This is a genomic window from Flavisphingopyxis soli (assembly GCF_007995095.1).
GTDB classification, from domain to species: Bacteria; Pseudomonadota; Alphaproteobacteria; order Sphingomonadales; family Sphingomonadaceae; genus Flavisphingopyxis; species Flavisphingopyxis soli.
Window position 1 is genome coordinate 1 of sequence record NZ_VOPY01000004.1, and the last position, 57,427, is coordinate 57,427.

Consider the following 57,427-nt stretch of genomic DNA (forward strand, 5'->3'; position numbering starts at 1 on the left):
ACGTCGAGCCACTCGCGCGTTCGCGCATAGCGATCGTCATGCTGGTCGAATTCGAGGCCGTATTGCGTCGCCTCGTCAGCCCACCACGACGACACGACGTTGAGCGCCAGTCGACCGCCCGCAATATTGTCGATGTTTGCCGCCTGCTTGGCGAACAAAGCGGGCTGATGAAAATTGGGCCGCACTGCGACCATGAGCTCGATCGTCTCACTGACCGCGGCGAGCGCGGCAGCGGTCGACCATGCGTCGAGCGCCGGTTCCTCGATGCCCTTGATGTCGTTGAGGTTGAGTTCGGCAATCAGCGACAGGTCCCAGCCAGTCTGCTCGCTGCGCTGCGTCAAGCGGCGGACATAGTCCCAGCTCGCCTCCATGCCCTCGTCGGAAACGTTGCGCAGCCAGCCGCCAAAAACCGGCATCCAATAGCCAAACCTCATGCCGAATTCCTCGCTTCGATGCGCGTTTCAAGATAGTCGACAAGGCGCTCGTGAGGGTCCCAGCCGAGCACTTCGAGCGGATTGGCAACGAAGTTCGACAAAGCGTTGACGTCGTAGAACAGTGCCTTTCCCGTCGCGTCATCAATCATCATCTCTACTCCGCCGACATCGATATCGCATGCCGCAACAATGCGTTCGGCCGCCGCGATATGCTCATCGCTTGGCTCGACCTTCGTCATTTGGACGACCGGCCGCCCAGGTTGCGCGATGCACGCGTCGGCCGGGCAAAGATCAAAATTGTCGCCGCCACTGGTAACCGAGATGGCATAGAGATAGCGTTCGGCGAGCGTCTCGATACGCGTGATCGTGCCACCGCGCGGACTGGCGAGACGCTGCACCAACAGGACGCCGTCGACGCTATTAGGGACCGTTCGCCCGACAATCGCCGCGTTGAGCCCTTCGGCATCGTCATAACGCACGATGCCTGCCCCAGCGCCGCCGATATTGGCCTTGATCAGCAGCGGAAATCCTATTTCTGCCGCGGCCTGAGCGATCTGATCGTGCCGATGCACGATCCGCGTTGTTGGAAAATCGATGCCGAGAGCCGAGAGCTTGGCGAGTTGGCGCGCCTTGCTGGCATCGAAACCGAGCGCCGAGGCACCATTGATGAGCGCCGCGCCGCACTGCTCCCAATGCTCGAACGCCGACATCGCGCTGAAAATGCCATGGTCGCCTGTGCGCAAGATACTCGACATGGCGAGTCGGTTGAAAATGACCCGCGCCGGCGGTTCACGGTTCGCAGGGTCGAACGATAGCTCGGCCATTGGTATCTTGACGTAGGAAATCCCGCGCGTGTCGAGCGCGGCAAAAAGCGGTTCGAACCACAGGGGATGTTCGTAGACGATGGCTAGGTCGTTTGTCATCGCTGACAGATAGGACCGCCGATCCGATATGCAACGCACACGGAATGCGCGTCCGTTTTTTCCTCCTTGGGATCCTCAAGCCGCCGTTCCGCAAACGGCCCACTAGCTGCCTGTTGGGCTTCGACTTTAACCACTGTATTGAAACGCGCCTAGCCGCGGTCATTATAAGGTAGCCACTCGAAGCCAGATAGCAGCCGAACGATTGTTGAGCAGCGGCGAACGGGCCCACTGCTAAACTAATGTACCTGTTGTTTATTGAGACGGCGAAGCTGTCTAAAGGCTTGCAAGAGCGCGGTTGTCAAACTGACCAGGAAATTCACGCTGGATTTCAACCTTGCGCTCGATCGCGCTGATGATCTTCTCGGCGAAGTTCTTCCCCGCCAGCTTATTGCATGTGTGCAGATTGCCGGGGCTGAAAACGTTGACCTCGAGAATCTTGTCGCCGACGATGTCGATCCCGACAAGGAACATGCCGTCCGAGATCAGCTTGGGGCGGATCAGCTCGGCAACGCGCAGCTCGGTCTCGCCGACTTCGGCCTTGACCGCCTTGCCGCCCGCATGGATGTTGCTGCGGATGTCGTCGGGCGACTGGACGCGGCGCAGCGCGCAGAACTTCTTGTCGATGCTGAGCGGCTCGCCGTTCATCATGAACAGGCGGATATCGCCCTTGGTCGCGGCCTTCACATATTCCTGCGCAATGATGTAGCCGTCGCGCTCGATCGCCTCGATCATCTGGTTCATGTTCGACGCCGACTTGCCGTCGACCTTGAACACGCCCGATCCGCCCGAACCCTGCAGCGGTTTGAGGATGATGTTGCCGCCGTGCTTCTTGGCGAATTCCTTGATGTCGGCGGGATGCTTGGTGATCAGCGTCTCGGCGCGGACTTCGGTCGGGAAGCTCTCGAAATACATCTTGTTGATTGCGCGCCCTAGGCTGTCGGGATCGTTTAGGACGATGACGCCGCGCTTCACCGCCTCGCGCCCAAACAATATGCCCGCGTCCTCGGCCCAGGGGCGGTCCTGCGCATCGTTCGACGGATCGCTGCGCAGCATCAGCACGTCGAGCTCGGCGATGTCGAGCTTGCTCGTCTTGTTCGCGACTTTCTTCAGTTCGGCGAAGAACTTGGTGTGGTCCTCATAGCCGCCCTTGGGCGGGGTCGGTGCTGCGCGGACATGGACCGACATGCCGCCGCCGGGTTCGAGGACGAAATCCTCGGGCGTCATATAATAGACGTCATGACCATGCACGGCGGCCTGCGCGGCCAGCACTGTGGTCGCATAATTGGGAAATTCATCGGCCATCGAATTGACGAAAAAGGCGATCTTCATGGATGTGTTCCGATCATAGGAGCGAGGAAAGCGAAGGGTTTTGGCGGAATGCCGCGATCCTGTCCCGGACGTCGTCGCGCGTCAGGAAGGCGGGGGTAAACAACGGTTTGCGCAGCAGCCCGCGCAGCGCGAACTCCTCGATCACCGCGATATGTTGCGGCGCGATTTTGCCGTACCAATAGGGCGTCAGGTCGCCGCCCGCGGCGATGAGGTCGAGCACGGTCTTGAACCCGCGCAGGTAGATGACGTCCTTGGCAAAGCCGCCCGAGCGATAGATGCGCGCGGTGATGTTGAACGCGCCGCGCGCCGAAAATCCGTGCGTGTCGTGGAGCAGGCGGAAGCATTCTACGAAGCTCGCGCCCGCAATCATCGCATCGACCCCGACGACGCGCGCGGCGAGCGCGCGCAGCCGTGCCCAGGTCAGTCCGCCGACCGCCCATTCGGCGAATACGCCAAGGCCTTCCTGGACGCCTTCATACTGGGCAAGGCCGGTGCGGAACATCGCCAGCCCCTGCTGCGCGCCGTTGACCCAGGTCAGCGCATGGATGCTGATTTCGTGGTGGAGCAGCGGCTCGAGTCGGTGCGCGGGCATGTTGGTCGCGGTCGAGATCAGCACCTTGTTGCCCGACACCATCAGCCCGGCGGCGATATCCTCGCGCAGTTCGACCGCGACGTCGAAGCGATCATCCTGCGCGCGATAGGCACCGACCAGCGTACGCGCGCCGCGTTCGACCGCGTAGCAATCGACGCTCCCGCCGTCGGAATCGGACTTGGGCCGCTTGCTCGCCAATATGTCGATCGCCGAATCGCGCAGGTCGCGTTCGACGGTGCCATAGAGCAGCATCGAGGCGTGTCGGAAATTAGGCGTGTTGCGCGCCGCCAGCATCGTCAACTGGTAATCGACCTCCTGGCGCTTTTCGGAAAACAGGTTTTCGAGCATCGGCGCTTCGACGCTCTTGAGGTCGATCGCATAGAGCGCGCGCTTGGCCAGATCGGGATCGACCGTCAGCGGGCGATAGCGGAACTTGGGAGTCTCTTCGAACCCGCTCTCGCTGAACTTCGCGAACGCCTTTTCGGTGTTGATCGGCGAAACGCTGAGGAGGAAATCATAGCTGCGGCAAATCTCGTCGAGCTTGCCATCGGCCGATTTGGCCGCATCGATGAACGAGCTGCGGCCGAGCGCGCGATGGTGTTGGGGCGCAGCCTCGCCGGCCGCCGCCATGAAGGCCTTGGCGGCCTTCAGCAGCGCATCGAAAATCTCGATCGACAGGTCGTGGAACAGCTGCGGATAGATGCCGTTCCCGTCGGGGCGCTGATAGTTTTGCGGCAGCGCGAGCGAAAGATGCGAGAAGCGCGGATCGCCCGCGACAATCGCCTCGATCCCGGGCTCCCAGTGCTGCGGCTTGTCGCGCTCGATTGTGCAGTGGCGCAGATCGACCTTCACCTTGGCGAGTGTCGCGGCTAGCGTATCGGCGGCGGCGCGCGCAGCAATGTCTTCGCTCGAGGAAATCGTCGCGGTAAACTCGGGCAGTTTGGCGGCTTTGGCTAAAACCTGCTCGGCGGGCTCACGATCGTGGACGGAAATGAGCAATATCCGCTCGCAGCTTTCGGCCTGGTGGCGGAGGACCGCATCGATCGCTTCGAGCGCAGCCGCGTCGTCTATTCCCTCTGGCCAGACGGCGTAGGCCGAACTCGTCACCGCGATCCGCTTGGCCAGGCTGTCGGGATGTTCGGGGTCGAACCGGTTGAGGACGAGGAAAGGCAAGGGCCGGTCGATATGGATCCGGCCCTCGCAGCCGCACCCCTGCCGCAACGCGCCGGTCGGGCCGAATTCGGGTATGAAGGCGTCGTTCGCCCCCGCGTCGCCCGGCTCGGTTGCGCTGTCAGAGAGCATCGAGACGGTCCCGCGCGACCTCGGCAGCGTGCGTGATCAGCCCGCGCATCGCGGCAAGCTCGGCGGGGTCGGGGGTGCCCGACCATTCGTCCATGAAGAACTTCTTGAATTCGATCGCGATGGCGCAGCCAACGTGCGGATAGCGTTCGTGGACGAAGCGCGTCTGTTCGCCCTTGCCTTGGAACGCGACATTTTCGCGTACGTCGAGCCGGCGGCCGTTGAAATTGAAGTCGCGCATTGCCTCGATCACCGGGTCGAGCACGGGTGCCCAATAATCGCGCGGCATCGAAAACGTGCCGATATTGATGTCGGGCGCGTCGTCTTGCGGCGTCGGTTCGGCATTGGGGCCGTCGCGTCGGTGGTTGTAGCTATGTACGTCTAGAAGGACGAAGCGGCCATGACGTTCGGCCAGATCGTCGAGCAATCCGCCGAGCATCCGGTAGTAGCTGGTATGCAGTTCGAGCGAGTGGGCGACGACCTCTTCAGTCGGCGGCGCGTGCCAGATGTCGAGTCCCCAGGCCATGTCGGGGGTGCGATAGATCGCGCTGTCCGACGCGCGATTGAGGTCGAATTCAAAACGCGATCGCGCCGCTACGATATGCGTCGCAATGGCTTCGATTGCTTGGCCGGTGTGTGGATCCTCCTCGCGCAGCCGGCCTGCATCGTCGAGCTTCATCGCCGCACGAACCTCGTCGCGCAGGCCGTTGCCGTCGTGGATAGCGGTCGCCAGAACCGGGTCATCGCCGCGCTGTATGCGCCATAATATTGGATGATCTGTAGGCATCGTGGCCCTCGCTATTGTCGCAAAGGGTAACCGCTAGAGCGCGCTATTGTTTCATAACGGAAATGAAATCCTCTTGTGTCGCCTCACCAATAACGCAGCTATGAATTGAAAATCCGCCGCCAAGACCGCGCGCTCGAAATCTACCGATCGGCTTTTCGGTAATTGAAGCCATCATGCCAGCAGCCCGACCAGAACCGATCGGCCGATTTATAATTGACCCCCTGGATTGCTCTGCCACAAATGCTATTTATTCAAGGATTGCTAAGCGCAAGCGCCAAATCTTGAAGAAACCGCTGGTTCGCAACCTTATCGGCTCCTCACCCGTTCGTTGTAAATGATCAAAATATTATCGCTCTCGACCGCCGCGCTCGCGCTATCGATCACCCCCGCCGCAAGCCAAACGAATGATGCCAAGCAGGGCAAAGCGGCTGAAGCGTCGTTCTCGGTCAGCATTCCAGATACGCTTTTCGCCGGCGAGCGTACACGAGAGATGCTTGTCACCCAGATCTTGCTTGATGCCGCGGGCCATTCCCCTGGCGTGATCGATGGCTACGGCGGCGGCAACACGTCGCGCGCAATTGCGGCATTCGAACTGGCTAACGGGTTGAACTCCGACGGCAAGATCGACGCGAAGACAAGCGCGGCTTTGCGGAAGGGGTCAGAGGGTGGGTTGTTGCGCCATTATGCCTTGAGCGAAGCCGATGTTGCGGGTCCGTATAAGACGGTTCCAGGCGGCATGGCGGCACAGGCGAAACAGGACCGCCTGGGTTACGCGAGCGCCGTCGAGGCCTTGGCCGAGAAATTCCACATGGCACAGGGCCTGCTTGAAGCGCTCAATCCGGAGGTCGACTTCGCCACTGCCAAGGCCGGAACGCAGATCACGGTCGCGGCAGTACGAAACTCGCAGTTGCCTGCAGTTGCGCGGATCGAGGTTGATAAGGCCAAATCCGAAGTGCGGGCATATGACGGAGACGGCAAGATGGTCGCAAGCTATCCTGCCACGGTGGGGAGCAACGATTTTCCCTCGCCGAGCGGCAAGATGAAGGTGGCTGCCATCGCCGCCGATGCCAATTACACCTTCGATCCTACCGACCAGGAATGGGGTGGCGACACGGCACTGACGCTGCCGCCGGGTCCGAACAATCCGGTCGGCGGCGTGTGGATCGACCTTGGCAAGGACGGCTACGGCATCCACGGCTCGCCCGATCCAAAATTGATAGGCAAAACGGCGAGCCATGGCTGTGTTCGCTTAACCAACTGGGACGCGCGCAAATTGATGGGCGCGGTAAAGGCTGGCGAAGCGGAAGTCGTGTTCGTCTAGAGTAGTCCGCGTGCAGCCGGCCGGGTGGGTGAGGGCCTAGGACCGGCTTACAAGCAATGATGTCCATTCTGCTTGATCAGTCCGGCCGCCTCATCCTGAACAATTGATCCTCGGTGAACTCGAAATAATCGGCCGGGCCGCCGCCACGCATTATCGGACGCGGACGCGCAGTCTGGTAGACACCATCTTCGAGCGTGGCCGTGTCGATATGGATACCGACCGCCTCGCCGATCACGAGCCACTGGTCGAGCTCACGACCTTCTTTGGTCTGAAGCTGGATGAGCTGGGTCAAACGACACTCAAAATGGACCGGGCTGCCTGCCACGCGATCGGCTTTGACGAGCGAAGAGGGCAACGCGTCTAGACCAGCTAGATCGAACTCGTCGACGTCGGAGGCCACGTTTGCCGAGCTCGCGTTCATCTGCTCCACCTGAGCCATAGTCGCAAGGTTCCAGACAAAGGTGCCCGTTGCCTTCACATTGGCGACCGAATCCTTCCAACCCGTCGACGAGAAAGCGATCAGCGGCGGGCGATAGTTGATCAGGTTGAAGAAGCTGTAAGGTGCCAGGTTGCGCACGCCATCTGCGCTTACCGTCGACACCCACCCGATTGGGCGCGGCGCGACGATGGCATTGAGCGGATCGTGCGGCAGCCGGTGCCCGTCGGCGGGCTCGTAGAAGTGATATTCGGTCATATTAGGAATATGCTCGGCCAGCGGCCTACTTCAAGGGCGGCGGATGCTCCCGTCGAAGCGGTGGCTGCGATTTGAGAGTTGGTCATGCCCTCGCGATCGAGAACAAATGCGCCAAAACCTCTGCAGCGATCATAGGCGATGACGGTTAGTTACACCGATGAGCTCTGATGGATCCGGGAAAACGAGCCTATCGTTTGAACCTGCCCCAACAGAAAGCCCCTAAAGAGAGCCTGGTTCAGGTTAGCCAATCATGTTTCGAACCCTCGCTTCCTAATCGTAGGTCCACCATTCTTGTGTGACAACGTAAGCGAGCTAATGTCACCCAATGAGCAACGATCCTATTTACCTATCTGAAGCAGTAGAGAAGTTTCTGGGGAAAAGCGGCGATCTCGCCAAACTTGCCGCGGGCATCAAACTGAAACCTGCAAGCGTGCGACGAGAACCATTGCCAGAAGATTGGAAGGGGCACCGCGTAATCGTAACGCCCGCATCAAAGGGCTATCAGAAATACATAGATTTACGCAAAGGTTTGATCGAAGCGCTGATCGAAGGAATAAATTCTCAGAAATGGGTCGTATCTGGGCGGATTGGCAATCAGCGCGAAACGATCTTGGGCGAATATATCGCCAGCTTTTCGGCTAACCGTATCAGCCTCACGTCCAACATTATTGGCCCATTCTCAGATGTTCGGCTGGATGTCTATGTACCGTCCCGCGACGACAAAATCATCGAAGAGATTGAGGGGATCTGTCGGTCCTGCGTTCCGAAGCAGCCCGGATCCAGGTACGAAGATATCTACCATAAAGTTTTCGCCATCATAGGCGGATTGGAGATTGGTGAATTCAAAAAGGCTTGGAAAAAGGCCGATATCGATCCAGCTTATAGGAAGCCTGGCCCTCCATTTCGGCTTGGTAAGGATGAACAGGTCTAATCTCGCTTCTAATTAGATCTTATTAAGCCGCTACGGTTTGTATCTCTAGCGAACCTCCAACTACCAGGAGGTTTTTATGAACGAGCAAATACCACCTTTTATGACCACTAAAGCGCTGGCGAAGCGCTGGAGCGTTAGCCCCCGAAGCTTGGAGGGACAGCGCCAGAGGAATGTCGGTCCGCGTTGGGTAAAGATCGGAGGGTCCGTTCGATATCCTCGCTCAGAAATCGAGCGGTTTGAGAACTGGTTTACCCATTCGGACTTTACCGGTGCGTGAGGGTGCAGTCCGGCGTCTCGATCTCGCATTCGACTATCCAGATCTCAGCATGCGCGATCGAGCGATCCTTTTAGTAATGGCAAGGAGGGCAAACGTGACCGGTGAGTTCTTCCAATCCCAGGCTCGGACCGCACGTGAGGCTGGTTGTAATGTCCGTACAGTTCGACGGGCAACGCAATCTCTTTTGGATAACGGCCTGATAAGTCGCATCCCAAGCAACAGACCGACTGACAGGTTTCGTGTTCTGGATGACTTTATCCCGGCCAATAAGTCCGGCAAATAGGACTTTGAGACCAAATGAACCGGACAGATTGTCCGACAGAATCTAAACTAGGAATCCAAAGAGAATCCTACGGAAGCTAAGGCTACCAGTTTTGGGTAGCTTTTGCTTTTTGGATCACGCTTTTGAGAACCAATCGGAGCGCCGGCAATGGTGCCGAGGCGCATTACGAAGCGAAGCGTTGGGTGACCGAAGGGGGGGGGATCTGAAACCCTACAGCCTTTCGATCTGAGACCGGCGTGGTTCAAAAAAAAGCGCGAGATCAAGATAGCGTAGGGGGGGTAAGATTTCGGCCTGCTTCGTCTGCAGCGCAGCCTAGCGCGGCAATGCGAATGCTGTCCGACAGGTTAGAACGGGCGATGCTGACAGAGGCGCGTCATTTCGCCGAGCTTGACCTTGCGCAGATCTCGCCGTCATTGAGCAGCCGCAGGGCAGTCGTTATGAATGCGCCGGCCGTTGTCCCATCGCTCCACGTACACAGCGTATCCACCAGCCAACAGGATGCACGATACGTCTTGCTTGTCTGCGAACACGAGCGCCAGCGTTCGGCCGTATCGATCTTTAGCGACGCGCTCGATCGTGAGGCGCTTTTGAGCGATGGCTTGTTCAAGGGCGAGCTTTGACTCGAGTGGATCGCCTTCAACGCATGTCCTGTCTTGTCGGCAATGGCCTGGCATTTCCGGTGCATCGATCCCCAGCAAACGAACGCGCTCATCCTGGCATCGCAATGTGTCGCCATCAGTCACCGAGCATGCCGAAAGGGGCTCGCGATCTCGCGTGGTTGGTGAGACCGCAGCACAGGCAACCAGCGATGCAGCGAGCATTACGACTAAGGAAAGTCCAACCAACCACACAGCGATCGTTATCCACCCCGACTTAGGCTCGGGGTCCAGGGGGTGCGGCCATAGTTTCATTCCTGGTTACTATCGTGGTTCGCCACCGAATGTCGAGAATGGGCTCAGGGCCGCGCTCGGTGAGGCACTCTCATCCGACAGTTGCTTCTCCCAAAATTCGCCTCGTTCTACTGAACGTAAAGACAGACGGTTAATGGTAATCGTCCCTGACAGTTGACTCTTATCGCATTTTATCATCAGTTTAGCGAAGCCGTCGGGGCGACGGCAACTAAACAGGGGTTTTATAATGATTCGATATTTGACTGCTGCGGCGCTTTGCGCGTCGCCGATCGCCATTGCGCACGCGCAGACTGTCCCAGCTCCCGTAGCTATTCAGCCGGTAGCGCCGCAGCCCTCTGAGCTGCAGCCCATTGCTATCCAGCCTGTCGCCGCACTGGCACCGGCGGCGAACGGTCAGGCAGTTCTACGCGCCGGCACCGAAATCTCGCTCGCAATGGCGGAAGAGGTTACGACCAAGAAGAAGGTTGCAAAGGTCGGACAGCGGTTTCAGCTCACGGTGACCGCGCCGGTCGAGGTCAACGGCGTGACCGTCATTCCGACTGGTTCGCCCGCTTGGGGCGAGATCACTAGCGTCCGCAATAAAGGCATGTGGGGGAAGTCTGGCAAGCTTGAAGCCAAGCTTCTGTTCGTTCGCGTAAATGGACGCCAGATCCGTCTGACAGGCACCTTTGACGACAAAGGGGTCACCGGCACCGCGGGCGTCGTTGGAGCGATTGCATTTGTCCCGGTCGCGGGCTTCTTCGTCACCGGTACCAGTGCCACGCTGCCAATGAACGGTCCGGTCAAAGGCTTTATCGACGAAGATGTGCCGCTTGCCATGCAAGCTGCTGCTGTAGCTCCGCTTGAGGTGCCTGCTGCACAGCCGATGGTCGTTGCCGCTCCTGTAGCGGTTGAGGCAGCGTCTGAAGCCGACGCTGGGGGCGAATAACTACAAGCTAATGCGGCGTGGGATCGGCCTTCGTGAGTTGGTCGATCCGCGCCGCAATAGCCTTCCAAACACGGATCCCGTCTGTGTCGCCAGCAAGCGCCAATTCTCCAATTCGATTGGCGACGAATAGAGGGGCATCGCCACCATGCTGGCTCAGAACGGTCGAAGCACAAGCCCACAATTCTTGCTGGGGAGTCATCTTGCAACGCTACGGTCTAGCGATCCCAGATGTCTAGAAGGCTCGTTGGACCGGCTCCGCACCAGCGGCAATCTGCTGGGGCTATTTGCTAGGGAGAAAGTCTATGAAGACGTTGATGATGTTGGGTGCCGCGCTAGCGTTCGCGCCTATCCCCGCGTCGGTTCCCATATGCGGGAGCGGAGTAGCGGGCGCGGCGGTCGGATGCTGTAAGACTTGTCACAAGGGAAAAGCATGCGGTGACAGCTGTATTGCTCGCGAAAAGACTTGCACCAAAGGCAAAGGCTGCGCCTGTAACGGCTAAGCGAAATACAAAAAGCAGGGACGGGCTCCAAGCCAACTCGCGCATGCCGGCCATGGCTGAAGCCTCATCTTAGACTCTATGATGAGTTGCCTCCTAGCGGACTATGAGACAATCGAAGATGATGCATCGAACCTTTGTTTCCCTACCTGCTTCCGATCTCCAATTTGTAAGCGACCATGAGCTGTATGGTCAGTTGGCTGGAAAGCTTTCCTTTCCCGTAGAGCCGGCTCAGCGCTTTGCCTGGAACTACCAGATTCGGCATTTGCGCGAGCTTGCGCGAGAATTGCCCGGCGCGCATTTCTCGATGGAGTTTCTGATCCCAAGGATGGGGAGAAGGGCTGACCTCATAATCCTTCACTCGGGAATTATATTCGTCGTCGAATATAAGGTCGGGTCAAAAAGCTTCGATCGCTCAAGCCTCAATCAGGCATATGGCTATGGCCTCGATCTCAAGCACTTTCACGAGCCAAGTCACGATCTCGCTGTGGTACCAATTCTGGTGGCGACGGAGGCTGAAGAGTCCATCGTTGCACCTCTCGAATGGGACGAGGACAGCCTGGCACAGCCCCTTCGGGTAAATTCCGATCAGCTCGCTCCGGCCATTAACTTCATCTGTCGGGTCTGGGGACAGGGTCAGGAAATCGATCCTTCGGCTTGGTTGGCCGGCCGGTACCGCCCGACCCCTACGATCGTTGAAGCTGCACAAGCACTGTACAGTGGACACGACGTCGAGGAGATCTCACGCTCGGAAGCCGGCGCGGAAAATTTAACAAAAACTGCTGACTATGTCTCGGCAGCAATTGAAAGCGCGAAGGCTGACGGGAAGAAGATCATCTGCTTTATCACCGGCGTCCCTGGGTCTGGAAAGACCCTCGCTGGCCTCAATCTAGCAACCGCGCGGCAACGAGCACACTCCGATGAGCATGCTGTTTTCCTGTCGGGCAATGGACCTCTCGTAGCTGTTCTTCGCGAAGCCCTCGCCCTTGATGCAGTGGCTCGAGCGAACGCCGAAGGTAAGTCCACCTCGAAGACGTTAGAGAAGCGGCAGGCGTCCGCCTTCATTCAGAACATCCACCATTTTCGCGATGAAGCTCTCACATCGAACCTACCACCTGACGAGAAGGTCGCTGTGTTTGATGAGGCTCAGCGAGCTTGGGATGTTGAACAAACATCGAAATTTATGCAGCAGAAGAAGGGGCAGGTAGGCTTTGCCATGTCAGAGCCTGAATTCCTGCTCAGCGTAATGGACCGACATCCAGGCTGGTGTGCGATAGTCTGTTTGGTCGGCGGCGGGCAGGAGATTAACACCGGCGAAGCCGGCATCGACGAGTGGCTAAGGGCGTTGAAAAGGTCGTTTCCTCATTGGGAAGCGCATATCCCTGACGCACTGCAAACAAGCGTTGAGCTGCCGCGACAAGTCCATGCTCCCGCACTCCATCTCGCCACCTCAATCCGCTCTTTCAGGGCTGAGAAGTTATCGGATTTTGTGGGCCATCTGATCGATGGGGATGCGGCGGCGGCGAAGCAAATTCATGAGGAGCTGTCAGAGTATCCTCTATTGATCACCCGTGACCTTGGAGCAGCGCGCAATTGGCTTAGGTCTCGCCGAAGGGGGAACGAGAGAGCGGGCCTGCTTGCCTCGTCCAACGCCGCGCGGCTCAAGCCCCACGGTATTTTCGTCAAAGCTAAGATTGAACCTGAAAAGTGGTTTCTAGCTGATGTCGATGACGTGCGATCATCAGATGCGTTGGAGGATGCCGCCACTGAATTTGATGTTCAGGGATTAGAACTTGATTGGGCCTGTTTATGCTGGGACGCGAACTTACGCTGGATCGATGGCGAGTGGCGCACGCTGCAGTTTCGTGGTTCGCAATGGCAATCCGTCAACGATCCCGAGCGCCAGGCGTATATCGCGAATTCCTATAGAGTTCTTTTGACCAGGGCGCGGCAAGGGCTCGTGATTTTCGTCCCCAATGGCGATGAAAGCGATCACACTCGGCCACCGTCAGTTTACGATTCTATCTTTAAATTTTTAGCATCGTGCGGATTCGCTTTGCTCTAGCTGGCAGCCTAAATCTTCTCTCGGATTCCGAGGGTCGAGAAGAACAAAATTCGGATTTTGGCCAGTCGCAGACTGCTGGATAAATTCACAGCTCCAGACTCAGAAGTAACGATTAGCGAAACTGGAAACTGACAAGCCAAGCAGGATTACAGCGCCGGGCCATCGCGACCTTGCCGGGCCGGGTCCTCCCGAAGTTCGATCAGGCCGCGACAGAGTATGGTATCGAGTGTGTGCTGTGCACCCCTACCTAGGTTCTCATTTCCTGCCTGCGAGCCTCTGCCGTCCTGGCATTGCAGGTGTGGGGCTTGTGGCGGTCACTGACGAGTTGCGGGAAATGGGAGCACTGCCATGCTCGCCAATGCCTGATTTAGAAAAATGGCATCACGTAGATTTCACGATTCTTGCCTCTTGCGAATTGAATGCATCGGTCCGTTGTGGGACCGATGCATTCGCATTCAGCGAGCTATTTTCGCTCTACTCTTCATTTCCGCTCGGGGTGCTTAATCCGTTCCCGCTCGGTGGTGCTAGGGTGCCCTTTGGCGTAACGCTCGGTTACGAAGCGGCCGGACCGCGAACTGCGATGTGACGTTTGCTTGGGCACTTTGGCGTTAGGCATTTAATTTTCCACTTCTTTGAATGCGGGCATCTACCCGACTTAAAAAGCGGTCCAGAAATTTGCGCTTAACCAAAGCCGTGCTAATAGCACGGTGCTTAGCCTTGATGTTGCGCATTCCCGCACAGGGACCGCGTTCTGCACGAGGAACGATTGGGGGGTGCGGCTTTAGCTGCACCTCCCATTTTTCATAATAGCTCCTTGTTTTGGCAAAGCCGGTGATGCGCTTGAATTAATCCGGCAATTTTAAAGCGTTCTAAAAACTCTTCCACTGTTGGCGCTGACTTTGTCATCGCCTCGCGGTGTCGTTTACAAGCGCCAAGCGCCTTGTTGCTATCTAGGTCGATGATGTTCACGATAAAATCGTCAGGGTGAACTGCTTCGATGCCAAATTTATCGAGCGCATCTGGGGGAAAGTGTTTCAAGTTTGACGTTATAATGCCGTTGCAACGCCCTACAATTGCGGCAGCTAAGACGTGGCGATCATCTTTATCGGGCAGCTGAATCGCCTCGATAAATGGCTCGTATTCTGAAACTTCTGCATCTGGGAATTGGTCAACGAATGTAGCTTGAAGCGCGTCCAGTTTGGCATCGTCAATGTCGGAGTGGCGGCGCTGCACGCTGCGCCGCCACTCTTTTAGGACATCCTTTGACCATACAGGTCTGAGCAGCCGCGCATCCGCAAACCATAAGAGGGATGCTCTGAGAAACGCCGGGTGGAGCACATTGGCGTCTAAGAATGCGGAGTAACGTCCGACTAGCATTTCAGTCTTTCGACCCCACGCTTTCATCGTCGATAAGGCCAAGTTCCTCATCTAGTTCAACCATCTTAGCCAAGGCGTCGCGACGATCGCGAACGAACTTTTCCCGATGGTTCAAAACGTCTTTTGCGAGCAGCTTTCGATGCGTTCCAACCATTCGAAAAGGAAGAACGCGTTCCTTTAAAAGCTTTACAAGATGGGGTCGCGAAACGTTTAGTAGATCTGCTGCCTGTTGCGTGGTCAATTCGGCACTCACGGGAACAACCGCCACCGCGTTGCCATTGCCCATTTCCACTAGCATCTTGATCATCGTGCGAAAGATATTCGCTGGAATTGTGATGGGTTCGACCTTCGCTCCACCTTCGCCTTTAGCATCTTTGCGAGCTTGAGGCGTGAAGCTAATAGGGACCCCATGATCTAGCTTGGAAAATTGCCGAGCAGCAAGCCGTGCAGCGTCAATTTCCTCAACGCTGGGCTCGTGCAGGCTTTCCATATTTACAGCCAATGCTGCCATGTCAGATCTCCTTCTCGACAAACTCCATATAGCGATAAACGAAATAACCGCAATATATGAAATAAACGAAAACGAAAAATCTAAGTTCCGACTTTCGTACGCATGCGTCCAGCCCCGGTCTTCCTGACCGGCAGTGTAGGCAACTCTGTTGAGCTATAGGCCATTGGTATTAAAGGAATTCTATGCTGGCTTTGAACCCGTGGCAGCTCCGTTCCGATGGCAAAAAATATGTTTCACCACGGCGGATATTGGCCTCAGCGGTTTGGCACGGGGCCGGTCGACATTAAGATGCAATGCTGACGTGGCTGCGGGATGCTAGGTCAGGCCACGCTCTTGGGTTGAGTAGCCTAACGGTCCCGATTGAACATTGGGACCGAACCTGACTAGCTACCGTCCTTGGCCAGCCAAGCTCGCTGATATGTGAGATGTAATGTCGTTCGCAGCCTCGAGAAGGGGATCGGTGGCGAGGTGCGCATAGCGCGCGGTCGTTTGCACCTGCGTATGGCCGAGCAACTTCCCGATCATTGGCAGGCTCTGACCGTTGCTCACCGCGATCGAGGCAAACGTATGTCGAAGATCGTGGATGCGTGCGTCTTTTAGCCCCGCTCGTCCTCGGACGCGCTGCCAAAAGGGCTGGAGATCCGTCAGGTGCTGACCGTAATTGCGGCCGGTGATCACAAACGGGTTGTCGGGCAGTACTTCGACCTGGCCGAGGACTTCAAGCGCGGCACGCCCAATATGAACCACCTTCGCGCCCGTCTTGGAATCGGGAAGGCGAAGGCATTTGTTCGCGGTGTCGACGTGAGACCACTGTAGGGTCATGATCTCATTGAGACGACAGCCAGTGAATAGAAGTAGGCGGACCGCATTGATTGCCGATGGCAGCTCGATCGCTTCTTCCTCCATGTCGATCAGGATCCGGCCGAGCGAATGCAGTTCCGAGGATGAGAAATACCGCTCGCGCTTCTTCTCGGGATATTTCTTGATGTGCCTGCGCGGGTTTGTGCCGTCGGGTCGCAGCCCCCAAAGCTCGGCAAGATTGAACATCTTGGAGATTATCTCGAGATTACGGTTCGCTTGGTATGGCCGATGTCGCCAATCATGGTGATATTTCGCGACGTCGGCGCGGGTGACATCGATGATCCGGAGATGACCAATGGCCGGCAGAATGAACAACTTCAGATTACGGCGATACTCCTTGGCGGTGCTCGCCTTGAGATGGACCGCGACATGCTCCTCATCGAAGCGGTCAGCCAAATCGCGAACTAGCAGAGCGGTTCGCCGTTCCCGCTTCTCCAGTTGAGGATCGACGTCCTTTCGCAGCTTAACCAAGGCTTCGAGCGCAAGGCCGCGGGCTTGGTCCGGAGTGATTGCTCCAAACCGACCCAGGCTCATCCGACGTGAGGTGCGTCCATAGCGATACTGAACTACGAACTGTTTTCGCCCCGTTGGGAAGATGCGAATGCCGAAGCCAGATAGGTCTCCATCCCAGACAAAATAGTCGCTACTGCGGGGCTCCAGAGCCTCGATTTGACGCTTGGTTAGCTTGGCCATTTTACGCCTCCTGTTACCAGCGGCGATTTCGAGGTCCGATCCGGAAGCATATAGGAAGCAGGCGGGAACGAACCGTTGCGAAACCGTGCGTAGTCACACAGCCGTCAGACCGTTTAACAGTCAAGCTAAGACGCTGAAATAAAGGGTGATTGCGGTTTAAAGCGTAACTATGCGTAGGGTTGTGCTAGAGCCCTCATAACCTGAAGGTCGTTGGTTCAAATCCAACCCCCGCAACCACCATAGCATCCTGATCCCGAACCAATTCACCCCACTGTATCCAGTGGGGTTTTTGTCGTTGGCTCCTGGAGTTTATGAAGCAAGTGGGAGCGTAGGTTCGGGTGCCATGCGCTCTGTTTGCGTTTGGCAGCAGCGACACGAGCTTCGTCAAAGGGCCTAGTGAAGGACCGTGCGTGCTTAGGGTGCCATTCTGATTGGGCGGTCGGCGATCCGATCGTACTAAGCGGCTCAGTCGACAGGGCGCGGCAGTCGCTCCGAGCACAATAGCGTGCCGGGGTTGGAACGCTAATCGGCAGCTGCTCCTATTCGCCTTCGAATTTCCCTGCATAGGTCACACGGAGTTCCGCCTTTTGTAACTTGCCCATCGTGTTGCGTGGCAGTTCGTCGACGACGGCCACTGCCTTGGCGCCTGTCAGCGGCGCGGCCTCCAACAATGAGATGGAAAGAGTGCGAAATGCGGGCATCTGACGTTCGCGCTAGCACTTGGCGTTGTTGCCGTAGACCATCCGTGACAGCAGCATTTAGGGACCAGATGTACACATTGTAATAGTATTTGCTGGAATTGAGCTCGTCCGATGAGCCGGACTTTTTTGCCACTCACTCCGGTTTGGCGCCGCTGTTCCCTCGCACTCCGAACCGTTATTTCCCCCATCTCGACGAATGAGCCCTCCGGACAAGGTGACCACAGACTTTTCAGAGTTATGACCGGTCGTCACATTAATTAGTTGGAGAGCGCAAAACCTGGGTGTCGTAAAAATACAACAGACATGAACTTTTCCGTACCCCCTAACTTTGTGCAGTAACCGCCTTTTTGGCGTGGCCTTAGCCCCAAGGCTGGTCTGGTTTCCGGCGTCAAAGCGCCGCCTGTAAAGGCGATGGTACGACGCGCTATAGGGGTTTAAATAATGAACAGGTTTGACAAAAAGTTCTTGCTGCGCGGTACGTCCATCGCCTTGAGCCTGGCCTGGGCCAGCGGCGTAATGGCGCCCCAGCTCATGGCGCAGGACACGTTGGATTGCGCCGACGTCGATGGCAATGGTGTATGCGACGCCGATCAGGATACCATTGGTCCTGCTACCGCTGATGCGAAAGAAGGTTCAATTGTCGTCACGGGCTCGCGCATCCGGCGACCAAACCTCGCCTCCACCGTGCCGATCACGTCGATTGGTGGCGAACAGTTCTTCCAGCAGGGTCAGACCAGTATCGGTGACACGCTGAATGATCTTCCCCAACTGCGCAGCACCTTTGCACAGCAGAATCCTGGCCTAGGCATCGGTATTGCCGGGCTCAACCTGCTCGACCTTCGCGGCCTCGGCACCCAGCGCACGCTGGTTCTGGTCAACGGACGCCGTCATGTTCCTGCAGATATTTTGAACAATGCGGTGTCGGTCGACATCAACTCGATCCCGAATGACCTGATCGAGCGCGTCGATATCGTCACGGGTGGCAACTCGGCCGTTTACGGTTCGGACGCGATCGCCGGCGTGGTCAACTTCGTCTTGCGCAAGAGTTTCGACGGATTGCAGCTACGCGGTTCGGCCGGCATCACCGAAGCCGGCTTCGGCGGTAACCAGTATCTTTCGGCGATGTTCGGCAAGAATTTCGCGGATGGTCGCGGCAATGTGACCTTGCATGGCGAGTACTCGCGCACCGATCGCGTGTTCGCATCCGACGTTCCGGCTTTCCGTCGCAACGACAACTACCTGGTCGTCGATGCTGACGGCGGCACGGGTATCGTCAATGGCGGTGACGGTTATCCCGATCGCAACTTTTTCGAGGATATCAGAAGCTCGACGATCCATTTCACCGGCCTGGTCCCGATCAACCAGCGCAACGTCGCGAATGCGGGCCTGTGCGGCAATGCAACGACGGCCAACAATGGCCCGCCGAACACCGCCGGAACGGCGTTCAACTGCACCTATATCTTCACGCCTGAGGGCCGCCTGGTCCAGCAGACCGGTACGCGTTTCGGTACCGGTCTCAACAGTGCGATCATCGGCGGAAACGGACAGACTGGCCGCGAAGGCAACACCGTCTCGGTCCTGCCGTTCAATGAACGCTACAACTTCAACCTCCTGTCGCATTTCGAGTTTTCACCGGCTGCCGAACTTTTCGTCGAGGCAAAGTGGAACCGCGTGAATGCCGTGGGCAACAATGCCGGCCCTTCGTTCAACCAGGGTACCGGCGGAACGACCGATTTCCGCGAACGGCAGCGTCTCGACAACCCGTTCCTGAACCCGGCCGACCGGACGACCCTGGCCAATCTCATCCTGGCCTCCGGCTGTCGCCCGAGCTTGACGGTGACCTGTCCGGCCGCTGGCAACCTTACCGCTGCTGACATAATCGCAGTCAATAATGGCAGCTTCCGCTTCGTCAATTCGCGCAACCTGCTCGATGTCGGGTTGCGCGACGCGATCTATCAGCGTGACACCTATCGTATCGTCGGCGGTCTGCGAGGATCGTTCAACACCGACTGGAACTACGAGATTTCCGCGAACTACGGCAAGTTCAAGGAAGACACGCTCAACCAAGGCTTTATCGATCGGCAGCGTTTTGCGCTGGCACTCGATGCCGGACGCAACCCCATCACCGGTCAAATCCAGTGCCGTTCGCAGTATGATCCCGCCTCGGCGGTGCCGCTGGTCGGTTTTGCTGCACCGGCTGCCGCCAATGCGGCGCGACTGGCCGCCGATATTGCCGCGTGCGTACCGTACAATCCGTTCGGCACCCCCGACAACGCAGCATCGATCGCGTATTTCTCTCGTGATTACAAGAACACGGCCTCGATCGACCAACTCGTGTTCTCTGGTTTCGTGTCGGGCGATCTCAGCCAGGTCTTCGAACTGCCCGCCGGTCCGATCAGCTTTGCAATCGGCGGCGAATATCGAAGGGAAAACGCATATTTCAATCAGGACCCGTTCGTTACCGACGGCTTCACCAATGCGGTCTCGATTCCCACATTCGCTCCCGATGCTTTCGAGGTAAAGGAAGCATTCGGAGAAGTCCGCATACCGATCCTGAGCGACATGCCGTTCTTTGAAGAACTGACGCTGAGCGGTGCGGGCCGCGTGTCAAAATATCAGGGCAATGTCGGCACGGTCTATGCCTATAATGCGGGTGTCGATTACGCGCCGTTCGAGGACATTCGGTTCCGCGCCAATTACAGCCGGGCGGTGCGCGCTCCGAACGTTTCGGAAACCGGCTTCCCGCTGGTGCCGAACTTCTCCAACGGCTTCGTCGATCCGTGCAACCCGTCGGTCATCGGTACCGGGGTGCGCGCGGCAAACTGCCTCGCCGACGTTGGTCCCGCACTTCTTGCTACGTTCAACAACGTCGCGCAGTCGTTGCCGATCGTCAGCGGATCGAACCCCAACCTCACGGTCGAGAAATCGGACTCCTATACTTATGGCGTCGTCATCCAGCCGCGCTGGATACCGAACCTGAGCCTGTCGGTCGATTACTACAATATCAACGTGAAGGGCGTCATTTCGAGCGTCGGCGCGCAAGGTATCGTAAACTCGTGCTACGACTCGGCCTCGCTCGACAACATCTTCTGCAAGCAGTTCACGCGTTATCGTGGAACCGGGCCTGGCCCGCTTGGCGAAGATCCCGGCCGTATCCTGGGCAACTCGCTGATCAACGCACCGCTCAACTTCGCAAATCGCAAGCGCCGCGGTGTCGATACCAACCTGAACTACAAGACGAATATCGGTCCGGTATCGTTCAGCACCGACCTGATCTACACGCACGTATTCCAGAGCAGCAATTACCAGGATCCAACCAATCCGACCTTCGAAACACGGGTGTTGGGTCAGTTGGGCGATCCGAAGGACGAATTCCGCTGGGACTTCGACTTCGGTTCGGGGCCGGTCACGTTCGGATATCGCCTCCGTTATATCGGGCCGCAATATTTCAACACTTACGCCAGCCTGTTCACGATCAACGGGATCGCTCCGAGCGATATCGATGCGTTCCCGAGCACGCAGTTCCCCGCGATAACCTATCATGACATCCGGTTCGACTTCGATGTCGCGAAGGATGCCAGAGGTAACGCGATCAAGTTCTACGTCGGGGTTGATAACGTCCTGGATCAAGGCGTACCGCGCGGTGCGGCGACCGCAACAGGCGCGGGAAGCGCGATCTATTCGTTCCGCGGACGTAATTACTACGCCGGGTTCCGCGCCAGGTTCTAAGCGTCAATCCAACCATACTGCCCGGCAGGCCCCTCCTCCAGGGGCCTGCCGGGTTTACTACAAGCCATTGATCCCGCTGGCACCCTCGGCCGGATCGCACCTCTGAAGCGGGTGACCCGCCGAGCCAAAACCTCGGCCCAGCGCTCGCTCATCCCGACTTGCGCCCACATGCGCCGGCGAACGAAGAGGATTGCTTGACCGAAATCTTCCTGCAATGGCTGGACCCGGGGGATAGAACCACGGTGCTAGCAAGGATATTCCAAAACCGTTCGGGGCGCGTCATCGCTTTCCTCAGACTGGTTCTGGCGACAATCTTCCTGCTTGCAGTCTATTTCGAACCCACCCAGCCGGTCCGGTTTGCACCGTACGCCATTTTTCTTCTCGTCGGCTATCTGATCTTTTCGATCGCGGCCTTCGTCATCGCTTGGCGCAGTTGGTGGTATGATTTCCGTCTCGCCTGGCCCGCCTGGCTGGTCGACGTGAGCGTGTTTGCTGCCTCGATTGTCGCGACCGAAGGTGGCGCCGCCGACTTCAACAGCCCCTTTCTCGCCTTTTTCGTATTCCTGATGGTCTCGGCGACATTGCGCTGGCACTGGCGTGCGACCGCGCTCGCCGCGAGCGCGGTGCTGCTCGCCTATATCGGCGTAGGGATAGCGCTGAATATCTTCGGCCTCGAATTCAATGGTCCCAAATTCGCGCGGCGAACCTCGTACATGCTCGTTATCGGGATGGTGTTCGTCACATTCGCGATGCAGCGAGGCGCTGCCCGCGTCGACTCTCCCGGCGAAGCGCCTGGGCGCGACGCGCTCAAGGCGGCTTTGCGTTACGCGCTGCAGCAGTCGGGCGGTGGTCGGGGCATAATCCTGTGGGAAGATCGTGACGAGCCTGCGGTGGTGGCCGTCCTGCGCGGCGAAGACTTCTCGGTCCTGCCAGCCTTGCCCGACGAGGCAGCGAAGGACCCAGCCACGCGCCTGTTCGACCGATTGCGGAATCGCGAGCTGATCCTGCTACCTGGCCGCTGGATGCCGATCGCGCGAAAGGGCTCGGGCAACGGCGCGCTCGCTGCAGCTGCGGGTATCGACGAAGGCCTGTCCAGCGCGCTCATGTCGTCGGGCGAGGTGGTCGGCACGCTCGTACTGGCCGACCTGCCGTCGTTCGGGATCGACGATCTCGATCGGACCAAGGCAATCGCGCATGAGGTGGTCGGGATCATTCAAGGCCGCCGCCTCGCCGAACTGGCGCGCGACCGCGCCGTGACCCAGACGCGCGAAGCACTGGCGCGCGACCTGCACGATAGCGTCGCGCAGTCGCTTGCCGGCGCTTCGTTCGGCCTTGAGGCCTTGCGTCGCAGCCTCTCACCCGGCGAAACGCGTGCCCTTAAAATCATGACCGACCTCAAACAGTCGCTGCGCGAGGAACAGGCCAATATCCGCGAGATGATCGATCGCCTGCGCCGGGCATCCGATGATCGGCGATCGGTCAGCCTGTCGGCCGAGCTCGGCCGCGTCGTCGTCGAAAGCCGTGGCCGCTGGGACATCGGCATTGACCTGGCGGTGAGCGACGAGATCGAAGTGCCCGCGCCGCTGGTTTACGAATGCAAGCAGATCATCCGTGAGGCGATCGCCAACGGCGTCCGGCATGGCCAGTGCAGCCTGGTCGAGATCGATGCCTTTGCGAGCGACGATATACTGACCCTGCGGATTCGGAACAACGGCCGACGCGTTTCGATCGAAAACAGGGTGACGATACCCTGGACAATCGACCAGCGCGTGACCAGCCTGGGCGGCACCATGGCGTTGTCGTCCGACGACGACTATACGTCGCTATGTATCGACCTACCCAAGGGACGCCTGACATGAGCAGCATCGTTCTGGCCGACGACCACCCGTTCATCCGCTCGGCGGTCAGCCAGGTGCTCGAGCTGGCGGGACATTCGATTGCCGCCTGCGTCGCCAATGGCGACGAAGCGCTTGCAGCAGTTGCCGAACATCGCCCCGATATCGTCATTCTCGACGTCAAGATGCCCGGTCGCGACGGCATAGAAGTGCTGTCGGCGATGCATGCGGATGGCGACACCACGCCGGTCGTCCTCCTGACCGCGGGCCTGACCGACGAGCAGCTCATAGAGGCCTTGCGTTGCAACGTGCGTGGCATCGTCTTCAAGGACGGCGCCGAAGACCGGTTGGTCGAATGTCTCGAGGCGGTGGCGGCAGGACGGCGTTTCGTCGATCAGGAACTGCTCAACCAGGCCCTCGCCGAGTCGCTCAAGCCGCCCCCGGCCGATCCGCTGTCATGCCTGGCGCCACGCGAGCGCGAAATTGCCGGCTATGTCGGCAAGGGTCTTCGAAATCGAGAGATCGGCGATGCGATGGGTATTACCGAGGGAACGGTAAAGGTCTATCTCAACTCGATCTACAACAAGCTGTACCTGCGCAATCGCACCGCTTTGGCCTTGATCGTGATGGCGCCGTGATGGCCATTCACCAATTACCTATGGTCTAGTTTCTTTGGTCGGAGTTTCTTGAATCCGATCACAGGTTGCAGCTCACCGATTTCATAATTCCGGTCTACTTTTTTGCCGGGACGCATGGCCTGACCGCGAATAGCGACCTTGCATTGCCGAAAATTGTGGGATTGCTTTCGCGAGCTGTGCTCGAGATTGGCAACCGGGCAACGTTCGCAAATGGTTAATTGGCGGTGTCCCATGGCAGGATACACCTGTCCAGAAGCGCTCAGGGAAATGTCCGCTACCGGCCCAAAACGAGCCGTGAAAGCGCCGAGGTAAAAGGCGTTTGATCAGTCGGGCCGCTTCATCTCGAACAGTCGATCCGGAGAGCCACTTCAAGGGCTTGGCAATGCTTCGATCCAAACGTGCAGCGCAGGTCAGGGGATGATTTCCTGACCGTCCCAGGCGAAGCAGCCCCCCGATTGTACAGCCGTCAAACCGTCGAGGACGTCGAGCAGGTGCGCCGCCGACTGGTCGGGTGAGAAGATCTGGCCGGGGGCGACGGCTCGCTGGAATGGCTGGCTGAGGCCGGTATCGACCGTGCCGGGATGAAGCCCCACGCAAATGGCGTCGGGCCGGGTGCGCGCGAGTTCGATCGCCAGCGTCTTGATAAGCATGTTGAGCGCCGCCTTCGACGCACGATAGCCGTACCAGCCGCCGAGCCGGTTGTCGCCGATGCTGCCAACGCGCGCCGAGAGCGCGGCAAAGATGCCGCGGCCGCGACGGGGCAGCAGCGGAATGAAGTGTTTGGCGACCAGCATCGGCCCGGTGGCGTTGACCGCAAACAGCCGGGCCAGGCTCGCCGGATCGAGATCGCGCAGCGCCTTTTCGGGGGCAAGATCGGCGCTGTGGAGCAAGCCCGTTGCAATCAGGATCTGCGAAAACGGGGCTTTATCGCGCAAGCTTGCCGCAGCTGCTGCGATGCTGTTTTCGTCGGCCAGGTCGATCGAGGGTCGAGCGCCCTCCAGGTCGGTGCCCGACGCACGCGACAATCCCTCGACCGCGAACCCTCTCGCCTGCAAGCCCCGCGCGAGCGCGGCACCGATGCCACCGGAGCTTCCGATAACGAGGGCGCGCGGTCGAGCGATGTCGGGGTCTTTGGATGCCATGGGTCGCGTCCGCCGCCGGTGCCTAGCCGATCGGCGCCAGCCCATCCATGATCGCGGTCAGCGCGAGCGCGGTCTCGCGTTCCATCGCGCTATGGCCGGCATTGGTCCGGACATAGCTGGCGGGCGATGCGCCGGCGTCGGCGAGCGCCGCAATCAGGCGCGATGCCTGCGTCAGCGGGCAGACCTGGTCGAAGCGGCCGTGGACGATATGCATCGGGATGCCGGCTATCCGGTCGATGTTGTCGAGGATGTAATCGGGCTCGAGGAACAGGTCGTGCGCGAAGAAATGCGCCTCGATCTGCGCGAACGACAGCGCGAACTCGGCATCGCCGAACTTGCCGGGATCGCTGTCCTTGGGGATCATGTTGGAGATCGTCCCTTCCCAGACCGACCAGGCGACCGCGGCGCGCAGTTGCAGCGCGCGGTCGGCGTCGCTTGCCGCCGCCATGTCGAAGATCGCCTTGTAGGCGCGCATCATGTCGGTGCGGTCGGCGGCAGGGATGACTTCGACGAAGGCTTTCCATTCGTCGGGATAGGCGATGTAGCTACCCGGTTCGGTCAGCGCGAACGGCGCATCAGCAAAGGTCGCGGCATTGCCCTGGTACATATACTGCAGGTCTTCACGCGCGCCGAGGAAGATGCCGCGCAGGATCAGCGAGGCGACGTTTTCGGGATGGCGGATCGCATAGACCAGCGCCAGCGTGCTGCCCCAGCTGCCGCCGAAGACATGCATCGTGCCGGTGATATCGAGCGCGGTGCGCAATGCGTTGATGTCATAGACGAGATAGTCGGTCGTGTTGTTGACGAGCGCGATCTCGGGACCGGCGCTGGCCACGGTCGGCTGGCTCTTGCCGCAGCCGCGCTGGTCGAACAGGATCACGCGATAGCGAGCGGGATCGAAGAAGCGCGCCATGACCGGTGCGCAGGCACCGCCCGGTCCGCCGTGCAGGAACATGACGGGCTCGCCCGCCGGATTGCCATATTCCTCCCAGTACAATTTGTGATCGGGATCGCTATCGACCTGCAGCAGCCCGCTTTGGCTGGGGTCGGCGGCAGGATATTCCCATTCGTCGGTGATTGCGCTGGTGGCCTGGAGCCGGGATAGATCGATCATTTGCACCTCTTTGCGTTTCGTAAGGGCTAGGCGTGTCGCAAATAGATGGCAATCGCACCGGCGAATTCCATCGACCGATGCCGCATTATCAAGTGCCGCTTGCGACAGGCGGCAGCGAAAATGTGGGTTTCATCGTCGTGATCGATGAGGGCCATTGAGGGCGCGAGAAATATGGCTAGGGTCGCGGGCGTGGACACGGGGTGGACATTTGCGATCGATCGCGGCGGCACGTTCACCGATATCATCGCGCACGCGCCCGACGGCACGCGCCATGTCGAGAAGCTGCTGTCCGAAGATCCCGGCCGTTATGTCGACGCCGCGGTCGAAGGCATCGGGCGCATCGTCGCGCGCGAGGCCGATCGGCACGGCGGCGCGCACGTCGCATCGGTGCGCATGGGCACGACGGTCGCGACCAACGCGCTGCTCGAACGGCGCGGCGAGCGTGTCGCGTTTGTCACCACGCGCGGGTTCGGCGATGCGCTGCGCATCGGTTACCAGGCGCGCCCCGACATCTTCGCGCGGCACATCGTCCTGCCCGATAGTCTTTATGACGAGGTGGTCGAGATCGCCGAGCGCGTTGCGGTCGACGGCACGGTGCTCCTGCCGCTCGACGAAGCTGCCGCGCGCCAGCAGCTGTCAGAACTGCGCGACGACGGCATCGATGCGGTCGCGATCGTGCTGATGCATGGCTGGCGCTATCCCGACCACGAGACGCGCCTCGCCGCGATCGCGCGCGACCTCGGCTTCACCCAGATATCGATCGGCCACGAAGTCGCGCCGCTGATCAAGCTGGTCGGGCGCGGCGACACGACCGTCGCCGATGCCTATCTGTCGCCGGTCCTGCGCCGCTATATCGACCGCGTCGCGGCCGGGCTGGGCGATGCGGTCGACCTCAAGTTCATGCAGTCGAACGGCGGGCTGACCGAGGCGAGCAGCTTTCGCGGCAAGGACGCGATCCTGTCGGGGCCGGCCGGGGGCGTCGTCGGCATGGTCGCCGCCAGCGCGCCGCACGGCGATTCGCAGCTGATCGGTTTCGACATGGGCGGCACATCGACCGACGTGTCGCATTATGCCGGGGCGTTCGAACTGACCGGCGACAGCCTGGTTGCCGGCGTGCGGATCCGCGCGCCGATGATGCAGATCCACACCGTCGCCGCGGGTGGCGGATCGATCTGTCGCTTCGACGGGATGCGCTTTCGCGCCGGGCCCGAAAGCGCGGGGGCCGATCCCGGCCCCGCCTGCTACCGCAAGAACGGACCGCTGACGGTGACCGATTGCAACGTCCATCTCGGGCGGATCAATGCGGCGCATTTCCCGCACGTTTTCGGTCCCGACGGGACGCAGCCGATCGACCCCGAGGCGGCGCGGGCGCGGCTCCAGGAGGTCGCCGACCGGGTCAAGGCCACGCTCGGGCAGGACATGGCGCTCGATGCGATCGCCGAGGGATTTCTCGCCATCGCGGTCGACAATATGGCGGGCGCGATCCGCAAGATATCGATCGCGCGCGGCCATGACGTGACGCGCTACGCGCTCGCCTGTTTCGGCGGGGCCGGCGGCCAGCATGCCTGCCGCGTTGCCGACGCGCTCGGCATGACGCGGATCCTGATCCACCCGCTCGCCGGGGTGCTCTCGGCCTATGGCATCGGCCTCGCCGAGGTGAAGGCCATCCGCGAGACCAGCCTGATGCGCCCACTCGGCGAGGATTACGCCGCCGATATCGCCGAGCTCGCCGGGCACGCGCGCGACGCGTTGACCGAGCAGGGGATCGCGTCCGACCGGATCGCCGTTGCCCGGCGCGTTCGCCTGCGCGTCGCCGGGAGCGATACGACGATCGAGTTTCCCGATGCTTCGGCCGAGGCGCTGCGCGCGCGCTTCCACGCCGAACACCGCAAGCGGTTCGGCTATAGCGACGACCGTGCGACGGTGATCGTCGATGCGATCATTGCCGAAGCGGTCAGCGCCGAGCCCGATCGCATTGCCGCGCGCGACGCGCCTGCGGGTCCGGGTGCCAGGCCCGACACGACGGGTCGCTGGCCTGCCTATCGCCGCGCCGACATGGCGTTGGGCGAGCCCGTCGCGGGGCCGGGAATCATCCTCGACGATACCGGCACGACCTTTGTCGAAAGCGGGTGGAGCGCCGAGCGCAGCGGTGACGGTACGCTGATCGTGACGCGCGTCGCGCCGCTCGAACGCAGCCATGCCGCGGGCACCGAGTCCGATCCCGTCAGCCTCGAGATCTTTAACAACCTGTTCATGGGCGTGGCCGAGGAAATGGGGGTCGCGCTGCAGGCGACCGCACGGTCGGTCAACATCAAGGAGCGGCTCGACTTTTCCTGCGCGCTGTTCGACGCCGGGGGCGCGCTGATCGCCAACGCGCCGCATATTCCCGTCCATCTCGGCTCGATGGGCGAAAGCATCCGGACGATCATCGATGCGCGCGGCCCGAATGCCGAGGGCGTACCCGCCGACGGGCGCGGGATCAGGCGCGGCGATGCCTATGTCCTCAACAACCCCTATCGCGGCGGCACGCATTTGCCCGACATCACCGTCATCGTCCCGGTGTTCTATGACACCGATGTCGCGCGCCCGTCGGCGTTCGTCGCGGCGCGCGGCCACCATGCCGATATCGGCGGGATTGCCGCGGGATCGATGCCGCCCGAAAGCCGGACGATCGCCGACGAAGGCATATTGATCGACAATGTCCTGCTGGTCGACGAGGGACGGTTCTGCGCCGACGAGATGCGCGCGCTGCTTGCTTCGGGGCCGCACCCCGCGCGCAATATCGAGCGCAACATCTCCGATCTCAATGCCCAGCTGGCAGCCTGCATGCGCGGCGCCGAAGCGCTCGTCGCGACCGTCGAGGATTACGGCGCCGAGGTTGTCGATGCCTATATGCGCCACGTTCTTGCCAATGCCGAGGAATCGGTCCGGCGACTGCTCGAACGGCTCGACGACGGCGCGTTCACCTATGCGATGGACAATGGCGCCGAGATCCGCGTCGCCATTTCGGTCGATCGCGCGGCCCGCGCGGCGACCTTTGATTTCACCGGGAGCTCGACGCAGACGGCGGACAATTTCAACGCCCCGCATTCGATTGTCCGCGCCGCCGCGCTCTATGTCGTGCGGACGCTGATCGACGACAGCATCCCGATGAACGACGGCTGCCTCAGGCCGGTCACGCTGATCGTGCCCGATGGATCGATCCTCAATCCCGAATTCCCCGCCGCGGTGGTCGCGGGCAATGTCGAGACCAGCCAGGTCGTTACCGACGCGCTGTTCGCCGCGACCGGGCGCCTCGCGCCGAGCCAGGGAACGATGAACAACTTCACCTTCGGTAACGCCGACCACCAATATTACGAAACGATCGCCGGCGGTTCGGGCGCGGGGCCCGACCATGACGGCACCGACGCGGTGCAGACGCACATGACCAACAGCCGGCTGACCGATCCCGAAATCCTCGAGACGCGGCTGCCGGTCCGGGTCGATGCGTTTTCGATCCGGCCCGGATCGGGCGGCACCGGCGCGCATCACGGCGGCAATGGCGTCGTAAGGCGGATCACGTTTCTCGAAGCGATGCGCGCCAACATTCTGGCCAACCGGCGGCGCATCGCGCCGCGCGGGCTGAAGGGCGGCGGTGATGCGGCACCGGGGCGCAACTGGGTCGAACGTGCCGACGGGCGGATCGAACCGCTCGGCGCGACCGGATCGGCCGACATGGCCCCTGGCGACGCGTTCGTTATCGAGACACCGGGCGGTGGCGGCTTCGGCCCGATCGCCGAAGACAATGGCACAGAAGGAATGACGGGATGAGCGATTATTGGGTCTTGCTCGGCATCGCGCTGGTGGTCGTGGGGTTCGCGCTCAAGTTCAATCCGCTGCTGGTCGTCGCGGTCGCCGCGATCGCGACCGGGCTGCTCGGCGGGCTTAACCCGTTGGCGGTCGTCGCCGCGCTCGGCAAGGCGTTCAACGACAATCGCTATGTCTCGATCGTCTGGATCGTGCTGCCGGTGATCGGCCTGCTCGAACGCTATGGGTTGCAGCAACGCGCCCGCGCCGCGATCGAGCGGATGCGCGGCGCGACGGTCGGGCGCCTGCTGATCGCCTATCTTGCCTTTCGCCAGATCCTCGCGGCGCTCGGGCTGACGTCGGTCGCGGGTCATGCACAGACGGTGCGACCGCTCGTTGCGCCGATGGCCGAGGCCGCGGCGCTCAAAACGCATGGTCCACTCGACGAATCCAGCATCGAACGTGTCAAGGCGATGGCCGCGGCAACCGACAATGTCGGGCTGTTCTTCGGCGAGGACATCTTCGTCGCGATCGCGTCGATCCTGCTCATCCAGGGCGTCATGTCGGGATACGGTATCGCGCTGACGCCGTTGCAGATTTCGGTCTGGGCAATCCCGACCGCGGTGTGCGCCTTCGTCATCCATGCGGCGCGGCTGATGCTGTTCGATTCCCGGCTCGGGAGGGCCAGGCGATGATCACGCTCACCTGGCTCTATGTCCTCGCCGGCGCGGTGTTCGCCGCCTTCGCGCTGACCAGTGCGATCGACCGGACCAATGCCAAGCGGTTCGGCAATGCCGCGTTCTGGGGTCTGCTCGCGATCAGCTTCTTCTTCGGCGATGCGCTCGGCGATCTGGGCAACGGCGTGCTCGTGCTCGTCATGGTCGGCATCGCGGGCTTTCACCTGCTTGGCCGGGGCAATCCGCCGACGACCGACCTCGCCGAGCGCGAAATCCTGTCGGAAAGACTGGGCAACCGGCTGTTCCTGCCCGCGTTGGTCATCCCGGTGACCGCGTTTGCCGGAACGCTGTTGTTCAATTACACGCCGCTCACGGACGCGGGCCTGATCGAGCCGCGCTGGGTGACGCTGATCCTGCTCGGCATCGGCGTGCTGATTGCGCTTGGCGTCTGCATGGCATGGCTCAAGCCGCCGGTGCTGGCGCCGATCGAGGAAGGCCGCCGGCTGATGGACTCGATCGGCTGGGCGGCACTGCTGCCGCAGATGCTCGCCGCGCTTGGTGCGGTCTTCGCGCTGGCCGGGGTCGGCGAGGTGATCGGCGGGATTGCGGGCAGCGTAATACCGCAAGGCAGCGTATTCCTCGCGGTGCTCGTCTATGCGCTCGGCATGGCGCTGTTCACGATGATCATGGGCAATGCCTTTGCCGCCTTTCCGGTGATGCTGGCGGCGATCGGCGTCCCGATCCTGATCGTCGCCGACGGCGCAAACCCGGCGGTGATCGGTGCGGTCGGCATGCTCGCCGGATTCTGCGGCACGCTGATGACGCCGATGGCGGCGAACTTCAACATCGTGCCCGCCGCGCTGCTCGAGCTCAAGGACCAGTACGGCGTCATCCGCGCGCAGGTGGGGACCGCGATACCGCTGCTCGCGTGCAATATCGCGATCCTCTATTTCGCGAGTTTCCTGTGAGTACGATGACCCCCGAGATCGCGGCGAACTTCGCCCGCATCGCGCTCGGTCACGTCACGCGCGAATATCCGCACAAGCTCGACCACGTCCTGGGTGGCGACGCCGATGCGCTGACGCCGCGCGTTCTCCACCCGGTGTTTTTCGGCAGCTTCGACTGGCACAGCTGCGTCCATGGCTGGTGGATGCTGCTGACGTTGCGGCGGCATTATCCCGAGATGGCCGAAGCCGCAGAGATCGAGGCGCTGGCGAACGAGAGCTTCACCGCCGACCGGCTGGCGATCGAGCTGGCCTATCTCGACCGGCCGGGATCGGCGGGCTTCGAGCGCCCCTATGGCTGGGCGTGGCTGCTCGCGCTTCACCTCGAGGCCTCGCGCGATGCCGCCAGCGCCTGGGATCGGTTGCTCGAGCCGCTGGCGCGAGCGTTTGCGCTGCGGCTGCGGCACTATCTGTCGATCCTGACCTATCCGATCCGCACCGGCACGCATTTCAACACCGCCTTTGCGCTCATCCTCGCCGACGAATGGGCGCGCATCTTCGACCCCGAACTGGCCGATGCGATCTCCGCAGCTGCGCACCGTTATTACGCCGGCGATCGCGACTGTCAGGCATGGGAGCCGGGCGGCGACGAGTTCCTCTCGTCGGCGCTGACCGAGGCGCTGTGCATATTACGGACGCAGCCCGCCGCGACGGCGCAAGCCTGGCTGCGCGACTTCCTGCCCGACGTGGCGCAAGGCCGTCCGGCGAGCCTGTTCGTCCCGGTCAGCGTCAGCGATCGCAGCGACGGCAAGATCGCGCATCTCGACGGCCTCAACCTGAGCCGGGCGTGGTGCTGGCGCGCGTTGCGCCCCGCCTTCGACGCGGCGGCGTGGTCCGCGATCGACGATGCCATCGGCGCGCACCTCGACGCGGCGTTGCCGCATGTCGCAGGCGATTACATGGGCGAGCACTGGCTGGCGAGCTTTGCCACGCTGGCGATCCTGTCGCGCGACAATTGAGCGGCAGATGCCGCCGAGAGGTTTATAACCCTTTCGTCAGTGCGATAGTTCGCGCCTGAGCCAGACCATTCAGCCAGACATGCGACATCGCCTTCGCGAGATCTTTTGCGGCGGCGTTTAATGCGCGTTTACCTCGACATGCTACGCCGGACGAACTCGACCCGCTATGCGTGGAATTTCGGGTGGCAATGGGGGCGGTATCGATGAATCAGCCAGTCGCGAGAGGGGCCCTCTGCACCGATTTTGCGGCTTCGAACGACATCGGGCTTGATGCATCGGAACTCTACGATCTCGCGGCGGCGCTGCTACCGATCGGCGCGTGGTCGTGCGACCTTGCCAGTGACCGGTTGAGCTGGACCGACGGGGTTTTCGACATGTTCGGCCTGTCGAGCGAACGGACGCCCGACCGCCGCGCGACGATCGAAATGTACAGCGAGGAATCGCGCGAACAGCTCGAGCGCAAACGCCTGCAGGCGATCGAGACCGGTGCGGGTTTCACCCTCGATGCCAGCATCATCCGCCCCGACGGCATCGAACGCTGGATTCGGATCACCGCGGCGACGCGCGCCTCGCACGGGCGCGTCAGGACTCTCTTCGGCATGAAACAGGATATTACCGAAGAGCGCGCGCGATGGGACGCCTTGCGCGCGCAGGCCGAGTGCGATCCGCTGACCGGCGTCGCCAACCGGTCGCGCTTCCAGAATTTCCTCAACCAGCCCAATGGCGGGCCGGGGACTGCGCATACCGGCGCGCTGATCCTGTTCGACATGGACGATTTCAAGCTGGTCAACGATTGCTGGGGGCATGCCGCGGGCGATGCCTGCCTGATCGCGTTTGCCAGGCGCTTGCGCGAGGCGTTCGGCGAGGCACACCTGGTGTCGCGCATCGGTGGCGACGAGTTCGCGGTGCTGCTGCCGTTGTCGGGATCGCGCAGCGAGACCGAGGGCGCGGTCCATGCGCTGATCGGTGATCTTCTCGCGCCGGTGGTATGGCAGGGTCACCTGCTGCCGCTGAGCGTGTCGGTCGGCCTCGCCTTCGACGCCGAGGCGCACGGACGCGATCCGCACAAGCTGTTCATTGCCGCCGATGAGGCGCTGTACAGTGCCAAGGAGCGCAAGAACGGCTCGTCGGTCTTCGTCGGCCGCTGACCGGTCGGCCCCGGGCGGGGCTTGACGCGTGGCGAAATCGCACGGCCTAATAGGACGATGTGCAACCTCTATAAAACGCGCAAGTCGCTCGCCGAAGTGGCGCGGTTGTTCGACGCCGCGTTCGATCAGGACGCGGCGCTGCCCAATTTGGCCGAGGAGGTGTTTCCCGGCCTGCCCGGCATGGTCGTGCGCGAGCTGTCGGGCGCGCGGCGGATCGAGGCGATGACCTGGGGCTTTCCGCTGGTGACGCGCGAGATGCGCGCCCGCGCCGAGCAGGCGGGCAAGGTCGCTAGGCCCAAGCCGGTCAACAACGCGCGCGACCTGGCCAGCCCGTTCTGGAAATCGGCGGCGGCCAATCCGGTGCGGCGCTGCCTGATTCCGGTCGAGAGCTTTGCCGAGGCGGCGGGCGACAAGGGGCGCAAGACGCGCACCTGGTTTTCGGTGACCGACCAGCCGGTGTTCGCCTGGGCGGGGTTGTGGCGTCCCTCGGCCCAGTGGGGCGATGTCTATGCCGGGGTGATGACCGAAGCCAATGCGGCAGTCGCCCCGGCCCACGATAGGATGCCCGTGATCCTGGCGCGCGACGACCACGAGCGTTGGCTCAACGGCAGTTTCGACGAGATACTGGCGCTGCAGCAGCCCTTTGCGAGCGAGGCGATGACGGTCGATCCGACCGCCGAGCCATGGGGTGGTTACAAGTCCGGCGAGGGTCGCGACCTGTTCTCCACTTGAGCATTGGAGCAATTGAGAACATAATAGGAACATTCAACCGATTCGGGTTTATTGTCCTTGTGTCTCATGCTCCGCATATCGCCTCTTCCGCTGCCGTCTTGCCGACGCTCGAGCGCCTGCGCGCGGCGTTTCCCGCAGGCGCGCTGGCGCGCGGTGACGGCGGCGACTGGTCGCCCGACCTCGCCTTGCCAGCCTCTTTGTGGGAAATTTTCGGACATGGCGACGACGTCTCGGCAGAGGCGTTCGCGCTCGCCTGTGCGCGCAGTTTCGCGGGCGAGAATATGCCCGCCAAGCCGTGGCTGTGGGTCCAGGACCGCGCCAGCATCCGCCGCTCGGGCCGGCCCTGTCTCCACGGCCTGTCGCCGCACCTGCGCAGCGGGCTCATCCATATCGCCGCGCCGCGCCCCGTCGATGCGCTGTGGGCAATGGAGGAGGGCGTAAGATGCCGCGCACTGTCCTTCGTGATCGGCGAGCTCGCCGAGGATCCCAAGCCGCTCGATTTCACCGCGACGCGGCGGCTGGTGCTGGCGAGCGAGGCGAGCGGGGTGCCGCTGATCCTCGTTCGCAAGGACGGGCACGCCAATTTGTCGGCGGCGCGGATGCGCTGGCGGGCGGCGGCGGCACCGAGCCTGGCGCATCGCTGGAACGAGCGCGCGCCGGGCGCGCCGACCTGCCACGCCGAGCTGTTTCGCGCGCGCGGGCTGAGGCCCGGAGCATTCCATCTTGCCTACGGGATCGGCGGCGATGACGCGGAGCGAGCGGCCTGGCCGGGCGATCGTCTCGATCTGGTTCCCGAACTTCGCGATCGACCGCTGGACGCGGATCGTCTCGCGACGGGGTGAAGCGGCGCTTGCCGACGCGCCGACCGTGCTCGTCACCGAGGGTGCGCACGGTCCCAGGATCGACGCCGCCAACCCGCCCGCAGCGGCGATCGGCGCGCGTGCCGGGGCGCGGCTGACCGACGCGCGGATGCTCGATCCGGGCATCGTCGCGGTGCCGTCGGACCATATGGGCGACGATGCCACGCTTGAGAAAATGGCGCTGGCGGCGCAGCGCTGGGGACCGTGGAGCGCGCCCGACCGGCCCGATGCGATCCTGCTCGACGCGACCGGATCGGCGCATCTGGCGGGTGGCGAAGCGGCAATGCTGGCCGAGATCGAGGCGCGTTATGCGGCGCAGGGCTATGATGCGCGCAGCGCGATCGCGCCGACCGCGGGCGCGGCATGGGCGCTGTCGCATTACGGCGCGGCGCACACCGTGCTGCTCGACCCCCATGCGATTGCCGCCGCGCTCGCGCCGCTGCCCGTCGCGGCGCTGCGGCTCGACGACGACCTCATCGTGCTGCTGACGCGGCTGGGATTGAAGAGCATCGGCGACATCCTCAGCGTGCCGCGCGCCGGACTGGCGCGGCGCTTTCGCAACCGCCGCTCGGCCGACGCCAACCCGCTGATGCGGATCGACCAGCTGACCGGCCGCCTGCCCGAACCGTTGGTGCCGATTATCGCCGATCCGCCCGCGCAGGCCGACCGGCGGCTGATGGAGCCGCTGCGCCATAGCGATCTCGTCAAGCGTGTCATCGGCGATCTCGCCGGCGATCTGGCGCGGACATTGGAGGCCAAGCGGCAGGGCGCGCGCCGCCTGCTGCTGCTGTTGTGGCGCGTCGACGGCGGCGCGATCGACCGGCGTGTCGAGCTCGCCTCGCCGTCGCGCGATCCGGCGCATATCGCGGCGCTGTTCGACGAGCGGCTGGACGATATCGATGCCGGGCTCGGCATCGACCAGGCGCGGCTCGTCGCGATCTGGGCCGAGCCGCTGGTCCACGGCCAGGTCCGGCTCGACGGCGAGAACGAGGACGAGGGCGACATAGCGCGGCTGGTCGACCGGCTGGTGACGCGGCTCGGCGCGCAGGCGGTGCGCAGCCCGCGCGCGCAGGCGAGCCATTTGCCCGAACGCGCACAGCGCTGGGCGTCGGTGGGGCCGGCGATCGGGGCGACGGCGGCGCTCCAGCTCGATTTGGGCTTTCACCACCGGCCATTGAAGCTGCTCGACCGCGCCGAGGCGATCACCGTCATCTATGCCACGCCCGAGGGATTGCCGCGCCGTTTTCGCTGGCGCGGCGGACTGCACGACATCGTCCGCGTCGAAGGGCCCGAGCGGATCGCACCCGAATGGTGGCGCGAGCGGTCGAGCGCGAGGCTGCGCGATTATTACCGGATCGAGGACGAAAGCGGACGGCGCTACTGGATCTATCGCCACGGGCTGATCGGCGACGGGCGCGGCGGCATACCTGACTGGTATCTGCACGGGCTGTTCGCGTGAGCCGGGCGCGTCATGCCTGAAGGCCCGCTGACCCCTGACCGGCGGACGCTGGCGCAGGTCGACGACAGCGGCTTTGCGCCCAATCCGCGCGCCGATTTCGTCGAGCTTGGGTTGGCGAGCTGCTTTTCGTTCCTGCGCGGCGCGTCGGATGCGGTCGACCTCGTGCTGACGGCATTGCGGCTGGGTTACGATGCGATCGGTATCGCCGACCGCAACACGCTCGCCGGGGTCGTGCGGCTCCACAACGAGGCGACGACGGCACGCCTCACCCCCGTGATCGGGTGCCGCCTCGTTACGATCGAGGGCCATCACTTCCTCGCTTATCCGACCGATCGCGCTGCCTATGGGCGACTGTCGGCCTTGCTGTCGCACGCCAAGATGGCGACCGCCGAGGGCGCGTGGCAGGCCAAGGACGGCTGCGACATCACGCTCGACATGCTCGCCGCGCACCAGGAGGGCGTGCAGCTGGTCTGGCTGCCACCCGACGATCTCGATAGCGGGGACGGGGCCGAGGCGACGCTCGCGGCGCTGGCCGCGCGGCTGGCGAGCCTGCGCCATGTCGCCGCCGCCTATCTCTATCGCGGCGACGATGTCGCGCGGATCGTGCGGCTCGACGCGATGGCCACGGCGCATCGCCTCTCGATCCTTGCGACCAACGACGTGCATTACCACGCGCCCGAACGCCGCCCGTTGCAGGACATCATGACGTGTATCCGCGAAAAGACGACGATCGCGCGCGCCGGCCTTACGCTCCACGCCAATGCCGAGCGGCATTTGAAATCTCCCGACGAGATGATCCGGCTGTTTGCGCGCTGGCCGCACGCGATCCACGCCGCGCGCGATGTCGCCGATGCGTGTGCCTTCAGCCTCACCGAGCTGGCCTATGAATATCCCGACGAGCCGGTGCCCGCGGGCCGCAGCCCCGATGAACAGCTCGCGATCCTGACTCGCGAGGGCGCGGCGAACCGCTATCCCGATGGCGTGCCCGAGAAGGTCGATGCGGTGATCGCGCGCGAGCTGGCGCTGATCGCCAAGCTCAAAATCGCGCGCTATTTCCTCACGATCAAGGACATCATCGATTTCGCGCGCGGCTGCGATCCGCCGATCCTGTGCCAGGGGCGCGGCAGCGCGGCCAACAGCGCGGTGTGCTATTGCCTCGAAATCACCGCGGTCGACCCCGCCGCGCACGAATTGCTGTTCGACCGTTTCATCTCGGAGGAGCGCAAGGAGCCGCCCGATATCGACGTCGATTTCGAGCACGAGCGGCGCGAGGAGGTGATCCAGTATATCTATGCGCGCTATGGCCGGCATCGCGCGGGCCTGTGCGCGACGGTGATCCATTACCGCCCGCGCATGGCGATCCGCGAGGTCGGCAAGGTGATGGGATTGTCGGCCGACGTTACCTCGGCGCTGGCGCGGACGGTGTGGGGATCGCACGGGCGCGAGATTGCCGCAAAGCACGCCGCAGAAGCCGGGCTCGACCTTGGCGATCCGCAGCTCAAGCGCGTCCTCCATCTGACCGAGCAGATGATCGGCATGCCGCGCCACCTGTCGCAGCATGTCGGCGGCTTCATCCTGACGCAGGGTCCGCTCATCGAAACCGTGCCAATCGGCAACGGCGCGATGCCCGATCGCAGCTTCATCGAATGGGACAAGGACGATATCGACGCGCTCGGGATCCTGAAGATCGACATCCTCGCCCTCGGCATGCTGACCTGCATCCGCAAATGCCTCGACCTGCTCGGCGAACATCACGATCGGCGCGAGACACTGGCGAGCGTGCCGCGCGAGGACCCGGCGGTCTATGGGATGCTGCGCAAGGGCGATTCATTGGGCGTGTTCCAGGTCGAAAGCCGCGCGCAGATGAACATGCTCCCGAGGCTCAAGCCGCGGCGCTTCTACGACCTCGTCATCCAGGTCGCCATCGTCCGGCCAGGGCCGATCCAGGGCGACATGGTCCACCCCTATCTCAAACGCCGGCGCGGCGCCGAGAGCGTCGACATCCCCAGGCCGGGCCCCGCGCACGGCCCCCCCGACGAGCTGACCAGTATCTTGGACCGGACGCTGGGCGTGCCGATCTTCCAGGAACAGGCGATGAAGATCGCGCTCGACGCGGCGAAATTCTCGCCTGCCGAGGCCAACCAGTTGCGCAAGGCGATGGCGACGTTTCGTTCGCGCGGGATGGTCGACGAACTGCAGGACAAGATGGTCGGGCGGATGATCGCGCGCGGCTATGATCCCGATTTTTCGCAGCGCTGCTTCAACCAGATCCGCGGCTTTGGCGAATACGGTTTCCCCGAAAGCCATGCGGCGAGCTTTGCGCATCTCGTCTATGTCTCGAGCTGGCTCAAATGCCATTATCCCGCCGCCTTCGCCTGCGGATTGCTCAACTCGCAACCGATGGGGTTTTACGCGCCCGCGCAGATCGTCCGAGATGCACAGGATCACGGCGTCGAGGTCCGCGCGATCGACGTCAACGAGAGCAATTGGGATAACAGCCTCGAAGCCTATGGCGATGTCTCGCCGCCGCTGCGGCTCGGCCTGCGCCAGGTCGATGGCTTGCGCGAAGCGTGGGCGGCGCGGCTGATCGCGGCGCGCGAGCAGGGCGGGCAGTTCGCCAGTGTCGCCGACCTCCACGCCCGCGCGGGCCTGTCGCCGAGCGTGATCGAACGGATCGCCGCCGCCGACGCCTTTCGCTCGATCGGCCTCGACCGGCGTCAGGCGTTATGGGATGCGCGCGCGCTCAAGCCCGCGATCGACCTGCCGCTGTTCGCTGCCGCCGATGCGCGCGACGAGGGGGCTGAAAAGGCGCAGCATTTGCTCCCCGCGATGCCGCTCAGCGAACATGTCGTCGCCGATTACCAGACGACACGCCTCAGCCTCAAAGCCCATCCGGTGAGCTTCCTGCGGCAGGATCTGGCGCGGCGCGGTTTTACCCCCGCCGACCGGCTGCGGAGCCTCAGGTTCAAGCAGTTCGTCCAGGTGGCGGGCGTCGTCCTCATTCGCCAGCGGCCGGGCAGCGCCAAGGGGGTGTGCTTCATCACGCTCGAGGACGAGGCCGGCGTCGTCAACCTCGTCGTCTGGCCCGACACGATGGAGAAATACCGCCGCGTCATCATGGGCGCACGCCTCATGGAGGTGAAGGGCCGCGTCGAGATGGACGACGAGGTGATCCACGTCATCGTCACCGAACTGATCGATGCGACGCAGCGGCTCGCCGCGCTGTCGCACGACCTGCTCGCCCCGTCGGTCGCACGCGCCGACGAGGTCAATCGCCCGGCCCGCACGATGAGCGGGGTGAAGCAGGCGATCCGCGTCCCCGCGACGCGCGCCGATCCGCGCGGGCGCGCGCTGCCGCCCGCGGTATCGGGCCATCCGCGCAACGTGCGCATCCTGCCGAAAAGCCGCGATTTCCATTAGTGCGTGGCGGTGCTCGTCTCGCTGCGCCACGGCTCGCGGCGGACCATCGCGGTTTGGAACAATGCCGAGGCGCGCAGTTCGGCGAGCCATTGCTGGACGCGCGGGAGCGGCTGCGCGTCGAACCATCCGCGGTCGGTCTCGGCAAACTGGCGGACGAAGGGCATGATCGCGATGTCGGCAAGCGTGGGCCGCCCGCCACAGAGATAGGCGTTGCGCTCAAGCCGTGCCTCGAGATCGCGGAGAATGGCCAGACCTGCAGCGCGGTGTTCGACCGGATCGGCGTCGTGGCGGTCGGCATATTTATAGCGGTCGAGATGGTGTTTGAAGGCGCCGTCGTTGGTTGCGATGAGGCCCTTGTCGTCGCCCGCCAGCCAGTCCTCGGGATCGTTCTGTCCGAGCGCCCAGCGCATGATGTCGATGCTCTCGTCGATCACCGTGCCGTCGGGCAGGACGAGGACGGGAACGGTCCCCTTGGGCGAGGCGATAAGCATGGCTTCGGGCTTGTCGCGCAGCTTCACCTCGCGGATCTCGCAGGCGATGCCGCTGGCGATCAGCGCCATGCGCGCACGCATCGCATAGGGGCAGCGGCGAAAGCTGTAGAGGACGGGTTCAGTCATCGCCGCCGGGGAGCACCGCGCCGACATGGGCGAGGCCGCGCGCCCTGGCGAGTTCGCTCTGGCGGTGGCGCTCGGCATAGCGGACGCGATCGGCGTCGCTGCGCGTCGCGTGGCAGGCGGGGCAGCTGACGCCCTCGACATAGAGTTGGGACGCGCGCTGATCGGGCCCGACGGGCATGCGGCAGGCGCGGCACAGGCCGTGCGTGCCGGTTGCGAGGCCGTGGGTAATCGCGACGCGTTCGTCGAAAACGAAGCATTCGCCCTGCCAGCGGCTGTCCTCGGGCGCGACCTTTTCGAGATAGGCGAGGATGCCGCCGTCGAGATGATAGACCTGCTCGAGCCCCTCGCGCTTGAGGAAGGCGGTCGCCTTTTCACAACGGATGCCGCCGGTGCAGAACATCGCGATCTTCGGCTGGGCCTCGCCGTGCGTCAGCGCCTCGCGGTTTTCCTCGAACCAGGCGGGGAAATCGCCGAAGCGCTGTGTGCCCGGATCGATCGCGCCGGCAAAGCTGCCGATCGCGACCTCGTAATCGTTGCGGGTATCGATGACGATGGTGGCGGGATCGTCGATCAGCGCATTCCACTCGGCGGGCGCGACATAGGTGCCGGCATCGCGCGCAGGGTCGAGATCGGGCTGCCCCATGGTGACGATCTCTGCCTTCACGCGGACCTTCATGCGGTAGAAGGGCATTGTCGCGGCGCGCGAGCGCTTGACGGTAAGGTCGGCGCAGCCGGGCAGGGCGGCGATCGCGGCGAGGGCGGCCTCAATGCCCTTGTCCGACCCGGCGATCGTGCCGTTGATGCCTTCGCGCGCGATCAGCAGTGTGCCCTTGATGCCGTGCGCGGTGCAGGCGGCGGCGAGGCTATCGCGGATCGCGTCGCAATCGTCGAACGCGGTAAAGCGGTAGAGCGCGGCGACAGCAATCGGGAGGGGCAGGCTCATTGCATTGGGGTCCGGGAATCGCGGGGCAGGCGGGCGTGCCTCCTAGCAGAGAGGCCGCGCCGCGCCAAACGCTGCGCCCGCTAAGACGCGGTCACAGGCCGGGCAGGACCTGGGCGGCGAAGCCCCAGCCCTTGAGGTCGCGCGACGCGGCGCGCGCGAGCAGTTCGTCGGTATCGGCAATCGTCCAGCGGCCGGCGCTGTCGATATCGGCGAGCTCGTCCCAGCCGACGGGTGCGGCAACGGGCGCGCAGTCGCGCGCGCGCGCCGAATAGGGCATGACTGCGGTCGAGCCGCGCTGGTTGCGCAGATAATCGATGAAGATCTTCCCCTTGCGCTTGGCCTTCGACATCGTCGCGACGAAGCGGTCGGGCTCGGCGAGGCTCATTGCTTCGGCGAAGCGTTTGGAAAAATCCTTGTGCGTGTCCCAGTCGTGGCCGGGGTCGAGCGGGACGACGACATGGACGCCCTTGCCGCCCGACAGCATCGCGAAGCTGACGAGGCCGATATCGGCGAGGTGCTGGTGGATGTCGGCCGCCGCCTTCTTGACCTCTTCGAAGCAGAGCCCCTCGTCGGGGTCGAGGTCGAAGATCATCCGGTCGGGCCGTTCCAGCGTTTCGACATGACTGTCCCAGCCGTGGAATTCGATCGTCCCCATCTGGACGCAGGCGAGCAGGCCGCCGGCGTCGTCGAGGTAGAGATAGTCTTCGTGGCCGCCGTCCTTTTCGCGGATCGGCACGTGTTTGACATGGTCGCCGAACGAACCCGAATCGTGTTTCTGGAAGAAGCATTTCTTCGCCCGCCCCTGTGGACAGCGGACGAGGCTGATCGGTCGGTTGGCGCAGTGCGGCAGCATGACGGGCGCAATTGCGGCGTAATAATCGGCGAGATCGCCCTTGGTCGCCTTCGCCTCGGGAAAGATGACGCGGTCGCGGCTCGAGATTGTCACGTCGCTCGCCGGGGTGTCGGGTACGGGCTGTTTCACTTCGGGGGTCACGTCCTTTGCCTCCTTGTCGTCGCGCAGGCCGAGATAGCTCGCATGGCGGACCGAACCACCCGCGGTGAATTCGGCAAAGGCGATCTCGGCGACGAGCCTGGGGGTCAGCCAGTGGACCTTGCGCGCGCTCGCCTTGTCGACTTCGGCCGGCGGCGTCTTGCGCGCGAGTTTGGCAAAGCGATCGGCAAGGTCGTCCATCACCGCCTGGTTGAAGCCGGTGCCGACGTTGCCCTTGTAAACGAGCTCGTCGCCTTCGTGCTGGGCGAGCAGCAGCGAGGAAAAGGGGCGGCCCTTGGCGCTCGATTCCTTCCAGCCGATGACGACGAATTCCTGTCGCCGCGTGCACTTGACCTTGACCCAGGCCTTGCTCCGCCGCCCGGCATATTTCGCGTCGGCGCGCTTGGCGATAATGCCTTCCTGCCCCGCGGCGCACATCGCCGCGTAGAGCTTTTCGCCCGCGCCGATGACATGGTCGGCGACATGGATCGGCGGCGCGGCATCGGCGAGCAGCGCCTCGAGCCGCTCCTTGCGCTCGAGATTGCCGAGGCCGGTGAGGTCGGTGCCGTCGAGATCGAGCAGGTCGAACGCGAAATAGTGCATCGGCGTTGCCTCGGTCTGCGCGCCGTGGCCGCGCTTGAGCACCTCCTGCAGCGACGAGAAATCGGGATTTCCGTCCTTACCATAAGCGACGATTTCTCCGTCGATCAGGCACTGCGGCAGGTCGAGCGCGGCGATATGGCGCACCAGCGGACCGAACTTGTCGGTCCAGTCCTTGCCGTTACGCGTGTAGACATGGACGTCGTCGCCCGACGCAGCGACCAGCGCGCGATAGCCGTCGAACTTGATCTCGTGGAACCAGCCATTGCCCGTGGGGACATCGTCGACGAGCGTCGCGAGCTGGGGCTGGCGGAATTCGGGTGGCTTGCCGCCGGGTTTTTTCTTGCGCGCCAGTTTGCCGGGCGTCTTCGCGACCTTCGCATTGTGTTCGGCGGCCTCGGTCATCGCGGCGTTGAATGCCTGGCCCTTCTTGCCCTTCAGCGATTGCGCACCGTCTTCGTCGGCGGCGATCTCGGCCATTGTCCGGCCGGTCAGCACGCTGGTCAGCTCGCGCGCGACGAGATCGTCGCTGCCGCCGGCATAGGCGTCGTCGATCTTGCGCAGCAGCCAGTTCTCGCGCTTTTCATTGCCGCGGGGTTTCAGTCGGATGAGGATCCACTCGCCCTTCATCCGTGTCCCGTCGAGCGTGAAGTGGAGGTGACCCTTGTCGATATCGCTGGCGCTCTTGCCCGCGATCGGCGCCCAGCTGCCGCGATCCCACAGCATGATCGTGCCGCCGCCATATTGGCCCTGGGGGATGATGCCTTCGAAATCGGCATAGCTCATCGGATGATCCTCGGTCCGCACTGCGAGCCGCTTGTCGTCGGGTTTGGCGCTCGGTCCCTTGGTCACCGCCCAGCTCTTGAGCACGTCGTCGACCTCGATACGGAAATCGTAATGCAGCCCCGTCGCGTCGTGCTTCTGGACGATGAAGCGCCCCCCGTTTTTGGTGCCTTGGCCCTTGGCGACCTTGCCCGCGGGTTCGTCGGTCAGCGCGAAGTCGCGCTTGGCATTATACTGGGCGAGCGGATCGGCGGTCTTGGCCATGTCAGGCGGACTTTTTGGCCTTGGTGGCGGGCTTCTTGGCGGCGGCCTTCGTCGGCGCTGCTTTCTTGCCGTCGACCGATGCCTTCAGCGCCGCCATCAGGTCGATGACGTTCGACTTGCCCGCGACCTCGCCGGGTTCGTCGACATCCTCGAGGACGCGCTTGCCCTTGGCCTTGGCCTTTTTGTCGATCAGCCGCTTGAGCGCGTCGATATAATTGTTGTGGTAATCCGACGCGTCGAAGCTGCCGCTCTTATTGTCGATCAGCGTGGTGGCGAGTTCGAGCAAATCCTTGTCGGGCTTGGCATCGCCGATATCGCGGAAATAGTTCGCCGCCCTGTTGACCTCGTCGGCATAGCGCAGGATTTCAAGGACGAGACCGCGCCCGCACGGTTTGAGGCTGACGAGCTGTTCCTGCCCGCGCAATGTCAGCTGTCCGACGCCGACCTTCTTCGACTGGCGCAAAGCTTCGCGCAGGACGACATAGGCTTCCTCGGCTAGGTCGTCGGCGGGGACGACGTAATAGGGTTTTTCGTAATAGAGCACGTCGATTTCGTGCGCGTCGACGAACTGGACAAGCTCCAACGTCTTCTCGCTCTCGAGCTTGACCGCCTCGATCTCGTCGTCGTCGAGCAGGACGTAATGGCCCTTGCTGAGTTCATAGCCCTTGATGATCTCGTCGCGATCGACCGGGCCGACGCCAGCGACGACCTTTTCGTACTTGATCGGCTTGCCCGAGGGTTCGTGGATCTGGCGAAAGCTGATCGACGCGCCCGACTTGGTCGCAGGGTATATCTCGACGGGGATCGAGACCAAAGCGAGGCGGATCTGACCCTTCCAATATGCGCGTGCCGCCACCGATGCTCTCCTCGATCGTTTCGCTAGTGCAATGCGCGGCGGGGCCGATCCGTTCCGTGATGGCGCGCGAGCGTACGGCGATACTATTGAAACGAAGCGGGTTCTTTCCAATATATCAACAAGAAGGAGCAAAGACGATGGCCGGAGGTTGGGCGCGCGATGGCGCGGTACAGGATCAGATCGACGATTCGGTTGCCGATGCGGTGTCGAAGGCGCGCTCGTCCCTGCCCGCGGGCGAGGGGTCGGGCCTGTGCGTCGAGTGCGGCGAGCCGATCCCCGAGGCGCGGCGCAAGGCGCTGCCCGGATCGCGAACCTGCGTGCCGTGCCAGTCGGGCCGCGATGCCAGCCAGCGTAGCGCCGGGATCAACCGGCGCGGCAGCAAGGACAGCCAGCTGCGCTGACGCTCCTCGCGCGGGTCAGTCTACCCGGCCGAGGCGGTGATAGAGATTGCCGAACTTGCGGCGCTCGGTCTCATCCTTGGTGTGTTCGAGATAATGGCCGATCGCGGTGCGGATCAGGCCAAAATCCTCCTGGCTGAACACCGCGCGTGATCGTTCGGGCTGGCTGGTCGTCGTCATGGCACACTCTCCGTTTGATTATGCTTTGGTCGCTCAGGCGGCGAACTGGTTCATCGTGTTGGCGCCGCCGCCGGCCTTCAGCGCGGCCTCGCCGGCGAAATAGCCCTTGTGCTCGTCGCCGATGTCGGAGCCCGCCATGTTCTGGTGGCGGACGCAGGCGATGCCCTGGCGGATCTCCTCGCGCTGGACCCCCTCGACATAGCCGAGCATGCCCGCCTCGCCGAAATAGTCGCGCGCGAGATTGTCGGTCGACAGCGCGGCGGTGTGATAGGTCGGCAGCGTGATGAGGTGATGGAAAATGCCCGCACGCGCGGCGCTGTCGCGCTGGAAATCGCGGATCCGGCTATCGGCCTCGACCGCGAGATCGGTTGAGTCGTAGCTTTGCGCCATCAGCCCGGCGCGGTCGTAGGCGGCCATGTCGCGGCCTTCCTCGATCCAGGCGTCGTAGACCTGCTGGCGGAAATTGAGCGTCCAGTTGAACGAGGGCGAGTTGTTGTAAACGAGCTTGGCATCGGGGACACGTGCGCGAACGCGGTCGACCATGCCGGCGATCTGTTCGATGTGCGGCTTTTCGGTCTCGATCCAGATGAGGTCGGCGCCGTTCTGCAACGCGGTGACGCAATCGAGCACGCAGCGGTCCTCGCCGGTGCCGGGGCGGAACTGGTAGAGGTTGCTCGGCAGCCTCCTGGGCCGGACGATGCGCCCGTCGCGGTTGATCAGGACGTCGCCGGGATTGCCCGCGCCGTCGACATCCTCGCAATCGAGAAAGCCGTTGTAGAGATCGCCGAGATCGCCGGGCTCGCGGCTGTAGGCGATCTGCTTGGTCAGGCCCGCGCCGAGCGAGTCGGTGCGTGCGACGATGATCCCGTCGTCGACGCCGAGTTCGAGAAAGGCGTAACGGCAGGCGCGGATCTTGGCGAGGAAGTCCTCGTGCGGGACGGTGACCTTGCCGTCCTGGTGGCCGCATTGCTTCTCGTCCGACACCTGGTTCTCGATCTGCAGCGCGCAGGCGCCCGCCTCGATCATCTGCTTGGCGAGGAGGTAGGTCGCCTCGGCATTGCCGAAGCCCGCGTCGATATCGGCGATGATCGGCACGACGTGCGTTTCGTGCGCGTCGATCGCGGCGAGCGCTTCGCGTTCGCGCAGCATGTCGCCGGCATCGCGCGCCGCGTCGAGCGTCTTGAACAGGCCGCCAAGTTCGCGCGCATCGGCCTGTTTGAGGAAGGTGTAGATCTCCTCGATCAGCGCGGGAACGGCGGTCTTTTCGTGCATCGACTGGTCTGGCAGCGGCCCGAAATCGGAGCGCAACGCGGCGACCATCCAGCCCGAAAGGTAGAGATAGCGGCGCTTGGTCGAACCGATATGCTTCTTGACCGCGATCATCGTCTGTTGCGCGATGAAGCCGTGCCAGGCGCCGAGCGACTGGGTGTAGTTGGCCGGGTCGGCATCATAGGCGGCCATGTCGCGGCGCATGATGCCCGCGGTGTAGCGGGCGATGTCGAGGCCGGTGCGAAAACGGTTCTGCGCCTGCATCCGCGCGACGGCATCGGCGTCGATCGCCGCCCACGGCGCGCCCTGCGCGTCGATCAGTGTGGCGGCGTGCGATTGATGCTCGTGATAGGTCATGGTCGGCCTCATGTGCTGGAATGTGGCCTTGCTTGTGGGGCCATCACGGCTACCGGTCGAGTGGATGCGGGGTCGAGTTGTAAATCCTTACAAGAAATGTTTGTTATGTTGTAATGAGAGGTCTAGGCTTGCGTCATGAGCAGGGAACGCGGCGTTTATTTCGGTCCACGGCTACGGCGATTGCGCCGCGAGCTGGGGATTACGCAGGCCGAGATGGCGAGCGACCTTGCGATATCGCCGTCATATGTCGCGCTGATGGAGCGCAACACGCGCCCGGTCACCGCCGAGATGCTGCTGAGGATCGCGCGGACCTACCGGCTCGCGCTCGACGACCTAGCTCCCGACGACCGCGACGACCACCAGGCGCGGCTCGGCGCGGTGTTGCGCGATCCGATCTTCGCCGATTGCGATGTCGACCCGCTCGAGGCGACCGACGTCGTCGCCAACTTCCCCGGCATTGCCGATGCGCTGCTCAGGCTGCACGCCGCCTATCGCGCCTCGGAAAGCGTGCTGGCCGATCATCGCGCGGGCGAGGGTGGTAGCGAGGACGCGGCGACGCGCGATCCGTCGGTCGAGGCGCGCGCCTTCATCGCCGCGCACCGCAACCATTTCGCGCGACTCGACGCGGCCTGCGAAGCGCTCGCTGGGGAGATTGGCGAGGGCGGGATCGGCGCCGATAGGATCGAACGGCGGCTCGCCGAGCGGCACAACATCCGGGTCCGCGCGCTGCCCGCGAGCGTGATGATCGATTCGGCGCGGCGTTTCGATCGCCATCACGACCAGCTGCTGATCGACGATACGCTCGACGCGCCGAGCCGCGCCTTCCAGCTCGCGATCCAGCTTGCCTATCTCGAATGCGACGCGGATATCGCCGATGCGATGGCGGGGGCCGCGCTGTCGAGCGACAATGCCCGCGCGCTCGTCCGCCGCGCGCTGGCGAGCTATGCCGCCGCTGCGATCCTGATGCCCTATGGCGCGTTTGCCGAGGCCGCCGACAAGGCGCGCTATGATATCGATGTGCTCGCGCGGCGCTTCGGGACAAGCTTCGAACAGAGTGCGCACCGGCTGACGACGCTGCAACGGCCGGGCAGGGAGGGCGTGCCGTTCTTCTTCGTCCGAATCGATCCGGCGGGCAATGTGTCGAAGCGGCTCGACGGCGCGGGCTTTCCCTTTGCGCGCCACGGCGGATCGTGCCCATTATGGTCGATCCATGACGCCTTCCGCGATGCCGGGCGGATCGTGACGCAATGGCTCGAACTGCCCGACGGCCAGCGCTTCTTTTCGATCGCGCGGACGGTGACGAGCGGCGGCGGGACGTACGGTGCGCCGCGCATGACGCGCGCGATCGCCCTGTGCTGCGCGCACGACCATGCCGCGAAACTGGTCTATGCCGATGGCGAGAATGCCGAGCCGACGCCGATCGGGGTGACCTGCCGCCTGTGCCAGCGCCCCGCGTGCATCGCGCGCGCCGCGCCGCCGATCGGCCGGACGCTGCTCGCCGACGACTATCGCCGTTCGACCGCGCCGTTCACAATGTCTGAAGGATAGCGGCGGAGCCTAGAGCGCTTGCGCGGCGGCGTGCGCGCTCGCCCAGGCCCATTGGAAATTATAGCCGCCGAGCCAGCCGGTGACATCGACCGCTTCGCCGATCGCATAGAGGCCCGGCACGGTATTTCCCGCCATCGTCTGCGACGACAGGCCCGCGGTGGCGATGCCGCCGATGGTGACTTCGGCCTTGGCAAATCCCTCGCTGCCATTGGGGGTGAAACGCCAGTCGGCGAGGCGGCGCTCGGCCTCTTCGAGCTTGCGGTCGGTGATCGCGTTGAGCGGACCGTCGAGCGCGAGCCGCCCGATCAAGGCCTCGCTCAGCCGTTCGGGAAGCTGCGCCGCGACCTGCCGCTGGATCGTCATGTTGGGCGTGGCGCGCTTGGCCTCGGCCAGCCAGCCGCGCGGCGCGTCGGGGAGGAAGTCGATGCCGACCTCATCGCCGTTTCGCCAGTAGGACGAGATCTGCAGGATCGCGGGCCCCGACAAGCCGCGATGCGTGAACAGCGCCGCTTCGCGGAACTCGGTCTTGCCGCAGCGCGCGACGACGTCGGCCGAGACGCCCGACAGTTCGCGGAACAACACGTCGTCGCCGCCGAGCGTCAGCGGGACGAGCGCGGGGCGCGGCTCGACGACCTTGAGGCCGAACTGGCGCGCGAGGTCGTAGGCAAAGGCGGTCGCGCCCATCTTGGGGATCGACGGCCCGCCGGTGGCGATGACCAGCGACGGCGCGCTCGCGCTGCGATCGCCGAAGCGCACGGAGTATTGCCCATCGGCGTGATCGACCGCCTCGATCGGCTGGCCGAGCGATATCTCGACATCGCCCTTGGCGCATTCGGCGAGCAGCATGTCGAGGATCTGGCGCGAGGGGCCGTCACAGAACAATTGCCCGAGCGTCTTTTCGTGCCAGGCGATGCCGTAACTATCGACCAAAGCGATGAAATCGGCCGCGGTATAGCGTGCCAGCGCCGACTTGGCGAAATGGCGATTGGTCGAGATATAGCGATCGGGCGCGGTGTTGCGGTTGGTGAAGTTGCACCGCCCGCCGCCCGAGATGAGGATCTTCTTGCCCGGCGTGTCGGCGTGTTCGACGACGAGCACGCGCCGTCCGCGCTGTCCCGCTATCGCAGCGCAGAACAGGCCCGCGGCACCGCCGCCGAGGACGATCGCGTCATAGGTTTCGCTTCTGTCGGGCACCTAGCGCAGCTTGGCGATCGTGATCTTGTCGGCGCGCGCACGATCCTTGACCGATTCCTCGCTGCGCTTGAGCGCCTTGGCGATCGCCTTCAGCCCCATGCCCTTCTTGGCCAGCGTGTGGAGCCCGGCGATCTCGTCGCTGCGCCACGGCTGGCGGTGTCGTTCGAATTTTTCGCTCATGCCCCCTGCGATAGCGCAATTGCGCGCGGGCGCAATCACGCTAGGCTGCTCGGCCTAAGGGGAATGGCAATGATCAAGCGTGTGACGATAGCCTGGGCAGCGGCGCTGCTGGCCGCAACGAGTGCCTGTGCGGGGGCGCAGGAGACCGCGCCGGGCGCGCCGGTTTCACCCGAAATCCGCGCGCTGCACGAGCGATTGCTCGTCCTCGACAGCCATCTCGACAGCCCGATGCATTTCGGCCGCGTCGGCTGGGACATCACGCAGCGGCACAGCGAAGCAGGCGACGGCACCCAGCTCGATTTGCCGCGGATGGTCGAAGGCGGGCTCGATGGCGGGTTTTTCGTCATCTACATGCCGCAGGGCGAACTGACGCCCCAAGGCTATGCGAACAGCTTTGCCGATGCGCTGCGCCGGGCCGCCGCGATCCACCAGACCGTTGCGCGCCATGATGACGCGATGATGATTGCGACGACATCGGCCGATGCGCGCGCCGCGCAGGCGGCGGGCAAGCGCGCGGTCTTCATCTCGATGGAGAACGGCTATCCGCTTGGGCAGGACCTGTCGCGGCTCGCATTGTTTCATGGATTGGGCGTGCGGATGGCGGGGCCGGTCCACAGCCGCACCAACCAGCTCGCCGATTCGGCAACGGGTGAGGCGACCTGGGGCGGCTTCAGCCCGCTGGGCAGGCAATGGCTCGCCGAGATGAACCGGCTCGGCATGATCGTCGACGGGTCGCATTCGTCCGACGCGACCTTCGACCAGATGATCGCATGGTCGAAGGCGCCGATCGTCCTGTCGCATTCGGGCAGCAAGACGATCTTCGATCACAAGCGCAACATCGATGACGCGCGGATGAAGACGCTCGCCGAGCACGGCGGGGTGATATTGGTCAATTCGGTGTTCCTCGGCCCGGTCAATTTCGGCGGCGAGTTCGGCGACGTGCTCGACGCAATGGATCATGTCGAGGATTTGGCACCGGCCGACCAGGCGGCGCTGATTGCGCGGCGCACTGCGCTGATGGAAGCCAAGCCGCCGATCACCGACAGCTTCGACGATTTCATGCGCGCCTTGCTCCACTGTATCGATGTCGCAGGGGTCGATCATGTCGGCATCGGGGCCGACTGGGACGGCGGCGGCGGCGTCGCGGGGATGAAGGACGTGTCGCAACTGCCGCGCATCACCGCCGCGCTCAAGGCGGCAGGCTATGGCGACGATGACATCGCCAAGATCTGGGGCGGCAACCTGATGCGCGTGCTCGACGCGGTTGAGCAGACGGCGGAGTCCTCAAAATAGGACGAAGAGGGTTAGCGCGCGTTGGTTACGCGCTCGTCGCTCGACACATGCCCCTTGAGGCTCGCCGCGTCGAAATAGACTGGCTTGGTCTTGTGCTCGACGAACAGCTTCGCCTGGTCGGTGTAATAGGGGCTGTCGGGCCGCGTCGTGGCCTGGCCGAACGGCTGGATCGAGCGCGACCGGACCTTGCCGTCCCTGGTCCATTCGACCGCCATGATGAAGCTGTCGCCGTGATAGACCGAATAGCGGCCGTCAGGATCGACATTCCATAGCGTTGCGGCGCGCAGCGTGTCGGAGCCGCCGTCGAGCGGCAGGTCGATGGTAGGCGTGCCCTTCATCGCGCCCTCTTCGGGTCCCTGGCGCAGGCGCAGGACGGTGCCGAGCGGGGGGGCGAGCGTGCCGAAGGTTTTCGCGAGGTGATCGGCGGCGGCGGTCAGCTCCTCGCGCGCGTCGGGCGGTGTCTCGCGGTTATAGGACTTGCGCATCGCCGGGCGCAGCACGGTCAGCGCGAGCGCGTCGCCGCGCCCCTTGCCGTCGAGCTTCCAGTCCCATTGCGATAGCAACCTCTGTGCATCGGCAAGGCGCTTGTTCCCCTTGGGATCGAGCGCGAGCAGCGTCTTCATCCAGTCGCCGGCATAGCTCGCGCGGCTGTAGCCGGTATCGTATTTGATCCGCCACAGGACGGGCCAGGTGATCGGGCCGTCGACGCTCTCGAACAGGTCGATCGCGCGGCGGATACGGTTGGTCATGTCGAGCTCGATGCCCATCAGGGGCGAAAAGGCCTTGGGGTCGAGCTCGTCGCCGGGTCCCGCCGCGACAAACGGCGTGTTGTTCGAATTGACGAGATAGCCCGAGCCGGGATTGATGTTCTTGGGGTAGGCCGAATAGGGCAGATAATCGTGCCAGATGTCGCGCGACGTGTCGCCCGGCAGGACGTGGCGCCAGTCGTATCCGGCGACGCGCGCAGGGAACATCGCGTTATAGATATGCGCGATATTGCCCGCCGCATCGGCGTAGATGAAATTGGTCGCGGGCACGCCCTGGATCGCCATCGCTTGCTGCCACTCGGCGAAATTCTTGGCCTTGTTGATGCGGTAATATTGCGTCAGCTGGGTCAGCGTATCGATGCCGGCATAGCGGATGGCGAAAAAGCCCTTGTCGTTTTCGATCACCGGTCCGTGGATCGACCGTAGCACCGTCTTGGGCACGGGCAGGACGAACGGGCCGAAGCGGACGTGGAGCCAGACGCGTTTTTTCTCGAGCGGCAGCCATTTCCCATCCATCCGGTACTGTGTCGCGTCGTCGTTCATGACCAGCTTGTAGACGTCGATCAGGTCGGGGCGATTGACCGTGTTGGTCCAGCCGAGCGTCTTGTTGTGGCCGAGAAAGGGGTAGGGCGAGCCGGGGAAGGTCGCGCCGGCGAAATCCCAGCCCTGCTGGCTGTGGACGACGAGTTCGTACCAGGCGACGCCGCCGCGCCACGGCTGGTGCGAATTGCTGATCAGCTTGGTCTTTCCTTCGGGGTCGCGCGACGGGCCGACGGCAAAGGCGTTCGACCCCGCCATGTCGGCATCGGGCCCGGTCGGCGAGCTGTTGGGCGCGGGGAGGGCGGGACCGCCTTCCTGCGGCAGCGGTTCGCCCGCGACGAGCTTGCCGATGACGCTGTCGAGCCCGAAGAAGAAGGGCGAGCGCAGGGCGAAGCCGGCGGCGATATCGCGACCGTTGACGGGGAAGAGCCTGGCGAGGCGGATCCCGTCGGGATGGCGGTCGGCGTAGAGGTTCATCCCGCGCGCATAGCCGTCGAGCAGCGCGCGGACGTCGGCGGGCAGTTCGTCGTAATGGCGCGCGACGGTGCCGTCGGTGTCGAGCAGTTTGGCAGCAAAGTCGGTCTTTGCGCCTTCGGCTCCGCTGATCGCGCCGAGCCGCGAGCGCGTCATCGCGACGACGTCCTGCAGCGTCGAAAAATCATCCTCGCTGTGCGCATAGGCAATGCCGAACGACACATCGGCGTCGGTTTTCCCGAAAATATGCGGGACGCCGTGATCGTCGCGGACGATGCGGACGTCGTGCGTCATCGGTGCGGGCGCGGCGCGCGTTTCAACCGATAATGGTTCCCAGATCGCAAGCCCGATGGCGATCAGCGCGAGGACGATCAGCAGGCCGATCAGGCCGGTGAGCCAGCGGCTGCGGCGGCGCGGGGACTGGGTCGGCGAATCGGCGATTGCGGTCATAGAGAATCCAGACTGTTGGCGCCGTGGCGCACGGTTTCGCGGTGGGTATTGGCGACCACAAGGCTGCGGTCGCGGATCGTGTCCATGAAGACGAAGTCGCTGTCGATGCGGTCGCGGCCGATGGCGACGGTGACATAGCCGCGGCGCGTGGTTTCGGCCCATTTGAGCGCGGGATTGACGCGGTGCAGCGCGGCGACGCGCGTTTCTTCGGTCGAATTGGGCAGGTTCGCCTCGAACCCGGGCGAAGTTACGCTGTGACCGCCGATCTCGACCCCGGCGGGCGTGTCCTGGTGCGCGAGGTCGAACGCCCAGGCGTTGTGGCTGTCGCCCGCCAGCGTGACGAAATTGGCATTGGCGTCGAGCGCGGCGGTGAGCAGGCGTTCGCGCGCTGCCGGATAGCCGTCCCAGCTGTCGAAATTGAACGGCAGGCCTACCTTGGCGGCGGCGAGCCCGATCGCGACGCGCGATTTCAGGTAATCGGGGGCGTCGGGGGCGATCCACTGGCCGGTCTCGGGCGGCGAGACGATGTTGCCCATCAGCACCTGTTGCGGGACGATCTGCCAGCGTGTGCCCGCAGCGACCGAGGCTTTGAGCCGTTCGGCGATCCACGCTTCCTGCGGAGCGCCCATCATCGAGCGCGCGGGGTCGGACCAGATCGCGTCGCGGAAATGGACGAGCTTGGCGCCGATGTCGCCGCCGCCTGCCAGCGCTGCGCCGAGGTCGGGCTGCGCGTCGCGCCCGGTGATGCGCGTTTCGGGCATCGTCAGCGTGGCCAGGTCGCCGATGCGATATTCCTTCGCGCCGACGTCGGAGACGGGCATCCATTCGGCGTATGCGCGCGCCGCCGCCGCCTTGCGCAGCGCCCAGTCGCCCTCGTTGGCGGGATCGTGATTCTCGGCGCCGCCCTTCCACGCATCGTTGGCGAACTCATGATCGTCGGGCTGGGCGATCATCGGCGCCATCTGGTGGAGCGCCTGGAGATCGCGATCGGCGCGGTAGCTGGCGTAGCGCAGGCGATAATCGGCGAGGATGATCGCCTCGCTGTTCGGCTGGATGACGCGCCCGGGTAAGGCCTCGGCGAGCGAAGGATAGGTGCCGACGCGATATTCGTAGAAATAGTCGCCGACGTGGAGGACGAGGTCGATATCGTCGCGCGCGGCGGCGTGGGCATAGGCGTTGAACCAGCCGAACGGCAGGTTGGCGCACGAGAACAGTGCGAGGCGGAAATCGCTGACCCGGTCGTCGGGAAGCGTACGTGTGCGCCCGGTCGGCGAGGCGGTGCCGTCGGGCGCGACGAAGCGGTAAAAATACCAGTGATCGGGCGTAAGGCCGGTGACGACGAGCTTTGCCGTGTGGTCGGCATCGCCGCGCGCATCGACCGAACCGCCGCCGGCGACGCGCGCGAAGTCGGCGGTTTCGGAAAGCTCGGCGGTCAGGCGCGTATCGCCGCTGGCGACATAGCGCGTCCATAACAGGACCGAGTTCGGCGATGGCTCGCCGCTGGCGACGCCGTGGGTGAAGCCGCGCGCGAAGAACGCCGCGTTGGCCGCGCCGGGCAGGGCGAGCGCGGCGAGCCCGAAGGTGCCGAGCTGGAGCAGCAGGCGCCGGTCGATATCGCGCATCAGGCGACGAGGCCGGCGGTCACGAGGAGGAGGACGAACAGCGTGAGCGCGATGAGCGAAAACACGACCAAGAACGTCGCGCGGATCAGCGCGTTGATGCGCGACAGGCGATAGGCGCCCTTGAGCTGGCGGTACATGTGAAACGGCGGATAGAGGGAGCCGACCGCGACGATCCACCCGGTCGGCGTCCCGAGCATCAGCGCCACCATCAGTGTGACGAGCAGCAGCATCATGAAGGCGATCGAATAGGTCGTGAAGATCATGTGGTCGTAGATGTGCCGCTGGCGCATCCGCCGACCGATCATGATGATCCACACGAACGGCACCGACAGCGGGATCAGCGCCCAGCCGAATTTATACGCGTTGGTCTTGATCTTGTAGAACACCAGTGTCGGATTCTCGCGGGCCTTTTCGACGCCGTGGACGACCTTGCGGCCGAGCCAGCTGCCCTCGAGAGACTTGAGTTCGTCGGCCGAGGCATTGACGACCGGGCGTTGTGACAGCGGCGCATCGTCGAGCGCCTTGCGGTAATCGCTGTCAGCGTTGCGCATGAAATCGGCATAGTCATCCTCGCGCGATGCGCCGGTCGGCCCGACGCCCTTGCCGGTCAGCGTGCGATAGCCGGTCATCAGCGCCTGCTGCGACTGTTCGGCTTCGGCAAGACTCCTGCGCGCCTTGGCCAGCTTGTCAGCATCGAGCGTCCCCGATGCGATCTTCGCCTGCTGCGTTTCGATCTCTGCGTTGAGCGTCTGCACCTCCTCGGCCATCTTGGTCGTGACGCTGGGGCCGGCATTGCCGAGGTCGGGGTCGCCGCCGGCGAAGCTGGCGACGCCGAACAGCAGGAACACCGCGAACAGGAACAATGCCATCGGCGAGACGAAGCGCGCGCGCTCGCCGTGGATATAGCGGCGGGTAAGTTCGCCCGGCCGCCACGCGAGCAGCGGCAGAGTGCGCCACGTCTTGCCCTCGAAGTGCAAGACGCCGTGGAGCAGGTCGTGGAAGAAAGCCGCTACCGAACGATGGATATGCGCCGACTGGCCGCAGCTCGCGCAATAGTCGCCGGTCAGCACCGCGCCGCAATTGAGGCACAGGCCGTGCTCGATATCGGCATCGGGCGAATGGCGCGCGCTTGCGCGGCGTCCGGCGCGCGACACCGCGCTGGCCGCCAGCCCGCCCGTCACGATATCGCCAATGCCGTCGATGTCCCCCGTCATGGGCATACTCCTAACAAGGCTGTCAGCAATCGCATAGGGGCTTTGCGTCGGTCCGCTGCGCTTGCTAGTCGGCGGCTGTGAACGCATCGGCGCATTTCGTGAATCCCGGCCCATGAGCCGCATCGGCCTGCTCGGCGGATCGTTCAATCCCGCGCATGGCGGGCACCGCGCGATCAGCCTGTTCGCGCGCCGCGCGCTCGCCCTCGACGAGGTCTGGTGGCTGGTCTCGCCGGGCAATCCGTTAAAGCCCAAGGCGGGTATGGCACCGCTCGCCGCGCGCATGGCATCGGCGATCGAACAGGCGCGCCGCGCGCCGATCAGGCCGACCGCGATCGAGCGCGAGCTGGGCACGCGCTATACCGTCGATACGTTGCAAGCGATTGGTGCGCGGTATCACCAAGACGATTTCATCTGGCTGATGGGGGCAGACAACCTGGCGCAGTTCGACCAGTGGAAGGACTGGCGCGACATCGCGCATATCATGCCGATTGCGGTTATCGCCCGACCCGGCTATGATGACGACGCTATGGCGAGCCCCGCCATGGCCTGGCTGGATCGCTTCGTCCACGAACCCGCCACCGCCAAAGACTGGACCGACTGGAGACCGCCCGCGCTCGTGCTGCTGCGCTTTCGACCCGATCCGCGCTCGGCCACGCTGCTCAGGCAGTCCGATCCCCATTGGCATCTCCGTTACGCGGGCCGCGCACTGCGCGATCCCGTGACGCATGCCGTCATCAACCCCGAGGAACCGTTTTGAGCCCTACGACCCCCGCCGCGCCGACTGCGAAAGCCCCGGCCAAAGATCGCGCCGCTGCCGCCCGCGCTGCCTCCGACGCCGCGGTTGCAGAGCTGCACGCGCTCGTCCTCGCCAGCCTCGACGACGACCAGGCGATCGAGCTCGTGACGATCCCGCTCGCCGGCAAATCGAGCATCGCCGACCATATGGTGATCGCGTCGGGCCGTTCGACGC

48 protein-coding genes (1 of these 48 cut by a window edge) are annotated in these 57,427 nt (G+C 63.2%); 23 read left to right on the plus strand and 25 right to left on the minus strand.

Annotated features, from left to right (window positions below):
* The 5 genes from FSZ31_RS12020 to FSZ31_RS12040 all read right to left on the minus strand — a co-directional run.
* The coding region (locus FSZ31_RS12020; RefSeq protein ID WP_147123662.1) for an LLM class flavin-dependent oxidoreductase at positions 1 to 434 on the minus strand (434 nt) is incomplete at its 3' end.
* A complete protein-coding gene (locus FSZ31_RS12025) occupies positions 431 to 1,357 on the minus strand; it encodes an ATP-grasp domain-containing protein (protein ID WP_147123663.1) in 927 nt (308 codons plus the stop codon). The genes FSZ31_RS12020 and FSZ31_RS12025, both read right to left, overlap by 4 nt.
* Before the next feature lie 273 nt (positions 1,358 to 1,630).
* The gene (locus tag FSZ31_RS12030; RefSeq protein WP_147123664.1) at positions 1,631 to 2,686 is read right to left on the minus strand and encodes a glutathione synthetase; all 1,056 of its coding nucleotides are present in this window, start codon (positions 2,684 to 2,686) and stop codon (positions 1,631 to 1,633) included.
* A gap of 13 nt (positions 2,687 to 2,699) precedes the next feature.
* A complete protein-coding gene (locus FSZ31_RS12035; RefSeq protein ID WP_147123665.1) occupies positions 2,700 to 4,580 on the minus strand; it encodes a flavohemoglobin expression-modulating QEGLA motif protein in 1,881 nt (626 codons plus the stop codon).
* Positions 4,570 to 5,364: an N-formylglutamate amidohydrolase gene (locus FSZ31_RS12040; protein ID WP_147123666.1), complete on the minus strand. Its 795-nt coding sequence runs from the start codon at positions 5,362 to 5,364 to the stop codon at positions 4,570 to 4,572. Before FSZ31_RS12040 ends, FSZ31_RS12035 begins: the two co-directional genes overlap by 11 nt.
* A gap of 334 nt (positions 5,365 to 5,698) precedes the next feature.
* On the opposite strand from FSZ31_RS12040, the gene FSZ31_RS12045 reads away from it, so the two are divergent.
* Positions 5,699 to 6,685 carry a L,D-transpeptidase family protein gene (locus tag FSZ31_RS12045; protein WP_201739181.1) on the plus strand — a complete coding sequence of 329 codons (987 nt, stop codon included), beginning with the start codon at positions 5,699 to 5,701 and terminating at the stop codon, positions 6,683 to 6,685.
* Between the two features lie 76 nt (positions 6,686 to 6,761).
* On the opposite strand, the gene FSZ31_RS12050 is transcribed toward FSZ31_RS12045, so the two are convergent.
* Positions 6,762 to 7,379 carry a flavin reductase family protein gene (locus FSZ31_RS12050; RefSeq protein ID WP_147123667.1) on the minus strand — a complete coding sequence of 206 codons (618 nt, stop codon included), beginning with the start codon at positions 7,377 to 7,379 and terminating at the stop codon, positions 6,762 to 6,764.
* A gap of 325 nt (positions 7,380 to 7,704) precedes the next feature.
* On the opposite strand from FSZ31_RS12050, the gene FSZ31_RS12055 reads away from it, so the two are divergent.
* Positions 7,705 to 8,310 (plus strand): hypothetical protein, encoded by a 606-nt coding sequence (locus FSZ31_RS12055; protein WP_147123668.1) that lies wholly within the window; start codon positions 7,705 to 7,707, stop codon positions 8,308 to 8,310.
* Between the two features lie 326 nt (positions 8,311 to 8,636).
* Positions 8,637 to 8,870, plus strand: a complete 234-nt coding sequence (locus tag FSZ31_RS13120; protein ID WP_408021667.1) for a helix-turn-helix domain-containing protein — start codon at positions 8,637 to 8,639, stop codon at positions 8,868 to 8,870.
* Positions 8,871 to 9,280: 410 nt separating this feature from the next.
* On the opposite strand, the gene FSZ31_RS12070 is transcribed toward FSZ31_RS13120, so the two are convergent.
* A complete protein-coding gene (locus FSZ31_RS12070; protein ID WP_328592400.1) occupies positions 9,281 to 9,781 on the minus strand; it encodes a thermonuclease family protein in 501 nt (166 codons plus the stop codon).
* A gap of 226 nt (positions 9,782 to 10,007) precedes the next feature.
* Here FSZ31_RS12070 and FSZ31_RS12075 point away from each other — a divergent pair, with 226 nt between their 5' ends.
* On the plus strand, positions 10,008 to 10,709 hold the full coding sequence (locus FSZ31_RS12075) for a hypothetical protein (RefSeq protein WP_328592401.1): 702 nt from the start codon (positions 10,008 to 10,010) through the stop codon (positions 10,707 to 10,709).
* Between the two features lie 7 nt (positions 10,710 to 10,716).
* On the opposite strand, the gene FSZ31_RS13125 is transcribed toward FSZ31_RS12075, so the two are convergent.
* On the minus strand, positions 10,717 to 10,908 hold the full coding sequence (locus tag FSZ31_RS13125) for a DUF6961 family protein (RefSeq protein WP_147123671.1): 192 nt from the start codon (positions 10,906 to 10,908) through the stop codon (positions 10,717 to 10,719).
* A gap of 419 nt (positions 10,909 to 11,327) precedes the next feature.
* Between FSZ31_RS13125 and FSZ31_RS12085 the strand changes: the two genes are divergently transcribed.
* Positions 11,328 to 13,271, plus strand: a complete 1,944-nt coding sequence (locus tag FSZ31_RS12085; RefSeq protein WP_147123672.1) for a DUF2075 domain-containing protein — start codon at positions 11,328 to 11,330, stop codon at positions 13,269 to 13,271.
* Between the two features lie 801 nt (positions 13,272 to 14,072).
* On the opposite strand, the gene FSZ31_RS12095 is transcribed toward FSZ31_RS12085, so the two are convergent.
* The 4 genes from FSZ31_RS12095 to FSZ31_RS12860 form a co-directional block, all read right to left on the minus strand.
* Complete coding sequence (locus FSZ31_RS12095) at positions 14,073 to 14,690, minus strand: PIN domain-containing protein (RefSeq protein ID WP_161596025.1); 618 nt, start codon at positions 14,688 to 14,690, stop codon at positions 14,073 to 14,075.
* The gene (locus FSZ31_RS12100; protein ID WP_147123675.1) at positions 14,650 to 15,159 is read right to left on the minus strand and encodes an excisionase family DNA-binding protein; all 510 of its coding nucleotides are present in this window, start codon (positions 15,157 to 15,159) and stop codon (positions 14,650 to 14,652) included. The genes FSZ31_RS12095 and FSZ31_RS12100 overlap by 41 nt, the downstream gene beginning before the upstream one ends.
* A gap of 387 nt (positions 15,160 to 15,546) precedes the next feature.
* Positions 15,547 to 16,713, minus strand: a complete 1,167-nt coding sequence (locus tag FSZ31_RS12105; RefSeq protein WP_147123676.1) for a tyrosine-type recombinase/integrase — start codon at positions 16,711 to 16,713, stop codon at positions 15,547 to 15,549.
* A 539-nt stretch (positions 16,714 to 17,252) separates the two neighbouring features.
* On the minus strand, positions 17,253 to 17,414 hold the full coding sequence (locus tag FSZ31_RS12860; RefSeq protein WP_161596026.1) for a hypothetical protein: 162 nt from the start codon (positions 17,412 to 17,414) through the stop codon (positions 17,253 to 17,255).
* 441 nt (positions 17,415 to 17,855) lie between these two features.
* Here FSZ31_RS12860 and FSZ31_RS12110 point away from each other — a divergent pair, with 441 nt between their 5' ends.
* From FSZ31_RS12110 to FSZ31_RS12120, 3 genes are all read left to right on the plus strand, one after another.
* Positions 17,856 to 21,143 (plus strand): TonB-dependent receptor domain-containing protein, encoded by a 3,288-nt coding sequence (locus FSZ31_RS12110; protein ID WP_147123677.1) that lies wholly within the window; start codon positions 17,856 to 17,858, stop codon positions 21,141 to 21,143.
* Positions 21,144 to 21,337: 194 nt separating this feature from the next.
* Positions 21,338 to 23,002: a sensor histidine kinase gene (locus tag FSZ31_RS12115; protein WP_147123678.1), complete on the plus strand. Its 1,665-nt coding sequence runs from the start codon at positions 21,338 to 21,340 to the stop codon at positions 23,000 to 23,002.
* Positions 22,999 to 23,616, plus strand: coding sequence for a response regulator (locus tag FSZ31_RS12120; RefSeq protein ID WP_161596027.1), 618 nt, complete (start codon positions 22,999 to 23,001; stop codon positions 23,614 to 23,616). The genes FSZ31_RS12115 and FSZ31_RS12120 overlap by 4 nt, the downstream gene beginning before the upstream one ends.
* 410 nt (positions 23,617 to 24,026) lie before the next feature.
* Here FSZ31_RS12120 and FSZ31_RS12125 read toward each other — a convergent pair whose 3' ends face one another.
* Both FSZ31_RS12125 and pip read right to left on the minus strand, forming a co-directional pair.
* On the minus strand, positions 24,027 to 24,758 hold the full coding sequence (locus FSZ31_RS12125; protein ID WP_147123680.1) for an SDR family NAD(P)-dependent oxidoreductase: 732 nt from the start codon (positions 24,756 to 24,758) through the stop codon (positions 24,027 to 24,029).
* Positions 24,759 to 24,780: 22 nt separating this feature from the next.
* Positions 24,781 to 25,872 carry a prolyl aminopeptidase gene (gene pip / locus FSZ31_RS12130; protein ID WP_201739182.1) on the minus strand — a complete coding sequence of 364 codons (1,092 nt, stop codon included), beginning with the start codon at positions 25,870 to 25,872 and terminating at the stop codon, positions 24,781 to 24,783.
* A 32-nt stretch (positions 25,873 to 25,904) separates the two neighbouring features.
* On the opposite strand from pip, the gene FSZ31_RS13075 reads away from it, so the two are divergent.
* From FSZ31_RS13075 to FSZ31_RS12175, 10 genes are all read left to right on the plus strand, one after another.
* Entirely contained in the window at positions 25,905 to 26,030 is a 126-nt protein-coding gene (locus FSZ31_RS13075) for a hypothetical protein (protein WP_268934286.1), read from the plus strand.
* 13 nt (positions 26,031 to 26,043) lie between these two features.
* Entirely contained in the window at positions 26,044 to 29,682 is a 3,639-nt protein-coding gene (locus FSZ31_RS12135; protein WP_147123681.1) for a hydantoinase B/oxoprolinase family protein, read from the plus strand.
* Entirely contained in the window at positions 29,679 to 30,353 is a 675-nt protein-coding gene (locus FSZ31_RS12140; protein ID WP_147123682.1) for a DUF969 domain-containing protein, read from the plus strand. The genes FSZ31_RS12135 and FSZ31_RS12140 overlap by 4 nt, the downstream gene beginning before the upstream one ends.
* Complete coding sequence (locus tag FSZ31_RS12145) at positions 30,350 to 31,303, plus strand: DUF979 domain-containing protein (RefSeq protein WP_147123683.1); 954 nt, start codon at positions 30,350 to 30,352, stop codon at positions 31,301 to 31,303. The genes FSZ31_RS12140 and FSZ31_RS12145 overlap by 4 nt, the downstream gene beginning before the upstream one ends.
* Before the next feature lie 5 nt (positions 31,304 to 31,308).
* Positions 31,309 to 32,298 carry a DUF2891 domain-containing protein gene (locus FSZ31_RS12150; protein ID WP_147123684.1) on the plus strand — a complete coding sequence of 330 codons (990 nt, stop codon included), beginning with the start codon at positions 31,309 to 31,311 and terminating at the stop codon, positions 32,296 to 32,298.
* Positions 32,299 to 32,501: 203 nt separating this feature from the next.
* Positions 32,502 to 33,446, plus strand: a complete 945-nt coding sequence (locus FSZ31_RS12155) for a GGDEF domain-containing protein (RefSeq protein ID WP_147123685.1) — start codon at positions 32,502 to 32,504, stop codon at positions 33,444 to 33,446.
* 57 nt (positions 33,447 to 33,503) lie between these two features.
* Positions 33,504 to 34,178, plus strand: a complete 675-nt coding sequence (locus FSZ31_RS12160) for an SOS response-associated peptidase (RefSeq protein WP_147123686.1) — start codon at positions 33,504 to 33,506, stop codon at positions 34,176 to 34,178.
* A 98-nt stretch (positions 34,179 to 34,276) separates the two neighbouring features.
* On the plus strand, positions 34,277 to 35,020 hold the full coding sequence (locus FSZ31_RS12165) for a hypothetical protein (RefSeq protein WP_147123687.1): 744 nt from the start codon (positions 34,277 to 34,279) through the stop codon (positions 35,018 to 35,020).
* Complete coding sequence (locus tag FSZ31_RS12170; RefSeq protein ID WP_147123688.1) at positions 34,923 to 36,497, plus strand: DUF6504 family protein; 1,575 nt, start codon at positions 34,923 to 34,925, stop codon at positions 36,495 to 36,497. Before FSZ31_RS12165 ends, FSZ31_RS12170 begins: the two co-directional genes overlap by 98 nt.
* 12 nt (positions 36,498 to 36,509) lie before the next feature.
* On the plus strand, positions 36,510 to 39,917 hold the full coding sequence (locus FSZ31_RS12175; RefSeq protein WP_147123689.1) for an error-prone DNA polymerase: 3,408 nt from the start codon (positions 36,510 to 36,512) through the stop codon (positions 39,915 to 39,917).
* Here the strand turns inward: FSZ31_RS12175 and FSZ31_RS12180 are convergent.
* From FSZ31_RS12180 to ku, 4 genes are all read right to left on the minus strand, one after another.
* Positions 39,914 to 40,534: a glutathione S-transferase gene (locus FSZ31_RS12180; RefSeq protein WP_147123690.1), complete on the minus strand. Its 621-nt coding sequence runs from the start codon at positions 40,532 to 40,534 to the stop codon at positions 39,914 to 39,916. The two genes, FSZ31_RS12175 and FSZ31_RS12180, sit on opposite strands and share 4 nt — an antisense overlap.
* Positions 40,527 to 41,477, minus strand: coding sequence for an oxygen-dependent tRNA uridine(34) hydroxylase TrhO (gene trhO, locus FSZ31_RS12185; protein ID WP_147123691.1), 951 nt, complete (start codon positions 41,475 to 41,477; stop codon positions 40,527 to 40,529). The genes FSZ31_RS12180 and trhO overlap by 8 nt, the downstream gene beginning before the upstream one ends.
* A 91-nt stretch (positions 41,478 to 41,568) precedes the next feature.
* The gene (gene ligD, locus FSZ31_RS12190; RefSeq protein ID WP_147123692.1) at positions 41,569 to 44,115 is read right to left on the minus strand and encodes a DNA ligase D; all 2,547 of its coding nucleotides are present in this window, start codon (positions 44,113 to 44,115) and stop codon (positions 41,569 to 41,571) included.
* 1 nt (position 44,116) lies between these two features.
* Entirely contained in the window at positions 44,117 to 44,971 is an 855-nt protein-coding gene (gene ku / locus FSZ31_RS12195; protein WP_147123693.1) for a non-homologous end joining protein Ku, read from the minus strand.
* Between the two features lie 137 nt (positions 44,972 to 45,108).
* On the opposite strand from ku, the gene FSZ31_RS12200 reads away from it, so the two are divergent.
* Positions 45,109 to 45,372 carry a DksA/TraR family C4-type zinc finger protein gene (locus tag FSZ31_RS12200; RefSeq protein ID WP_147123694.1) on the plus strand — a complete coding sequence of 88 codons (264 nt, stop codon included), beginning with the start codon at positions 45,109 to 45,111 and terminating at the stop codon, positions 45,370 to 45,372.
* 15 nt (positions 45,373 to 45,387) lie between these two features.
* On the opposite strand, the gene FSZ31_RS12920 is transcribed toward FSZ31_RS12200, so the two are convergent.
* Entirely contained in the window at positions 45,388 to 45,549 is a 162-nt protein-coding gene (locus tag FSZ31_RS12920; RefSeq protein ID WP_201739183.1) for a hypothetical protein, read from the minus strand.
* 33 nt (positions 45,550 to 45,582) lie between these two features.
* On the minus strand, positions 45,583 to 47,175 hold the full coding sequence (locus FSZ31_RS12205) for an isocitrate lyase (RefSeq protein WP_147123695.1): 1,593 nt from the start codon (positions 47,173 to 47,175) through the stop codon (positions 45,583 to 45,585).
* A gap of 135 nt (positions 47,176 to 47,310) precedes the next feature.
* On the opposite strand from FSZ31_RS12205, the gene FSZ31_RS12210 reads away from it, so the two are divergent.
* Complete coding sequence (locus FSZ31_RS12210; protein ID WP_147123696.1) at positions 47,311 to 48,723, plus strand: helix-turn-helix domain-containing protein; 1,413 nt, start codon at positions 47,311 to 47,313, stop codon at positions 48,721 to 48,723.
* A gap of 9 nt (positions 48,724 to 48,732) precedes the next feature.
* Here the strand turns inward: FSZ31_RS12210 and FSZ31_RS12215 are convergent, their stop codons facing one another.
* Together FSZ31_RS12215 and FSZ31_RS12220 are read right to left on the minus strand one after the other, a co-directional pair.
* On the minus strand, positions 48,733 to 49,917 hold the full coding sequence (locus FSZ31_RS12215) for a BaiN/RdsA family NAD(P)/FAD-dependent oxidoreductase (protein ID WP_147123697.1): 1,185 nt from the start codon (positions 49,915 to 49,917) through the stop codon (positions 48,733 to 48,735).
* On the minus strand, positions 49,918 to 50,097 hold the full coding sequence (locus FSZ31_RS12220) for a hypothetical protein (protein WP_147123698.1): 180 nt from the start codon (positions 50,095 to 50,097) through the stop codon (positions 49,918 to 49,920).
* Between the two features lie 69 nt (positions 50,098 to 50,166).
* On the opposite strand from FSZ31_RS12220, the gene FSZ31_RS12225 reads away from it, so the two are divergent.
* Positions 50,167 to 51,390, plus strand: a complete 1,224-nt coding sequence (locus tag FSZ31_RS12225; protein WP_147123699.1) for a dipeptidase — start codon at positions 50,167 to 50,169, stop codon at positions 51,388 to 51,390.
* 11 nt (positions 51,391 to 51,401) lie between these two features.
* Here the strand turns inward: FSZ31_RS12225 and FSZ31_RS12230 are convergent, their stop codons facing one another.
* From FSZ31_RS12230 to FSZ31_RS12240, 3 genes are read right to left on the minus strand one after another with little or no spacing between them, the layout of a single operon-like run.
* A complete protein-coding gene (locus FSZ31_RS12230) occupies positions 51,402 to 53,621 on the minus strand; it encodes an acylase (protein WP_201739184.1) in 2,220 nt (739 codons plus the stop codon).
* On the minus strand, positions 53,618 to 55,243 hold the full coding sequence (locus FSZ31_RS12235) for an alkaline phosphatase D family protein (protein ID WP_236643814.1): 1,626 nt from the start codon (positions 55,241 to 55,243) through the stop codon (positions 53,618 to 53,620). The genes FSZ31_RS12230 and FSZ31_RS12235 overlap by 4 nt, the downstream gene beginning before the upstream one ends.
* Positions 55,243 to 56,457, minus strand: coding sequence for a DUF3667 domain-containing protein (locus FSZ31_RS12240; protein ID WP_147123700.1), 1,215 nt, complete (start codon positions 56,455 to 56,457; stop codon positions 55,243 to 55,245). The genes FSZ31_RS12235 and FSZ31_RS12240 overlap by 1 nt, the downstream gene beginning before the upstream one ends.
* A 112-nt stretch (positions 56,458 to 56,569) precedes the next feature.
* Between FSZ31_RS12240 and FSZ31_RS12245 the strand changes: the two genes are divergently transcribed.
* Together FSZ31_RS12245 and rsfS are read left to right on the plus strand one after the other, a co-directional pair.
* Positions 56,570 to 57,214, plus strand: a complete 645-nt coding sequence (locus FSZ31_RS12245; RefSeq protein WP_147123701.1) for a nicotinate-nucleotide adenylyltransferase — start codon at positions 56,570 to 56,572, stop codon at positions 57,212 to 57,214.
* Positions 57,215 to 57,306: 92 nt separating this feature from the next.
* On the plus strand, positions 57,307 to 57,427 hold the 5' end (the start) of the coding sequence (rsfS, locus tag FSZ31_RS12250) for a ribosome silencing factor (RefSeq protein ID WP_236643825.1). The gene runs 212 nt beyond the window's last position; only the first 121 of its 333 coding nucleotides appear in the window; it begins with the start codon at positions 57,307 to 57,309; the stop codon falls past the right edge of the window.

Excerpts from the sequence above, each read along its gene's own strand:
- FSZ31_RS13125 (WP_147123671.1), bottom strand. The coding sequence starts at position 10,908 with ATGACTCCCCAGCAAGAATTGTGGGCTTGTGCTTCGACCGTTCTGAGC.
- FSZ31_RS12045 (WP_201739181.1), top strand. The coding sequence starts at position 5,699 with ATGATCAAAATATTATCGCTCTCGACCGCCGCGCTCGCGCTATCGATC.
- FSZ31_RS12180 (WP_147123690.1), bottom strand. The coding sequence starts at position 40,534 with ATGACTGAACCCGTCCTCTACAGCTTTCGCCGCTGCCCCTATGCGATG.
- FSZ31_RS12055 (WP_147123668.1), top strand. The coding sequence starts at position 7,705 with ATGAGCAACGATCCTATTTACCTATCTGAAGCAGTAGAGAAGTTTCTG.
- pip (WP_201739182.1), bottom strand. The coding sequence starts at position 25,872 with ATGATCGATCTATCCCGGCTCCAGGCCACCAGCGCAATCACCGACGAA.
- FSZ31_RS12025 (WP_147123663.1), bottom strand. The coding sequence starts at position 1,357 with ATGACAAACGACCTAGCCATCGTCTACGAACATCCCCTGTGGTTCGAA.
- FSZ31_RS12160 (WP_147123686.1), top strand. The coding sequence starts at position 33,504 with ATGTGCAACCTCTATAAAACGCGCAAGTCGCTCGCCGAAGTGGCGCGG.
- FSZ31_RS12075 (WP_328592401.1), top strand. The coding sequence starts at position 10,008 with ATGATTCGATATTTGACTGCTGCGGCGCTTTGCGCGTCGCCGATCGCC.
- FSZ31_RS12220 (WP_147123698.1), bottom strand. The coding sequence starts at position 50,097 with ATGAGCGAAAAATTCGAACGACACCGCCAGCCGTGGCGCAGCGACGAG.
- FSZ31_RS12210 (WP_147123696.1), top strand. The coding sequence starts at position 47,311 with ATGAGCAGGGAACGCGGCGTTTATTTCGGTCCACGGCTACGGCGATTG.
- FSZ31_RS12205 (WP_147123695.1), bottom strand. The coding sequence starts at position 47,175 with ATGACCTATCACGAGCATCAATCGCACGCCGCCACACTGATCGACGCG.
- FSZ31_RS12105 (WP_147123676.1), bottom strand. The coding sequence starts at position 16,713 with ATGGCCAAGCTAACCAAGCGTCAAATCGAGGCTCTGGAGCCCCGCAGT.
- FSZ31_RS12140 (WP_147123682.1), top strand. The coding sequence starts at position 29,679 with ATGAGCGATTATTGGGTCTTGCTCGGCATCGCGCTGGTGGTCGTGGGG.
- FSZ31_RS12860 (WP_161596026.1), bottom strand. The coding sequence starts at position 17,414 with ATGCCCGCATTTCGCACTCTTTCCATCTCATTGTTGGAGGCCGCGCCG.
- FSZ31_RS12125 (WP_147123680.1), bottom strand. The coding sequence starts at position 24,758 with ATGGCATCCAAAGACCCCGACATCGCTCGACCGCGCGCCCTCGTTATC.
- FSZ31_RS12230 (WP_201739184.1), bottom strand. The coding sequence starts at position 53,621 with ATGACCGCAATCGCCGATTCGCCGACCCAGTCCCCGCGCCGCCGCAGC.
- FSZ31_RS12240 (WP_147123700.1), bottom strand. The coding sequence starts at position 56,457 with ATGACGGGGGACATCGACGGCATTGGCGATATCGTGACGGGCGGGCTG.
- FSZ31_RS12150 (WP_147123684.1), top strand. The coding sequence starts at position 31,309 with ATGACCCCCGAGATCGCGGCGAACTTCGCCCGCATCGCGCTCGGTCAC.
- FSZ31_RS12085 (WP_147123672.1), top strand. The coding sequence starts at position 11,328 with ATGATGCATCGAACCTTTGTTTCCCTACCTGCTTCCGATCTCCAATTT.
- FSZ31_RS13120 (WP_408021667.1), top strand. The coding sequence starts at position 8,637 with ATGCGCGATCGAGCGATCCTTTTAGTAATGGCAAGGAGGGCAAACGTG.
- FSZ31_RS12030 (WP_147123664.1), bottom strand. The coding sequence starts at position 2,686 with ATGAAGATCGCCTTTTTCGTCAATTCGATGGCCGATGAATTTCCCAAT.
- FSZ31_RS12040 (WP_147123666.1), bottom strand. The coding sequence starts at position 5,364 with ATGCCTACAGATCATCCAATATTATGGCGCATACAGCGCGGCGATGAC.
- FSZ31_RS12155 (WP_147123685.1), top strand. The coding sequence starts at position 32,502 with ATGAATCAGCCAGTCGCGAGAGGGGCCCTCTGCACCGATTTTGCGGCT.
- FSZ31_RS12110 (WP_147123677.1), top strand. The coding sequence starts at position 17,856 with ATGAACAGGTTTGACAAAAAGTTCTTGCTGCGCGGTACGTCCATCGCC.
- FSZ31_RS12050 (WP_147123667.1), bottom strand. The coding sequence starts at position 7,379 with ATGACCGAATATCACTTCTACGAGCCCGCCGACGGGCACCGGCTGCCG.
- FSZ31_RS12145 (WP_147123683.1), top strand. The coding sequence starts at position 30,350 with ATGATCACGCTCACCTGGCTCTATGTCCTCGCCGGCGCGGTGTTCGCC.
- FSZ31_RS12235 (WP_236643814.1), bottom strand. The coding sequence starts at position 55,243 with ATGCGCGATATCGACCGGCGCCTGCTGCTCCAGCTCGGCACCTTCGGG.
- FSZ31_RS12920 (WP_201739183.1), bottom strand. The coding sequence starts at position 45,549 with ATGACGACGACCAGCCAGCCCGAACGATCACGCGCGGTGTTCAGCCAG.
- FSZ31_RS12245 (WP_147123701.1), top strand. The coding sequence starts at position 56,570 with ATGAGCCGCATCGGCCTGCTCGGCGGATCGTTCAATCCCGCGCATGGC.
- FSZ31_RS12120 (WP_161596027.1), top strand. The coding sequence starts at position 22,999 with ATGAGCAGCATCGTTCTGGCCGACGACCACCCGTTCATCCGCTCGGCG.
- FSZ31_RS12175 (WP_147123689.1), top strand. The coding sequence starts at position 36,510 with ATGCCTGAAGGCCCGCTGACCCCTGACCGGCGGACGCTGGCGCAGGTC.
- FSZ31_RS12135 (WP_147123681.1), top strand. The coding sequence starts at position 26,044 with ATGGCTAGGGTCGCGGGCGTGGACACGGGGTGGACATTTGCGATCGAT.
- FSZ31_RS12170 (WP_147123688.1), top strand. The coding sequence starts at position 34,923 with ATGACGCGGAGCGAGCGGCCTGGCCGGGCGATCGTCTCGATCTGGTTC.
- FSZ31_RS12035 (WP_147123665.1), bottom strand. The coding sequence starts at position 4,580 with ATGCTCTCTGACAGCGCAACCGAGCCGGGCGACGCGGGGGCGAACGAC.
- FSZ31_RS12200 (WP_147123694.1), top strand. The coding sequence starts at position 45,109 with ATGGCCGGAGGTTGGGCGCGCGATGGCGCGGTACAGGATCAGATCGAC.
- FSZ31_RS12225 (WP_147123699.1), top strand. The coding sequence starts at position 50,167 with ATGATCAAGCGTGTGACGATAGCCTGGGCAGCGGCGCTGCTGGCCGCA.
- trhO (WP_147123691.1), bottom strand. The coding sequence starts at position 41,477 with ATGAGCCTGCCCCTCCCGATTGCTGTCGCCGCGCTCTACCGCTTTACC.
- FSZ31_RS12070 (WP_328592400.1), bottom strand. The coding sequence starts at position 9,781 with ATGAAACTATGGCCGCACCCCCTGGACCCCGAGCCTAAGTCGGGGTGG.
- ligD (WP_147123692.1), bottom strand. The coding sequence starts at position 44,115 with ATGGCCAAGACCGCCGATCCGCTCGCCCAGTATAATGCCAAGCGCGAC.
- FSZ31_RS12100 (WP_147123675.1), bottom strand. The coding sequence starts at position 15,159 with ATGGCAGCATTGGCTGTAAATATGGAAAGCCTGCACGAGCCCAGCGTT.